The organism is Candidatus Poribacteria bacterium (assembly GCA_021295755.1).
Classification (GTDB): domain Bacteria; phylum Poribacteria; class WGA-4E; order WGA-4E; family PCPOR2b; genus PCPOR2b.
This window is the reverse complement of sequence record JAGWBT010000019.1, coordinates 6,887-48,040: the sequence shown is the minus strand read 5'-3', so window position 1 is coordinate 48,040 and position 41,154 is coordinate 6,887. Positions and strand designations below refer to the sequence as shown.

Here is a 41,154-nt window from a genome sequence, read left to right as displayed (position 1 = left end):
AAGCCGAATCCTATCAAAACATCGACGGGCTATTTATCCGCGAGTTCACCAACGGCTGGGCAGTCTATAACCGAAGCGGTAAAGAACAAACCATAACTCTTCCCCAGTCATCAACAAGCGCGTCCAGCAACAAACAGGACATCACCCACCTGCTCCCCGACCTCCACGGCGAAATTTATATCCGTGTAGGCAAGCCGTTTGACCTGAACAGAGATGGGACTATCAACGCCCTCGATCTAATCCTCGTCTCTCAATCGTTTGGCACTACTGCCGGTGATGTTAATGGTGATGGCACAAGCAACAGAATGGATCTTAATTATGTAGCAAAACAGTTTAGTCACTAATTATGTTTTACTTCCTGCAATCCACGCATGAGGTCCATATTCCTTGTATAATTGAGATTCTCTATCTATATCGCGGTATACTTTCAATGCAGGATGTAGTGTTTCGTCTGTTCCTTCAAATTGACAACTATCATCAGCCCGGCAGAGAAAATCTACATACGGCTCCAGCGAGGCACCCAAACTTCCATAGTAAATGATAATCACAACTAAGAGATCTGCACCTTCTCTCCGGTCTCCGCGCTCAAATAGATCGCGTCCAACAATTTCATAAACGTCAGCGCATCGGTGGGGGAAACATCGGGCGGGTTTGTCCCACGAATTGCGCCAGCGAAATCGCGGATCTCTCCGTTGAAATCGCCATCGCTGTGTGCCACATATTCGTCGATGAAATCGTCGCCTTCAGTATAGATCCCACCAAGCAGTCGGCGTGTCCCCGAACGCTTCACACCCGAAGGTTGGGAGGTAGATTCCTGCTCGATTGTGCCAGCCGTGCCTAAAATTCGTATACGGAGATCCCATGCACGGTCTGTCCATGTCGGAATGACGGAGGAGGTGTCCATCTGGATCGTGATACCGTTGGCACACCCAACCAGAAAACTGAGGTAATCCTCAGAATGATGCTCTACCGCTAGCGTCGTTGGAAATGCGCTATGACTGACAGCAAACGCCCATTCGGGTTGTGGACAGCCCATCAGAAACCACGCCTGATCGAGATAGTGTGAGCCGTGTTGACCCAACGCACCACCCTTTAACCCCCACCGATACAGCCAATCTCTGCCCGGTCCCGGTTCATAGTTGACCCCGCGTTCCCGGTAATGATAGTGCACCCGTGCGTGGTATACCTGCCCGATTTCTCCTGCGACGATGATTTGACGGGTCTTTTTATTTTCTGCTTCGTGCCGCATGAAGTAGGAGTATACAAGGGTTTGCCCGGTGGATGCCGCCACTTTGTTGATCTCCTCCACATCGGCGGCGTTGCGACCGTGTGGCTTCTGCACCAGCACATGCTTGCCCGCATTCAACGCATCAATTACCATCGGCTTCCGCACATCAGGGGATGTGGCAACCCCAACCGCTTCCACTTCGTCGTCCGCGAGCAATTCCTGATAGTCGCCATACACTTTGGAGACATCGTTATCGGCAGCAACCTGCTGAGCGAGTTCCTGATTCAGATCTGCCACCGCCCAAGCGGTAGTATCTTCGCCCGCACTTGCACCCGCTACCCACGCCCGACCAACTCTGCACCCGATTACTCCAATTTTGATTTTCTCTGCCATGATGACATGCTCCTTTCACATTTTACGCATCATCGGCTAGCAACTGAGGAAGATGCGTTTTCATCAGGTTATCTTGCGGTTGATAACCGAGGATCTCAACGGCACCACTGATATCAAGATAGCTCTGCTGGTAGGCGGTCGAATTGGCAGACCTGCCATACGTGATAAGAAATTTCACAGGTCCTTCATAATCAACTGCCCGTCCGAAAAGTTGGGCACAGTCGCGCGGTGTCAGAAGTGTGCTACAGGTGCGTAAATGCTCCGCTTCATACCCACCTGTGAATGTGCCAATACGGATGCTGATAAAGCGCATATCGAACTCATTAACGAGGTAGCGTCCGGCAACCTCTGCCATCCCTTTCATCGCGCCATACCAACCATCAGGATTGATCTGTTCCGCTGTCGAGAATCGCGGCGGTGAACTTATCTGTTCATTCCAACCGGTGACATGGTTTGTGGACGCAAACACGATCTTTTGGACACCCTCTTCGCGGGCAGCTTCAAATAGCAGCATTGATGCCCCAATATCGGTCACTTCGCCCGGCACCTTGCCAAATTGGTTTGAGGACACAAGCGCGAGGTGCACAACGACATCTTGATCTTTGCAAAGTTCTCGCATTCGCTGATAGCCCCGAACATCTCCCAATTCAACGCGGGATTTCGTGCTATCAGCCTCCTTGAGATCTACCAATGTCAAGGTGTATTTATCTTCCTTTTCCCAAGCACCCCACAATGTACTGCCAACTTTACCTGCTCCACCGGTAATGAGCACCCGTTTTTTTTCTGCCATATCTATCTTGTTCCTTTCTGAGTATGAGATAACCGTGGTCATCCCCTATATATGTAGTAGGCTTGTAACCCGTTGGGAAGATTAAAGATAACCTCTCCACCATCATGGGTGAATGAAAGTGGGTGGGTGAAGATGTTCTGTGTTCCAATATGCGCCATACCGAGATTTATGCCGTTCTATCACCCGATTGTTATTGGACACCCCTGAATTGTTTGTCCCTGCCCTCCACACGCGCACCCCCGGTGCATCGTTGATGTTACGGAGGACATCGACTTCCAATCGGGTTTCCAATTCCCTATCTGTCAATGGGAGAGAGAGTAAATCATGATACAGTGGGGGTAGAGATGCTTGTGCGACAAACCAATCGACATGAACCGATGTTATATCACACTTCATCTCCCCCTGTAACCGCCCCAGTTGTGCCTTCAGTGCGGTCTGTGTTGGGGCATCAAACCCAATATGGTAGGGATATTCTGCTTCTATTTTCGTCCACCCATCATTGACGTCCCACTCATAGTGTCTGAGGTCGATATAGAAGATAGTCCATTGTGGGTCGATGGGTTGTGGGTTGATAACTACACTCCCCCATGAGAGGCTGTTAATCAGTTTGTTGAGTGCTTTACGATATTCTTGGAGTATTTGTGCTGACTCCCCCGCATTATAGAGATGTGTCATTGTGAAGTACCGGGCATAGGCACGGTCAAATGGTGCAAGGGACATCAGGTGAGTCTCAATGGTATTGAGGACTTCACTAGGAGAGATGAAGTCGCCATCGGTTGTGGAGGTTGCGATCCAATCGGGTGCCCCAGCCAATATCCAGTTCCGAATCGTATCAATTGACTGAGCATCCGTTTGGCTGTTTCAGTGGTTATGAGTCGCTTATACAGTTCAGAGGCATCAGGGTTTCCCGGAACAACGCTTCCCTTTTTCGATGAGTGCATTGTGTTCCATTAAGAGTGTTTCTTTATAAGCACCATCAGGACCATGACAAATGAGACAGCTTTGTTGGAAGATCGCGTGGGTGTCTAGGGCTATCTGTTGTTGGGCAGATACTGTTTGATAACCCAAGATGCACATCAATAAACCGATGCAGACGCTGAGACACTGTTTCTGACAGAAACCAATCAAAGCGGAAATGAAATGACGAAACATAAAGGGACACCCTCCTTATGGAACTGATGGTGCGAATTTGCAAGGGTTGATCCGTTCTTGCTATAAACGGTAATTTGACATATTGGATGCAAAAGCATAGCACGCTTTAATACGGTTGGCAAGTTGAATCTTGAACGGAGCAAATACATCAATCACACTTTATAAACTCATAGGGGCATTTAATTCTCCTGTAGGAGGGATCTCCGAATCCCGACATCTCCCGGTTGCAACTTTTCAAGCAAAATGGTTAAAAAACCGAAAGCTAAATGACCGTAATAAACTCATTTCATAATTGACAAAAAAAAAGGAAACGGTTATAATCATTCTACCAGCTGTTTCTAACGTCAGTTGCTAGTTATATGCGATGCAGTAAAAGTCAAACTCCGATACTTGTAGGTCGGGCATCTTGCCCGACTCATAGCCCCACCGGGGCGACATGTTTTGGATCAATGACCCCGGCTTGTTGCACGCCACGCTGTGTATTTTGTCAAGATATGAATATAGACCTACAATCTACTTTTGTACCACGATCTGTTAGATTGTGATCCCAACCTGCAAACTAACAGTTCGCGCTACTTATGGCAGACTGCCTGATGATGACACCGGGGCGACATGTATGTGGTATCATCACGCAACTAGCAACTTAGGTTATTCTTAATAAACTGAAGTGCGTGAGTCCTACAGCTAGTATAAGCCAAGTTGCTAGAGCGTATTGACATTTATCAGGAAATTTGCTCATAAATTGATGCTGATCTGGTAGGTCAGCAAACCTTAGTCAATGCTAATATGGCATCAGCAAACCTTAGTCGATGCTAAATGGCAGGTCAACAAACCTTTTACAGACAACCGCTATAGCATAGCACACTTATGTAATACCGCTCAAGTATAGTGGCCATCGGGATTCGCGGCACACCCGCGAATTATGAATACCCGTCTAGGGCATTGAAATATTTTTTTTCACCTGTCAGTGCCCTGCCAAACCGCGGAATCGTGGTGGTGTGCAATGTACATAGTCAGACTACTTGGCTTCGTTCGTGTTATGGGTCGTTTCATAGGATCTATCCTGTAAATCCAGAGAATTCTGATTCAGACAGGCAGCGGCAACTTGCATTATTTCTAGGAGATGTGAATGCTTTACAAGGGGCTACAATTAGATCCGTTTCAGGAGGAGGCGATTCATGCCATAGATCGGAATCACTCCGTACTTGTCACTGCCCCGACGGGAGCAGGCAAAACCGTGCTTGCCGAATATGCCATCGAAAAATGTATGGAGATGGATCGTCGCGTGATTTATACGGCACCGATTAAAGCACTGAGCAACCAGAAGTATCGAGATTTCTATGGGGTTTATGGCGATCGTGTTGGAATTGTCACGGGCGATGTAGTGCTAAACCAATCGGCTCAAGTGCTGTTGATGACAACGGAAATTTTCCGCAATACAATCTTTGATGATATTACCCGCTTAGAAGATGTAGAATACGTTATTTTCGATGAAATCCACTATATAAACGATATTGAACGTGGGACAGTTTGGGAAGAGAGCATCATTTTTGCCCCTCAGAATATCAAATTTGTCTGTTTGAGTGCGACAATCCCGAACATCGCCCAATTCGCTGAATGGATGCGCACGGTCCGAGAGGTTGAGATTAACGTTATTGAGGAACTGGAACGCCCCGTTCCTTTGGAGCACCACCTTTATTTGGAAGGATACGGCATCGGTAATCTTGAGGCACTGCAACAGATCCAAGAGTCTATAATCTATGACCGTGACGATTTCCACGACATCGACGAAGACTCCGATAATCTCGATGAGGGTGAAACGCTTGAAGATAGGTTACGCGATTATCTCATTCAGGAAGATCTAATTGCCTACATTCAACACCAGCACAAGTTCCCTTGTCTCTATTTCTGTTTTAGTCGCAAGGTTTGCGAGCAAAATGCAGCGCATTATGCCACACAGAATTTCCTGACCTCCGAACAACGAAAAGAAATTCTTCGTCTGTTCGATCTGTTATGTACGCAATATAATATCCGAAACGAACGTAATATCCAAGCCTTCCGTCGCCTTGTTTCTAAAGGAATTGCATACCATCATGCGGGTATGCTGCCGACCTTGAAAGAGGTAGTCGAACGACTGTTCACCTCTGGGCTGATTCAACTACTTTTCACAACGGAAACCTTTGCGGTTGGCATTAATATGCCGGCGTGCACGGTTGTTTTTGAGAGTTTAGAAAAATATGATGGCGTTAATTTCCGCTACCTGAAAGCGCGTGAGTATCATCAGATGTCGGGACGGGCTGGACGACGTGGTATTGATCCAGTTGGCTATGTTTATGCACGCATTTTTCCAAAATTTGCGCATTTTGAGAGTGTCAAACGGATCCTCTCAGGCAAAATTGAACCGATTGAAAGCCAGTTCAACCTCTCATATTCAAGTATCCTGAATCTTTATGAAAAATATGGAGGCGATATTTACGATGTATGCACCCAAAGCCTGAGTAACTTCCAAAACCTTGGGCGGGTGGACAAGACAGAAGCACAGATTCAACATACATCCGCAACCCTAAAAAAACTCTCTGAACCAACCTGTATTCATGACGGTGTTGATGGATTTGATCAGGTTGGCAGCTATAACCATCTTCAAGACCAGATCATCGAACAGCGCAGACATCTGAAAACGGAACGCCGTGCACTCAAGCGAAAAGGGGGGAAGCGAAAACATCGGAAAGCTCTACGTCAAAATTTCATCCGGGCTGAACGTCGGCTGCAGCACATTGCATCCACAAAAAATGAAAATCTCTGTCATAACTGCAAACAATTCAAAAGCTGCGACCAAAGCTACCGCAAAATCATACAAGCTGAGAATCGGATTGAGAAACTTCAAAATAGGAAAGCCTTGCTTGAAAGTTATCAGCGAAAACAGATTGCGTCGCGCTTGAAAATTCTCAAAGAACTTGGATATACCGATACCTCCGGATTACTCGGTCGAGGCCAGATGGCTTCGCAAATTTACGGCTACGAAGTACAGGTAACGCAACTCTTTTTCAAAGGTTATTTTGAAAAATTGAGTGAAGACGAGCTCAATGTCCTAGCAATGGCAATTGTTTGTGAGGACAAAAAGGACTGGGGATACTATAGAAAGCTCGAAGATAAAAAGATTAAAAGGCTACTGCGCACAGTAGACAAGGAAATCGAAGCAATCCGGATATTGGAGGAAAAGTACCAGGTTGATCCGGTGACACCCAAGCTAGTAACGAAGTTGAGCGCAGCGATGCTTGCGTGGAGTCAAGGTTGTGAGTTTGAGACGCTGCCCCAATACGTAAACTTAGCTGACGGCGACTTTGTGCGAGCGTTTCGACTCGTAATAGATTTGCTCCGGCAGGTACGCCGAGCAGCGGTCGGACATGATGCACTACTGGATAAGGTAGATCGGTGCCTCGACAAAATCAACCGTGACGTGATAGACGCTGAACGTCAGTTGCGCGCTGGTCAGGAGGCGTTATGAGCCTCGTCAGTGGACTTTTCGCTTGCCCTCAAATTTATATTATGTTACAATAGTTAACATCTGTTTGTTATTATGTGAATACAACAACCTTGCACATCTTTAACCAATGGAGAAAAAACATGGCAAACCAAGAATTTGAACTCACTACAACATTACGAATTCGACCCGCCGCTGCAAACGATGCGAAAGCTTTGGAGCAGTACTGCTTTACCGGCAAAACCACAAAGATCTCTCACGGACGCAGCAGGGAGAGGTCTATCGAATTGTCGCTGAAGCGAGCGGACATGCGATCGGAAATATCCGGCTTGAGCGGCACCCCCTCGCCCCTGAAATTGGCGAAGTGGGCCAGTTGGCGGTTTCTGCGCCCTTTCGACAGTTCGCAGTCGCAGATAGGTTAATCGAAGCCACCGAGCAGGTTGCAGAAGAAAATGGCATCACAACGCTTCAGATTGAACTGTCTCCGTCGGAGGAGGCAATCATAAACGCTTACAAAGGATGGGGATTTGATGAACGTCCCGTTATCACATTGCAAAAAACAGTCGGCTCTTCTGATACGGCGAGCGCCTCTGACCAAGAAGCGGCCACCGACGCAACCCTTGAACCAGAAGAAGAGACCGAAGAAGATCTTCAACTAGAAGAAAACACCGAAGATTCCTCTGAAAATTCGGAGGATTCCCATATTGAAGAACAGCAACAAAAACTATTATAAATCTTGTTTAGCGCGCTACATATCGTGCCTTACCGATTGGAGTAAATATGAAGAGATATTTTAAGTTACCTATCGTTGCAATTGGCATCGCCGCTTTTCTCATCAGTTGCGGAAGCCAAAATCCGTACCTTTCCAAGGGCAAAGAACTGATCAAATCTGACAAACGACGGAAAGAGGAACGTGCCGCCCAACAGTTCAAGCTGGCAATTCAACATGAGCAAGATAATGCGGAAGCACACTATCTTCTCGGCTACTACGATTCTGAACTGTTTTACGCAGATGCAACCCCAGACAAGATGAGCGCCTCGATCGAAGAACGAGGTAAGCACATGTTTCAAGCTTACCAAAACGACAAGCGAAAATACCTCGAAATCCTTGTCTTTGAGACATTAAGAAACCGTGAGCCTGACGTTCAGAACGCAGCGTTAGATGCACTCAAGCGCATCTACCAACAAGCTGATCGAAAAAAGTTACTCAATGCCTTGAAAAAAGCAATTAAGTCCAAGGATAACCGCGACAGACACGATGCACAGTGGGTGTTGGCTTCCCTTGGCAGAGACCACCCGGAGGAGATTGTGCCGATTCTTATAGACTTGCTAGACCATAAACGCAGGGAAACCCGTTTGAACGTTATCAAGGCGCTTGGTGCAATCGGGGATAAAAGCGCAATTCCGTTATTAGTAGAGGTCGTCAACTCTGGTGCAGCCAAATGGCAAAGAGACAGGGAAGATCCTGAAATACGTGGGCTTGCTGTCGAAGCATTGGGCAAAATCGGAGGGACCGCGGTAGAACAATTGGTCGAGATCGTCGAGAACAAGGGGTCCTCAATGCGTGTTGATGCGATTCAGGCGTTAGAGCAACTCGGTGATGAAAGGGCGGTTAAGCCATTGCTAGAGGTCTTAAGCGAACAAGGCAACCGAGAGGTCGTTGTCAACTTCTGACCCGAAAATTAAAATCCTCCACGAAAACCTTTGGAAGAAACAACTCCTCCGACTGCCGACTTGACTGTAAATTTGTGCGGCCCGATAAGTGTTTCAAAGGTTAACTCTAACCGATTTTTAACGTGTTGAGAATCTGTACTCGAAAATCTGTATGAAAGGGATCTCATGATTTGGAAAATACAACTTAGTTTTCTTTTAATATTCACAATCCTATGTGTTGCTGGATGCAGTGACAACCGTTATTACGACGATCGATTGCAAATGGAACTCCAGCAGTTGGACAACGATCTCGACAATCGTTGGTCAACCACCGGCGTGGTTGTAATTGACGTAAATGCAAACGGTCCCGCAAGCCAAGCCAACCTTGAGAAAGGCGAACTAATCTCCTATGTGATTGGTGAACGAACAATTCAAAGTACAGGGGATTATAAACAAGCTGTCAAAAGTGCAATGAAAGAGGATAACAACTTTATCATCAAGCTGACGGATGGTCGAGAAATTCGGTTGGCTGTCCGAAGAAAGGGCGATAAAGTTGGCTTGGAAGTTGATGGATCACGCGTTAGCAAAGTGACTTCGGGAAGTCCCGCTGACACAGGCAACATCAAAGTGGGTGACATGATCCAAAGCGTAATTGATGAACGAAACCTCCAAACCATTAAAGACTATAAGAAAGCACTTGACGAATTTGCAAAGCACGATTCTAAGGTTACATTCCGCACAATTGAATTAGTTGGTATAAAGATTGGCACCGTCAATGCACTCGGTAACTTGGGCGATGTGCGTGCTGTTCAGCCATTGACTGTGCTTCTAGAGAGCGAAGGCAGTACCTTGCGTCAACCGGCTGCCCAAGCCTTAGAACGTCTCGTTGCCTTAAGTCAATTGAATACGCTATTTCAGCAATTTCAGCAAGCCAATGTTGATGAATTACCTGCCGATCAGCTAAACCCGCGGCAGCGTGAATCCGCCGAAATCTTGGGACTGCTTACGAGCGATCTTGAGAACAACCGCGTTACCCTCAACGACCCATTCGGCACACAATTTCGGCAGCGCTCCGCAGCCTTATACCAGAAGATAATTGATGGACAGATGGTAGAATTAGGACAGAAATATATCAAACGGGAGGTTGAACCGAATCAGGAGATTCGGCGGGCATGTATCTCCATTTTGGGACATCTCAAACCGACCGCTGCCATTGAGGATCTGATTGCCGTGATGGAAGATAGCATGGAGATTCCCGGCATCCGTTTCAAGGCGGGGCTTGCGCTGAGTCAGATCGGCGAGGACTCCGTTGATGCGCTCATTGCTGCCTTTGATCGTGGCGATGCAAGCGTTAAAGATATTGCCGCCTCGGCGCTCGGCAACATCGGTGGAAACAAGGCACGGAACACGTTAATCAACGCTCTCAAAACGACAGACAACCCAACGATTAAATTGACTGTCGCCGATGCCGTTGCCAAAGTCGGTCGTTCCCCTTCAATTGAGGCACTTCGTCTTCAGAGGGAAGCGCTTCCAGAAGGAAGTGGTTTAAGGACATTTCTCGACGAGCTACAGGTATTGCTGTTTAATGTTGAGTTAAAGTATCAAACTCATCTGAACAGTGAAAATATCTCAGCGGAGTTACGACAAGAGTTTAAAGATAACAAAATCCCGCTTTCTCAAAATGCCATCCTTTCGATTCAAAAGAAAGATAGCGAGTGGTGGATAGATGATAAGGATAATCAACGAATGTACATTGTCCGCAAAGAAGCCCGTAAAGAAGAGGGTAGGCTCAACATCTATGAACCGCTTGATGCACAATCAATGTCGTATTCGGTCACAAACTGATAAACCCAAGTTTGCATAGCACCACCAAATATGAGAAAACCGAGGTCTGACCCGAGTGATGGATTCGGGTGCATTTTGAGGTTCAGGGGATGCGGACAACGGGTTTGCCCTTCAAGAAGATAAATACCAGTCCCGCGAAGCGAGGTTCCCGATCCGATCGGGAACTGCAAGCTAACTCCCAATCAGATGAAAATTGGCGTTACCTCCGATCTGCATACCGATGTCACCCCGTTGAATAAACAGATTCTTCCGCATATCGTCGAAGCGGCTGAGAAAGCAGGCTTGGATATCTTCATCCTCGCTGGGGATCTATCGCCCAACCTGCTCGAACTCGCCAACATCCTGAACGCATTCACCGAATCTAACTTGGATTGCCCCAAATTATTCGTTCCCGGAAACCACGACATTTGGGTGAGCGAACATCCCGACATTACGAGCGAGCAGAAACACGATGCCATCACAGTAGTTTGTCGTGAGTGCGATTTCTATCCACTGGACGCTGCACCCTTCGTAAAAAACAGCGTTGGATTCTGCGGTACAATCGGATGGTATGACTACTCATTTCGATGCAAGGAGTACAATTTTTCAGAGGAGACATACGCATCGAAACAGTTATTGGGATCCGTTTGGAACGACTCAAATTACGCAAAATGGGATGGAACAGACCCGGAAATCGCCTACCGATTTGAGAATAAGTTGCGGGCCCAGATTCATTCAATCAAAGATTCCGTCTCGCAAATTATTGTGACAACCCACCACGTCCCCTTCCAAGAGTGCGTTCACTATCGCGGAACATTGCCGGGGGATTTCTTCGGTGCATACATGGGGAGTCAAGGACTCGGCAAGACCTGCCTCGAAGAACAACTCGTCACACACGCTCTCTTTGGACATACGCACACTCCAGTTAGGCAACAAGTTGGCAATGTCAATGCAATCTGTTCTCCGATTGGTTATCTACATCAGCCCCCCGCGTGTGATTTATCTGTCTATGCACAGGAAAGGCTTACCTGCTTCGAGCTTTGACTTTCAATAGCAAATATGGTGAATTCTAAAAATAAATAGACACTTTCGCTCCCCGGTCGGTGCGGTTTCCAGCCGCACCGAATGCAGTCCAACCCGGTAGGTACGGTTTTCAACCGCACCGGTTTGGAGTGTCTCATTAATTCTAAAATCCACTATAAATAGTTTGTGAGCTAAGTTACGGAATCGTGGAATAAGAATGCGTACCATTCAAACAACGTGAAGAATCAAATCTTAACAATCTACTAACGATGATGTTAGCACACGATTCATCACGACTATCCGCAACAAGGAGGCAACATCCGCATGAACCGTCTGAACCGGCAAAACAGTGATTCCACAATGCTGAATCTATGGGATTCTTACGTTTTCCGCTTGACGCTTTACGCATTATGTTGTTTCCATCTGTTTGACACCTGGACTTTAGACGTTCACGCAAATACAAACGCTAGCACCGATCAGAACGGAATAACCGTCGAGGTTAATCTTCCAAAACTTGAAGTCTCGACAGTTAAACGGAATGGGATTCGGTATCAGACTGTCAGTTTTGAAGGAAGTGGATTTACCAATGAAGCAGGAAATCCACAACTCCCTGTGTCGCGCGTAACGCTTGGTGTGCCACCAAACGTCAAGTTTCGCGTTGAAGTCCTTCATACCACGACAGAAACACGGTCCGGTTATCGCATCTCGCCTGTGCCACACCGTGTTCCTAAGCTTCGTAGTGAGAGCACCTCTTCCTTTTCCCATCCCGAAAACTTCGAAACACTCGAAGAAGAATGGCGCGAAGATGGTCCCGCCTACAGTTCCAACAGGATTTATGACGGTTATATCCGCTCCCAACGGGTGCTTTATCTAGAACTCCGTCCAGTCCAGTATCAACCAAAATCGAGAATGTTGCGGATTCATTCTCGTATGACCGTCCGCGTCCACTTTATACGCCAAAGTTCAAATAACAGATTCCACAGCGCTAGTGCTTCACGTTCTCAATTTACGCCCGCAGAGCCGGCATCATTTGAACGGATGTACCAAAACGTTCTGTTAAACTACAATGAGGCTAAACATTGGCGTGTCCCGACGACAAGCGCGGCTGCTGCGCCGGGCGCTTTGGATCTCGATCGCAGCATCGGAGCAGGGCCCGCAGTACAGGAACAAACGAATGGAAACCGGTATAAGATTCTCGTCGATAAAACCGGTATCTATCGCCTGACGAGCGATGACTTGCGTCGGAAATGGGGGGTTAATTTGAGCGGGGTTGATCCGCGGCGTTTACACCTTAGAACAAACGGTAAGGAGATTCCGATATACATTCATGGTGAAGCGGATGGGCGTTTTGACCGTGGCGATTTCATAGATTTTCTCGGTATAGATGCAAAGAGTCGATATACAAGGTGGAATGTCTATTGGCTCAGTGCTGAACGCACGCGAGGGGCGCGTATTTCCGAAATCCATGGTAGTCCTGATGACCCAACAGCAAAGCTGGTTCCTAGTTTCCGCTCGAAACTGTACTTTGAAGAGGATCATTTCCACAATAACCTGCGACATGTTGAACCTAAAGATGTATCGCCAGATGACAAACACGGCTGGTTTGAAGCGCTTGACTTCTGGTACTGGACCGGTGTCAAAAACTTAGCTGATGCAAATGAAGTGGATCTCGAATTTCCGCTTTACGACCTCACGCAGAGCTTTGATCCACCGAGTATCCGCATCACTTTGCAAGGTGGTACACCAACCGATCATGAGGCTCTGGTTTCAATTAACAATATTCGGATTGATGAGGTGAAGTGGTCAGACCAAGAAGTTGTCATAGTTGATAAAAAACTACGGGTCTGGAACAATTTGCGGGATGCAACCCAAGGCGAAAAGAATGCGATTACCCTCGCTCGAATTGATACCACAGAAGAAGAAAATACCCTAGCCTTTTCTCATCACATTTATATTAATTCTTTCGGGGTCGAGTATACGCGCCTGCTAAAAGCAGTCAACGATTCTCTTGAATTCGCCACACCTGCTACCACCGACCCATACAATGCCCGGATACGGCGTCGGTTGGAGTATAATGTCCAAACCTTCTTATCCCCAGATGTAGCAATCTTTGAACATGACGGTGAGGTGCTGGTATCAAAGTTCCAAAATCTCAAAATTGACCGTATAGATCTGGATCGAGTTGAACGCAACCGCCTCCGCGAAATCAACCGCATCAATGCCGATGCCAACGGCACAAGTCAACCTTCACTACACGACATCCCGCGGGTTGCCTACAACGCAACGTTCCAAGTACGCGATGCACACGATGGGAAGTATATCGCGGTCTCCTCGGCGAGTGTACGTCAGCCGGTTCAGGTTGAGGCGGAGACACCGAGCGATCTACTCTCTACTAGCAATGGCGCAGATTACCTGATCATCAGTCATCCAATATTCCTTGAGCCATCGAACAGGTTGGCACGATGGAGATCAACACCAAAGGGCGGTGGATACCGAACGAAGGTCGTTGATGTTACACAGATTTACGACATCTTCAGCAACGGCATGGTCAATCCGCAAGCTATCAAGGACTTCCTGACCTATGCCTATAAAAATTGGCAATCGCCCGCGCTCTCTTATGTCACAATTATGGGAGATGGCACGTACGATCACCGTGGGGTTGATAGGGAAGTTTATCCAGAACCTCCAGAATTGACGGGATATATCCCAACCCATTACATCTGGACCATCTCCTTCGGGAAGACCTCAGTTGATCACTGGTATACAACAGTAAACGGCATTGATGAACTGCCCGATTTCTACATTGGAAGATTGAGTGTGGAAACACTCGAGCAAGCCGAAAACGTTGTCGAGAAACTCATCAACTATGAGGATAAACGACCCAACGGGAACTGGCGCCGCCGGATCCTTTCCGTAGCAGATGACGAAATCAATAACTCTAGCGATGAGATCTTCAAGAAAAGTTTAGCCTCGATTTCAAAAAACCAAGCGCTGCTCGGTTACGAAACCGTCCCGATTTACCTCGAAGACGTAAAGAACATGGTTGAAGCGAATAAAGCAGCCTACCCTGAACTGCCACAGCGAGTGGCAAAGGACATGATTATTGACGCAATGGGCGACGGTGCGGTTATCGCGCAATATGCAGGGCATGGCGGTCGAATTGTTTGGGCACATGAGGCAATCTTTGACAATCGGGCAATTGATCAGGTTAGTGATACGGATCACCTCCCATTCATGCTAGTGTTGAGCTGTTACAACGGCTATTTTGATGCGCCCGGCGAACCGAGCATGGCGGAAAAGATGCTCCGAAAGGATAAAAGCGGAATTGTCGCCATGTTGAGCGCCACGCGCCTGACCTACGGCAGCGGTAACGATGCACTCAATAACATCATTTTTGATATGATTTTCCAGCGAAATATACGGCAACTCGGACCAATCAGCTTCGACTCAAAGATCGAACAGTTAATACAGGATGGCCGTGGACAACTCAACGTCATGTTGGAATACACCCTCTTTGGAGATCCGGCGATGAAACTCGCTATGGCGGATTATGAGATTGAGGCAGATATTGAAACGCGAACCGTTACAGCCGGACAATTTCTCAAAATCTCTCCGGGGCAGATTGTCGAAGCTACCTACGACCCTGCAATTAAGCAAAAACGGTTTACGCCAATTTCAAATTTCAATGGACGGCTCTATGCAAAAGCAGTTTTTCCCGGCACCTATTCAAACATTGAAGGCGAAGAAGAGCTCTTGAAGGTATACTTAGGCAATGTTCCTGTCACCCAAGAGACAACCGTCGTAAACGGAAAATTCTCCGGACTTTCCATCCCTGTGCCCAAAGGAATTAGTGCAGGCGAGGGCCATGTTGAATTTTATGCCGAAAGTGCGACCAGTATCGCTGCCACTGGACGCTCATTTACCGTGCTTGTACCGAAGATCCTTGATATACAGCCGGAACTCGTCGCTGGCAGCCCGGGTAGTGAGCCTTCTCATTTTCGTATATCCACACAGGTTTCCGATGAATTGAATGAACAAGGTATCAAGTTAGTTATCCTAGAGTGGCGAGACCCGGAAAAACGGGAATCGTTTGAAGAAGTGATGATCCGGGATACATCGCGCGGCAACGGCTGGTATACAACTCCCAAGCCATTACCATTACCAACCAACCGAGCCAGCATCCGATATGAGATTACGGTGGTTGATATCGACAGTCGACACGTCTATTCCGGACGGAGGACATATCGTCCGTTTGTATTTCCCGACGTGCGAGTTACATCCGGCCTGGGATTCTCAGGTCCGTTAATCTACTATGACCACTCCCGCGAAGATAGTGCATGGACGATTAACGCAGATATTGAGCAGATTGAAGATATAGAACTCAAAGAGAATCTAGAAGTCGCTTTTTTTGCAGGCAACCCTGATCGTGATGGGGATGGCGTTGTTGATACTAGTGCAAAGCTGCTTGGGAAGACCCAGATTCCCCCTAGCGCATGGCAGCGCAGAGATCCGGTAGAACCTCACAAAAATTCACTCAAGACCGGGGGTGAAACCGATAGCCTAGGCCGTCCTCGTGCTTTCAGGGATAGACCTCTTAACACCAACTGGATCGCAACAGCAACCCTTAAACATGAATTGTCGATCGGCAATCACGAGGTTTTCGTCTATGTCGATCCTGCCTTCAACCCCAGCGAAATGCCTTATGGAAAACTGCGCGAAGGCGATGAGAAAGACAATATTACATCGCGTCTCATTCCAGTTCAGAGTGTCCTCATCGGTCAAAGAGATCAGCATATTTTTAGCCAAGATGCAGCGATCGATTTCCGCATACCCGCTCACGCTGTTCCGCAACCCGCTGTTTTGACGATCACACCGCTAAATAGCCACCAGCAGCCGAAACCGGTGAATTCATCGAGTCTCGTCCCTGTCACGCTGCCAAGCGGGGAGGACACTGTTGCCTACAATGCGGCGCTGGACACAGCGTCATTGAATCAAAATCTGCTGCAACAGCCAATAACAGTGGAGCTGCGATTCGATCGTTTGGCATTGCAAGAAACAATTAAGGACGAGCTAGGATTAGAAGAAATTTCAGATCCGGCTCCTGATCAGATCGTGACGATTGATGAAGGTACGGAGTCTATCGCAAAAGAGATTGGCATGTATCTGTGGGTGGAGACACTGAAGAACTGGGTTCGGCTTGATTCCGAATTGGTTACATCATCCGACGGACTGATGGAAATTCAATCTACGCTCGCAAACATCAGCGCATCGAACCACGGTGATGGTGAAATCCGCACAGTTAGAATTGAGCCAACGGCCGCACGGGTGGGCAAGTGGGTGTTGCTGTTTACATCATCCGAAACTTACCGCCTGCTAATCAGCGAAGAAGGCAGATCGCTCGAACTCATCAATCCAAATCGGTTCGTGGACCCATCGTTCGAAGTTCCGGGTATATTTAGCGATGGCGTTGCCATCGGAATAGATTTAGGCGAGAATGATTTCCAGTTTGGAGATGTTATCACTTTCCAAATCTTTGGCAGTGTGTCCAGCGGTTCCGATACAACGTACTTTGCCTCTTCTTTCCGCGAAGAAAATATTGGGAGAGGCAGCCTCCAATATGTCCGTCTCGACGAAAATTCATCAATGCCACCGGATCAATGGATCATTCTGCTCACGGATTCGGAACATTTCCAGATTGAAGGGGAAAAACATGGTCACCTATCACGGAACGGTCAGACTGTACGCGGTAAGGTCGGCAGCGAGTTCGTTTACCCTGAATTCGGTCTGCGCATCAAGATATTAGCTGGTCAGCGAGAATTTGAGGCGGGAGATAGCTTCCGGTTTAATACAATAGAGACGGGACGAATCCGCGCTGAACTCCCGATGTCCGGTACGTTGACACTGATGCAAAGCAATGACACTATCCCTCCTGACCTCCAGTTGACAATTGGCAAACAGAATTTTATTGATGGAGATCCAGTATCTACAGAACCGTTCATCCAAGCAACACTTACAGACGAGAACGGTATTGATTACATTACTCGCCCGGTCTATCTTGAAATCAGCCGGGATAATCAGCAATTCACGTCAATCTCAGAGACGGAATATCGGCTGAATAACGTTTCAGGGTCTAATCAGGTTAGTCTGAACTACCAGTCACCTAAGTTAGAACCGGGAACCTATCGGGTCCGCCTAAGTGCCAGTGATCTTGATGGGAACAAATCGGAGGAAGAGATTGAATTCCGTATCCACAAAATCCTTCAACTCCTCAATGCAATGAACTACCCTAACCCATTCGGCGATAAAACTGTAATTACCTGTGAGCTGACTGGAGCCGCTGATGAAATGACGGTTAAAATTTACAGTCTGTCGGGGCGATTGGTCAATGAGTTTACCGAACCGGCACGGGCAGGGTTCACGATGATACCTTGGGACGGACGCGATCGAGATGGCGATAATGTCGCCAACGGCGTGTACTACTGCAAGATTCGCGTTAAGATGCCGGGGGAGAAGGATTTGACCGAATACATCAAAATGATGAAATTAAAGTGAAGCAGGATTTCATGATAACGAGAAAACGAGAAAACAAGCAGACGAGAAAACAAGTGAAATTTAACGCAATGTCGCCACGGCGCAAAGGTGCAAAGAAGAACTTTTATTATTTTCCTCCGCATCTGCGCGTCCTGGCGTCCTTGCGTTCCGTTTCTTCTTGTTTTCCTGTTTCATTGTTTTCCCCTGCGTTCTCTGCGTCTCTGCGGTTAATTTTCTTGCGTTTTACCGCTTTCCCGTTTTCCTGCTTTCTGGCTTTCTGCATTCTCATTGCTCTCTGTTGTCACACCGTTGCCCATGCTGCAGAAAAGTATGCGGGAGATTTCTTAACGCTCGGTGTCGGAGCGCGACCATTGGGGATGGGAGGAAGTTTTGCAGCCATCGCTGATGATTCCACCGCAGCTTATTGGAATCCGGCTGGACTTGGGCGTTTGCGCCATTCCGAAGCAGCTTTTATGCACTCCAGTCTTGGCGAATTAGATAGTTACGATTTCGTCAATTATGTTCATCCAATCGGTGAGGTTGCATCGCTTGGGTTGAGTTGGCTGCGCGTGGGCGTTGATGATATCCCGATTACATCACTCCTACGTCCTGGAAATCCTGTCAGTCCAGCTAACCGCCCCAAACAAGTCGGAACTTTTAACATCACCGACAATGCCTTCTTCCTATCCTATGGCAGGCAGGTCAGGTTTAATATAGGATCAAAGCGGTTGAACATGTTCCTCGGTGGCAGCACTAAATTAATCTACATCACTGCGCTGCGCAACACAAACGCGCTTGGTGTCGGTGGGGATCTCGGTTTGCTCTGGACAACCCCTATTGAACGATCCCGCCAATTGTCGATCGGCATCGTCGCGCAGGATTTTTTTAGAACAAAGCTATACTGGAATACACCACCCGAAAAACCGGGTGAAGCGTCCAATACAGACACGATTGAGCCGAACCTGAAGATCGGGTTCTCTTACAAACAATCGATCAAACCGTTGAAAAGCCACTTGTTGCTGACGGTTGATACCGATAGCTTGTACTCGTTTGAAATGCACTACGGTGCGGAGTACGTTTTCGCAGAACTCCTGTCGTTAAGGATTGGTGTTCAGGAGCGGAAAGGCATCAATACAATCCGTTTAATGACGGCTGGTGCAGGGTTACGGCTTTCATTCTTAACTGGCGCCGCTTTCTCCGTGGATTACGCTTTCTTGAACAACAGTGAGTTGGGAAATAGCAATCGGATCTCTTTGATGACGCGGTTCTGATTGGTTCATTAATGAACTGATGAACTTGGGGTCCGAGCGCGTATTTCTGTTGAGTTTATTGGCAAACGTGATATAATTTCACTTGCCGGTTCAGCGAGGTATCAGCATTGAGAGGAGAATACCCGGAGCTATAGCGCAATAGATCTTGGCTCAATTTCTCACTCTCTCCCCTTCTCACTTTCATTGTTTCGCGCTTCCGCGCTTCGATCAACCAACGAACCTCTGAACTAATGAACCAACAAAGTTCCCTCAGCTTGCTCTTACTTTTCGTCCTTAGTCTCAGTATGGCTATATCTCATCCAAGCTACTCCGATGAGAATGATGATAGTGATCTTTTCACTTTTGTGAGGCTAAGATACACAGGGGGCAACAGTTGGTTTGGCAACGGCTGGGATGTCGATTTGCCTGCCTCCGATAGAAATTTTATCCGAAAGCTCACCCAAGCGACAGACATGCCCGTTGCCCGTCATGAAAAGATTATCTCGGTTGGCTCCCCAGCGCTTTTTAACTACCCCTTCGCTTATATCTTGGAAGTTGGCACGCTCAACCTGAGCAATGCGGAAGCGGCAAACCTTCGGGAGTATCTACTTCGTGGCGGTTTTATTATGGTGGACGACTTCCACGGCGGGACAGAATGGCGCCATTTTTACCGTCAACTCAAGAAAATTTTCCCAGAACGTGAACCCGAAGACATCCCCATCACCCACTCTATATTCCACTGTTTTTTCGATATCGATACCCTCGTTCAGATTCCCGGAATAAGATCTCTATACAACGGACGCACTTATGAGCGGCGAGACGGCTATCCTGCTCATTGTCGGGGTGTTTATGATGAACACGGTCGCTTAATGATGATGATTAATTTCAATACCGATCTAGGGGATGCGTGGGAACATGCAGCGGAGGGCTTTTATCCACGTAAGTACTCGGATTGGGCGTACCGTCTGGGAATCAACGCTGTGGTCTATGCCTTAACACATTAGCGTAAAACGTGACTAGAACTTTCCAAAAACACGCACAAAGGTTTCCATGAAGTTATCGTCGTTCACATCCGCGTTGGCGCGTTGATCGATGTATTGGGCGCCGATGTGGAGAAACAGCTCTTTTTCGTACGCGACAAAACTTTTTTCCATCTCCACGAGAAGAGCTTGGCGGATAAAATCGTTTCCATCATCAAGCATATCGTTGAAGAACAGAACCTGCCCGCCTCCAGTGATTTTGATTGTCTTGGTGAACTGATAAACCACTTTGAGAATAAACGCAGCCGCTGCATCACGCACATCCGCCGCTTCAATCACGCGCAGTCGGATATTGCGTAAAGCCTCCTCACCATCGATCTCCCCAACCAATGAGAGATGTTCCAGACGATCTTCTGCCATCTGAAATCCGTTGCGGATCGTGTACTTGAACATCGGCGTGATTTCGAGCGATTTGGATGGTCGTATGCGGTAATTTGTTTTCAGGATGCCGACCTCGTAATGTTTGTTATCCCGGTCAAAATCAATATTATATCGTAGTTTGAAACGTCCCGTTGTCACCATCTGCTTAATCCCCGAATATTCCCAAGTGACTTTAGCGGTATTAAAAAGATCATTCTGCATCAACAATGGATCTTTGCGTCGCTTTTCAACCTCAACGCCACCGTCTATGGGAAAAAACGTTAAATCCCCTCTCGCTTCCATTCTTTGCACATCAGGTTGAGACCGGTACAGTTGCCCTTCCTCCCGGCTCAAGAAACCAGCAAAGTACCAAGTCTCATCGGGGATACGGTCTTTTACCCATTTTAATTCGTTCTCGACAATCAGGGCAGCATCCTGAGAGAGATCTTTGTTGTAAACTACATTGGTAAATGCTTTTGTCGCCGTCGAAGAGTAACGAAATGCTGTATCTCTGAGGTCTTTTTCAAACTGCAAGCCGATATCAAGGTCCGTGGAACTTCCGCTACGATTTGTCTTCCGTTTCATCAGCAGCCGCAGACCTCGCAAGCCAACGTCAAATTCATAGTTAGGGTCTTTATCGTTCTCTTCCTCGTCCCGGAGACCGTTGTTGTTCTGATCTCTTTCGTCAAGAAAGTCCTCATCGACATCAAAAAGCAGAATATCGTCCTCATAATCGAAGGTGCCGTTGTTGTTTTTATCAAGGTCTCCGGGGATAATCAGGGAAGGCGGATCTAGCCACATGTTATCAGTGTACCGATCCTGATCATCGTTATCCCCAACAGAGCGGGAGGCATCGAAACGGGGACCGACGCGAAAGGCTTCCCCCTGAAAGATTGTGTCCCCAACAGTGCGGAATGCCTTGAACACCGTCGTCGTCGCCTCAAAACGCGAACTGAGATCTTTTCTCAACGCGCTTTTTGGCGTCGTCGCAAACTCTGCTTTCAGACCGTAGTTTGCAAAGTTGGTCTCCATGTCTAAAGCCCATACCGGCGTATCGCGGAAGTACCAAGAAGCCCCCAACTTGGATTTCCCGAATTTTGTCACTTCGCGTATGCCGATGCCAGATCCCTTGACATCTTCTTGACCAATAACCGGATTGAGCAGACCGGGAACCATCAAGATCATCCAATCGGTGCGTTCGGAGCGCACATCCCAGCGTACCCCTGAAAGGTCAATCTGATCGAAGGTAAACTTCGTGAAGGTGGTAGGAACCTCTCCCAAACTCAAAATGTTTTTGACATTGCCGGCGGTCTCCTCAATAATCATGACGCTGTGGAAACCACGCCGAAACACGCGGTCAAAATCGAACTCGTTCTGCCGGACTGAATCCTCCTCCGTATCTGCGAGAAAGTCTCGTTTATTGGTAAAATCATATTCCACACGACCCGATAGAAACAGCTTACCAAATAGACTATAGACATCCTCCGCTTCCGCCGGAACGGTCAGAAAGCTGAAGAGGAAAAGAAACACAAAGCCGAAGATCGAAAACTTCGCCTTCAACTGCCATTTATTCATATGTTGAGATTCCTTTTACGTTTCGCATGTTGTGTTCCACCCCTCATATTCCATCATGGTCAAATCGCTCAGTATAAACCGTCCATGTGCCCGTTAGAGAATCATATCGGGTCAATCCGCCATGTGTGCCAAACCAGAGGTAGTCGCCATCAATCGCAATCGATAGGATGCCATTATGGGGAAGTCCATCGGCTTTAGTAAACGTCGTACACTGCCCGGTGGTTTTGTCCAACACGGTAACCCCCTTGTCGAATGTGCCGAACCAGACCTGATCCCCACGGATTGCCATCGATGTGATCAGATTCGATCCCAAGCCATCTGCTTCCGTAAGTATCTTCCACGTTTTATTTGCCGTGTCGTAAACTGTTACGCCGCGCCCGCTTCCGAACCATACCCGCTCATTGTCGATGGTAATACAACTAACTTCATCGCTGGCTAGTCCCTCCTTTTGGGTAAAGGTGGTCCACGTCCCCTGTCTGAGCGCATAGAGCGAGACACCGGTTTTTGTTCCGGCCCAAACGTGATTCTCATCGACCGCTAGACACCGAACATCATCATTTTTCAGACTCTTGGCGTATTTTCCTTCCACCGTTGGCAAAATTTCAATAGCGGCGTTGTATGTTTCCCACGCATTCCGATCATCGGAAAGAATACTATGCTTGCTAATACCGTTTTTTGTGCCAATCCACACATCGCTTCGATTCTCGACTATCGCCCGAATATCAACACTGGGCAGTTGATTGTCTTTGGTGTACGATTCAAACCGATCCGCGATTTTATCATACCGACCAACACCACCCTCAGTAGCAATCCAAATATACTGCTTTCCAACAGATAGGTCAATGACATTGTTATCAACAAGTTCATTTTTCTCCTCTTTTTCCCCAACCTCCTCTTCTTCCTCCTCATCCCCATTGCCTTCTTCATCTGTCTCTGATTCCTCCTCCGATTGCTGAAAGTGTTTCCATCTGTCGTACCGCTTGTCGTATCGACTCAAGCCACGGTGTGTACCGACCCAGACGTATCGAGAATCGGTGGCAACAGCCACCGCTCGCCGATCTGCTAAAGTTGTTGGTTTGGTGAAGGAGGTCCACGTCCCTTTCTCCTTATCGTATCGACTCAAGCCCCTTGATGTACCTACCCATACATATTTTGAATCGACTTTGAGTTGATATCTCCAGACGCTATCATGAACGAGCCCGTCTTCGACCGTAAAAACTGTCCATGCACCGGACGCTTGCGAGTATTTTAGCACGCCTTTACTACCTGTGCCGACCCAGAAATCATCGATATCCTCGGAAATAGCTTCAACTGATGATTCGGGAAGTCCATCGCTACGGGTGAAGGAGGTCCACAACTTGCCAGCTTTATCGTATCTGTTGATGCCATCCCAACCGAAGCACCAGACGTAATCCTCACTGACCTGTCCATACCTGGTCCAATTAACCCGCAGCCCCTTGCGTCTATCATAAATTGTCCAAGTATCGTCGGTGGGATGATAGTAACTCACACCGCTTGTTCCCCGGTCACTGACCCATGAATAAGAACTTCCGCCGCTGGTCCATACCCCTTTTCCGTCTGCGGCAATCCACTGACCGGAGCGTGACGCCATACCTTGCGCTTCTGTGTATGACCGCCAAGTTTTCGTCGCCCGCTCATACCGCTTGACCCCAACGCCATTTGTGGAAAACCAGACATAATCTTTCGTACAGGCAATATCTTCAATGTACGTCCCGGGGCCCGCTTCCGTTACTTTTACTGATTCCCATTTCTCTGTCTGCGTATCATAGTGCGCCGCCACGCCACCTAGGAAGGCAACCCAAACGCCATCTGGTTCGTCAACCTCAACCAGCGTGGCGTGGTGTCCCGGTAGTCCAGATGACCTTGTGAAGTGCGTCCATGTATCCGATACTTTGTTGTATCGCAGTACACCGCCATCCCCTGTGGCACACCAGACATCTGCTGTCCCCACCGCCAGCCGGCGAATTGCGGTGATAAATGGAACGTCGGAGGAGAGTGGTAGTGCGTCCTTCGTGTACTCCACCCACGTATCGGTGCGCCGATCAAATTTCAGAATTGCACCATTTGGCGAAGCCCCCCAGTTGAGCACCCACAGGTGGTCCCCGTCTAACTCAATCCAACGTGCCTCATCTTCTCTCAGAACCTCTGTATCGTGATATGGCGTATGCTTCTCCCACCGATCTTCCTCTATCTCATAGACAGCGAGTCCGGCAACCGTACCGAAAAAAATCTGCTTATCTACAACGGCAATGCTCTGAACATTATCGTGTAGCAAGCCATCTGGCTGCATCGTAAAGACCCGATGAACCCTAGCTCCATCGGAACGCGCAACCCCACCCGGTGTGCCCACCCAGATGGTTTCTCCATCTATCGCGACAGTCCTAACATTCAGGTTCGGCAAACCATCGGTAAGGTTGGTTACCCCCCTTATCCCCCCGCTAGCGGGGGGATAAAAGGGGGGTCGAATAATCCACAATCCATTCCGTGTGCCGACGAGCAAGCGTCCATCTGGGCTTAATGCAAGTGTGTTGACATAATCTGTTACGCCCGGAAAGGGTTCAAATTTATCTGTCGTAGTATCTCTTCGATACAATCCTTCAGTCGTTCCCGCCCAAACCTCCTCACCAATTGCCAGCACCGCTGTCACCCACTTACTAGTGAGGTAGGAATGTGAGGCGCGAAAGGTTATGCGTGATGAGTTGAAATCCGAGGACTTCCCTATTGACGAATCTTGTTGATTTGTTGATTCGCTGATCGTTTGAATTCCTGATGGTGGCGAAGAGGTTAGGGCTTCTTCTATTAAGACACTTAATCCACCTTTCGTCCCGACCCATACCTGATTGGTGACGCTAATGCAGGTAACGAAATTGCTTGCCAGTCCATTTCGCTCGGTATAGAAACGCCATCGCTCGCCTTCTAGTCTTCCTAGCCCCAAGGACGTCCCAACCCATAGCGTTCCGTCATCGCCATCACCCACTAAAGAGGTAATATAGTTTGTCGTTAAACCATCTGCTTTGGTGTAGGTTTTCCACGTTTTTTCCCGAAACGCGTAGCGGCTCAAACCTTTATTTGTACCAACCCAAAGTGCATCTCCAGTTGAAACCAGTGTCTTAACCTGATTCGACGCCAGCATATCCCGTTTGGAATACCATGTCCACCCATCTGTCACTTTATCGTATCGACTCAAACCGTGCTCGTAAGTGCCAATCCAAATAGTCCTACCATCAACAGCCAACGCGGTAATGTGATCGCTAACCAATCCTTGTGCTGTGGTGTACTTGAACCAAGTGTCCACCGTTGTGATGTACCGCCGGATTCCACGGTCCGCCGAGCCAAACCAGACATTGTCCCCATCAACGGCAATCGCTCTGATGAAATCGCTCTCTATACGATCCGTCCGGGTATGGCTTTCAGTGAAGGTTTGATTGATTGTACTGTACTTGCTTACACCTGATTTCTCCGTACCCACCCAAACGGCATCAGGGCTCAAAGCGATATACCGGATATGGTTTTCTACCAGCCCCTCCTCCTTCGTGTAAGTGTTCCATGAGTCCTTGGGCTTATCGTAGCGTCGGAGCCCGTCTTCTGTACCGAACCAAACATACTCGGATTCCACAGCAACTGCGGTGATTGCATTAAATTGATCTTTATCCTGCTCTTGTTGTAATGCCCACGCCCTCGTTGTCTTATCATAACGCGAAATGCCTGCCTCGGTCCCAACCCAGATATAATTTCCGTCCACAGCAACGGAAGTAACCTTGTTGCTTGCCAAGCCATCGCGACGCTGGAACTTTCCCCAATGTTCAGTTTCCAAGTTATAAAAACTGATGCCGAGAGTCGTACCTATCCAGACCGATTTCCCATCGGCGGCAATTGCGGTAACATCATCAGAGAGTAGGCCGTCCTCCCGGTCTAACTTCGTCCAACGGTTATCCGCTTTATGATAGACACTGACACCTCGATCTGTTCCTACCCAAACGTGATTAGCTGAAGTTGAAACACAACGGACATTATCGCTCACCAATGCTTGTTCCGCTGCTGTTTGGGTAATCGCTGCTTCTTCTAGCGCCGCCGATTTTTTCTCCGACGGATCAATTTGGGTGAGACCACACCCAAGGTGAAAAAGCAGGAGGATAACAGGAAAACGAGATAACAGGAAAACGACAAAACGAGTGTGCGAGGGAGCGAGTTTTTGAGGGAGCGGGTGTTTTTCTCGACCCTTCGCTTCCACACTTCCACACGTATTCAAAAAAGGAGTGAATTGTCTCGTTTTCACGTTCTCTCGTCTTCTCGTCTTCTCGTCTTTGTTAGTCTTCCGCATAACTTGTCCACGTTCCTGTTTTCTGATTGTATCGACATAACCCCCGCTCCGTGCCAAACCAGAGCTGATCGCCGTCAGGCGCAATTGCCTCGACTCGGTTATGCGGCAACCCATCGTCTATATTAAAAACGCGCCAGTCGCCCGTAGTTCTATCCAGCCGCGTGACTCCCGCATCTGTTGAACCGAACCAGATTTCCTCCCCGTTCAATGCGATGCAGGTAACAACATCGCTTGCCAAACCGTCCGATCGGGTGTAGGTAACGAAGTCCCCGGATTCGGCGTTGTACTTTGTTGCCCCCTTACTTGTGCCGAACCAGATATCTGCTTCATCAATAACGATGACGCTAGTATCTGTCAGGTTGCTCTGAATTCCGATCTTATCAAGAACAGAGCTATCTGTGGTCAGGACTGCCCATGTTTTTTTCTCTCTATCATATCGGCAAGCCCCTTTGTCCGTGCCAAACCACACCAACTTCTCGCCGACCGCAACGCAACGGACATCATCGCTCAAAAGTGTTTGTGCATATTTCTTATTATCACCCATGCCTTCGACTGCCAGCGCCTGTGTGTGGGACTCCCACGCATTCGGATCATCAGATAGACGATTGAAGGTTGCAACGCCGCGATCTGTTGAGATCCATAAGTCGTAGTCCCTTACATCCAGATCTCGGATAATATTGGAAGGCAAACCGTTTTCAACGGTGTAGGTTTCCCAGCGATCTCCAGCTTTATCGTAGCGCAGGACGCCGTTGTTCGTACCGAGCCAAGCATATTTTTCGTCAATTGTCAGGCAAGTGATACTTGGTGTGTCATCCTCCATATCTTCCATCCCCTTTAGACGAGGGGCAAACCAACGATCTGTTTGCTTGTCATAGCGATGCAAGCCATTGCTTGTCGCTAACCACACATAACGCCCTTCGGCGGCTATTGCGTACACTTTCGACTCGCGGAGCGTCCGCGTCAGAGGCGACCGAGTGAAAGTGGTCCATACCTCTTTCTTTAGGTCATATCGGCTTAATCCCCCGGCTGTCCCCACCCAAGCATAATTGTCATCTACCACTAGGGAATGCTCAATGAGGTCGTTGCTTGCAAGACCATTCTCCTCACTAAAGAATGTCCAATCCTTTGCGGCTTTATTATACCGAGCCAGTCCCTGTTCGTCCGCCGTGAACCAAACAACGTCGGTGGTCTCTATAACTTGCTTGGCGCGGTCAAAATCAACCCCTTCTATTTGTGGGAGTTTCAATGTCGTCCACGAATCGGTTTTATTGTGATACTTCGACGCAATAGCACCAGTCTCATTCCAACCTGAGTACGTCAGCCAAACACCATCCAGTCCCCTGTAGATCCCGAAATTCACGCCTGAGAGCACCCGCTGGCTTGAGAATATCTCCCATTCTTCAGTTCGTCGATTGTAACGGCTAGCATCGCCCCATCCCGTGACCCAAATATAATCGCTGTCGATGAGTAGGTCATTGGCTTCATTATTTCCCAAACCGTCCGCTTCCGTGATACTACCCCACTGATCCGTCAATTTATCGTATCGCTTAATTCCTTCCCAAACCGTCGTCACCCAGACATATTGCGAATCGACGGCAATAGTTCCAATATTACTCCATTCTACACTTGGCACGATTTCATACGTTTTCCAGGCATCCGTCTCGAGCGAATAACGACTCACTACACCGCCAATATGCGCTGTCCAGAGATATGGAGCATCAAGAACAATCGCCCAGACTTCATTGTTTGGCAGACCGTCTTTGACCGTATAATGACGCCACGTATCCGTCTTTTTGTCGTAGCGTAACAACCCGCTATTGGTGCCGACCCACACTTCATTTTCACCCACGGTCAGACCGTGTATGCGTGTGATTGGTCTCTCAATGGATTTCAATGGAAGGTCTTCTTTGCTGAAGAAACGGAACGTATCTATTTGTCTGTTATACCTTACAATCGCGCCTTCCGTGGAGTCCTTCCAGTTACCAAACCAGAGTCCATCTCCATCTTCCGCCAGCTTGCTGACCCAATTCGAGTGCAGCACTTCCGTCGTTATTGCTGCAACGTGTTTCGACCAGTTACCTGTCCTCTCGTCCAAACAACTGACTCCGGCGATTGTACCTACCCAGATCTTGTCACCGCTTTTTGAAATGGTTTTAACGTTATCGGAGGCGAGTCCCTCATTGGTGTTCTCGTGGGTATAATGCGTCCATGCGTCTTCTGTAATGTTGTACTTTACCAATCCCGACGGTGTCCCTATCCAAATGGTATTGTCACCATCAGCGACAATCGCTCTGACGTTGGCATGAAACGTGAAATCCCGCTCGTTCCGTAGAGCGGAATCCCGATGTGCAGGGATGAGGATCCTCGATATGTCGGGACGTGAAATGTGAGGCGTTATGAAAGACTTATCTAACTGCGCTAAACCGGACAGTGTGCCTATCCAGACAGAGTTACCTCCTATTTCAATGGTGTTAATCATCTTTGAAGGCAACCCATGTTTTTCGGTCAATTTTCCCGACACTCCGGCAGACGGATTATTGTAGACAAGCCCATCTGCGGTCGCGATCCATACAAAATCGTTACCTAATTTGATATCGTTGATCCTACCGGAGATTTGCAACTTCGACGAATGTGTATTCCATTTTCGGGTTTGGGGTTCGTAGGTTGAAAGCCCCGTCCTCGTTCCGACCCATAGACGTGGAGACGTTCCCTCGGTCCCGCTGCGTCCCGACTCCCATGCGATGCAGGTCACAAAGTCATGTGCTAATCCATCTTTCGCCGTAAAAAACGTCCACCTATCCTCATTTTCATGTCGTACTCCTAAACCGCGTGGCGTGCCAATCCAGAGATCCTCTCCAACTTCCACAACAGTAGTAACGTAGTTGTCCGCTAAACCTTCTGCCTTACTTAACGTCCGCCAATTGAGTGTCGTCGAATCCCCCACATTTTCGAGATCGATTGCTTGGTTCAATCCGGATCGTGTTGCCACCCAAATTGACTCATCCGTCACTAAAATGTCCTTGACATCATTATCACTCAACGCTTTAATTTCGTTGTAAGTTCTCCACGTTTCATGGCGTAAGTCATACCGTACCAGTCCATGCTCATACGTACCGAACCACACGACATTTCCATCTGCAGCAATTGCCGTGATATGATTGGAAGCCAATCCTGTTTCTGCTGTGTACTCCCGCCATGTATTGACGGATAAGATGTAGCGCTGTGCACCGCTGTCGGCAGTCCCTAACCACAGCGATGTTCCATCCACTGCCAGTGCGTTTATCTGATCGCTTGTCAGCCGATCTCTTTTGGTGTACGCCCTGACGAACTCCGAATTGCGTTGATCGTAGCGGCTAAGCCCCTTATTCTCCGTGCCGAACCAGACGGAATCCTCATCAGCGGCAATCGCAGTCACACTGTTATCAATAAGTCCACTTTCCTTATCATAGTTGTTCCATGAATCGGTAAGTTTGTCATATCTGGAAACCCCATTCTCCGTACCGACCCAGATGTAATCATCATCAATCACGATTTGCGTAACAAAGTCACCCGCGAGTCCATTCTCCCCGCCCTTCCGCGCCCAACTGTTTGTCTCTTTGTCATAGCGAGAGAGCCCGTTTGGCGTACCGAACCAGATAAATCTCGAATCAACAGCAATGCAGGAGACTTCACGTCCCGCCAAGCCATCACGCGGCATGTAACGCCTCCACGTATTTGTAGGGATCTCATAACGACTCACGCCATCGCGTGTGCCAATCCAGACCTGGGCACCGTCCAAAACAATGGATAAAACATGGTTGTGAGCCAAACCGTCCCTCACAGTGAAATTAGTCCATCGCCCTTGCGTTTTATCATATCGACTTAACCCCCGGTCGGTCCCTACCCACAAATAACGCGAATCGACAGCTAAAGATAGGACGCGGTCACTGAGGAGTTGACTAATCACGCTCCCTTCCCCATCAACAAAAAAATCGGGGTGTATTTGCTGCGGATCATGTGTGGAACAGTTTGCCAAAGACAGGAGTATTATAAACCCTAAGATTAAACGAATTTGACGCATCTTTTTTCAAATCACCTTCGGTCTTCTTCTTCATCGAAATGTGTGGTAAAGATTGTCCAGGTATCTGTCAATGTATCATACCGACTCAATCCGCGCTCAGTCCCCACCCAAAGGAAATCCTCATCTATCGCAAGCGCAAACACACGATTATGACTGAGCCCATCCTTTTGTGTAAAGTGTTTCCACTCCGCTGTTGCCTTATTGTAGCAGGATACGCCGGCATCGAAACTGCCGAACCAGACGAATTCATCTTCTGCAACGATGCCGGTAATCTGATCGCTGGCTAAACCGTCAGACGATGTGAAGACACTCCATTCCTCCGTCTTTGTGTTTAACCTGCTGACGCCATCCTCCGTGCCAAACCACACCCAGTCGCCATCAATGCAGATACTGCTCACTTTGTCGTGGTGCAATCCCTCCTGCTGCGCGTAAGTCACCCAGACCTCCTTCTTCATGTCATAGCGACTGATACCTCTCTCTGTCCCCACCCAGACGTAGCGATCCCCCACTGCTATACTAGTAACACGGTTATCTATGAGGCTATTGGCATATTCCTGGGACAATAGCATAGTGTCCACATCGTCCGCGCGCCTAAAAGTCTCCCAAGCATTAGGGTCATCCGAAAGTGTATTGTATTTGCTCACCCCTTTCTCAGTACCGATCCATAAGGTGCGCCCACCCACATCGGCAACCTTGACGAATGTGTCAGCTAACCCATTTTCTGCTTCATGCAAGTCTGCCCAATGTGCTGATTTGTCGAACCGGGTAACGCCTTTGGCTGTTGCTATCCACAAATATTTGTCGTCGGTAGCAAGATCGTTCACGGGTTCCTCTACAATGCGTTCCTCCAGCCATAAGTCATGTTGTTTATCGTACCGTCTTGCACCCTGATCGGTTCCACAATAAACATAGCGCGAGTCAACAGCAATGGCATGTACCACATCAGCCGGTACAGAGCGCATTCCCGTGTACACCGTCCAGCTATCTTTACGCATGTCATAGCGACTGATACCGTCGGGACAGCCCAGCCAGAGGAAGTTTCCATCAGCCTTCAAAGTTGGATAGTTTACGCGATTATTCAGCAGTCCATCCTCTTCCGTAAAAACCGTCCAAGATGAGGACGCTTTATCGTATCGACTGATACCGTGCTCTCGGCTTCCGAACCACACGAATTCAGCCGTTTCTTGAACATCTCTGAAATTGTTTCCTACACTCTCTGGATGACCTCGGAAGACCTGCCAAGTCTGATTGACTCTATGAAATCCACTTGCGGGAACGGTATCGTCGTTTTCCCACCAACTTTGGTTATACAACACCCACATATAGTCAACTCCGGAGATAACTTCCCGAATCTGATCAGCAACTAACCCTTTGCTGGAATCAATGATGACCCAGCTATCTATGTTCTCGTCATACTTGCTCAAGCCTTCACCCCAGCCACCGTAAGCCCACACATCATCGTTGTCCACGACAACAAAACCGATCATCGTATCTAATAGACCATTCGCTGCGGTGTAACGTTTCCATGTTCCATTCTGTTTGTCGTAACGTGCTACCCCCTCCATTTGTGCGGGAACCCAGACATAACGTCTGTCTGCGGCAAGGCGCGTACGGTATGATTCCATATCAGGGGAAATCTCCTTAAAAACTACCTGATGGGTCTCCCATTCGTCCGTATCCCGCCGATAGCGACAGATGCGATTATCCCTCAAGACCACCCATACGTCATCTCCATCGACCATCAATGTTGTCGTTTTATTCGCTGCCAGTCCATCTCTGGTTGTGTAGTGCCGCCATATATCCGAGTTTTTGTAATAAGCGAGCACCCCACCGTCCGTGGCAAACCATACACTGTCATCAGCCACCGCCATCCAATCAATTTGAGTAATGAAAGGCAAGTTCGGCCAACCATTCCTTTTTTGATCGTAGCGGTCCTTGCCTTTTGGTGTTTCATTATTCAAAGTGTGTGAAGGTGGAATCTCCTCACCAACTTGTGGCAAATGAACGTGGGAATATGGGAGCATATTTTTTTTCTCGCTCCCTCCCTGTCCTGCTTCCTCGCTTCCTCGTCCTTTCGTTTTCTCGTCTTCTCGTTTTCTCCCTTTCAGTAAACCCCTCTGGTGAATTTCCGTCACATCCTCTTTCATGTAGTGCGTCCAAGTTCCTGTGCGTTTGTCATACCGAATGATCTCTCCGTTGGAGGTGCCCGGCCATGCTACAAACCACACCCAATCGCCATCTAGCGCTGTGTGTACTATACTGCTGTGGCGCAAAACAACTGTCCGCTCCTTTGCACGAATTGCTCGCCAAGAGTTGTCCTCGACGGAGTAAATGCCCAATCCGCCGATTGTCCCCAGCCAGATTTGATCATCTACCACACAAATATCCCGTACATTTTCGTGGCCCATCTCTATCCCTGGCCGGGTTAAATCAAAGTGCTGCCCTCCACCCAATCTTGTCGCTGAGGGGCGCCACTCGTTACGGGGGAGTACGCCTAACCCACCCGGTGTACCGATCCAAAGCGCATCTTTAGTGATGGCAAGTGTTCGCACGTTATCATTCGGCAGCCCATCCTCCGTGTTGAAATTATGCCATCTTTTCTCCCGTTTATCGAACATGAAGAGCCCACCCTGTGTACCGACCCAGAGCATATCCCGCTCACTTGCAATGGCATTGACGTGATGCGTGATGTGCGATGTGTGAAACATGACGCGTTGATCGGTGAGTTGGGCTAGCCCTCGACCGGTTCCGAGCCATAGGGAACCAGCGTCAACAGCGATGGCATTTATCCACATTCCTGTCAGGTCTTCAAAAGTTTGCCATTTATCGTTTTCTTGATTGTATCGACAAAGCCCATTGCGCGTGCCAACCCAGACCGTTTGATCGATGACCACTATATCGAGGACGAAGTCGCTTGGAAGACCGTGTTGATGCCGCCAGAATTTCCACCGATTGTTCTGGTATAGTCCTACTCCCTTTGATGTTCCAACCCAGATTGCATCAGCAGCAGCGACAACGCGGGTAATATAATTGGTCGTTAATCCCTGTGCTTTGGTGTAGGTTTTCCACTCCTCAGATTGCAAGTTAAATCGACTGAGTCCCATCGCTGTGCCGATCCAAAGGGCACCATCCTGCTCGGCAATTGATTTGATATTATCGCTCACCAAGCCTTCTGCCTTTTTGACTACACTCCAAAGCCCACGAATCTTATCGAATCGTGCTAGCCCGTCCTCATAAGTGCCGAACCAGACATACTTACCATCGACTGCTATCGCTGTGATGTTTGAAGATGGGAGCCCGTCTTGCATTTTGTAGTGAACCCATGTGTCAACCGGTTTAATGTATCTTTGGACACCCTCATTCGCCGTGCCGATCCAAACATACAGACCGTCAACCAAGATGTAATTGATCTTGTCTGTTTCAAGTAGACCGGTGCGCGTGTAGGTTTTTACAAATGTTTGCTCTGTGTTGCTGTATAAACTCACGCCGGCATTTTCTGTGCCGAACCAGATGAAATCCTCATCAATAGCGATAGTTGTGACCTTGTCGTCCGCCAAGCCCTCACTTTTGGTCAACTGTGTCCAAGAATCAATCTTCTTATCGTATCTGGATACACCTTTGTCGGTTGCAAACCAGACATATTCATCCTCCACCGCGATAGCGGAAATCTCATTACTGGTCAAACCGCCATCGTCAGTCGTGCGAAGTGCCCAAATATCAATCGCTTTATTGTATCGGCTCAAGCCTTTATCCGTGCCAAACCAGATGTAGTTTCCATCCACACCGATAGCCCTAACACGATTGCTCGGCAGACCGTCGTCGCGGGTGTAGGTCATCCATTCATCAATTTTGGGTTGGTATTTTGAAACGCCGGATTCTGTGCCAAACCAGACAGCCTCCCCATCTACCGCCACGCTAGAAACCTTGTTATTCGCCAACCCATCTTCGACGGTGTAGCTTATCCACAAACTTTCGTGTTTGATGAAGCGATTGATCCCCTTGTCGGTTGCAACCCAGATGTGTTCGGCATCTGCCGCGATAGCGTTGACCTGATCGCTTAAAAGCGCGGTTGCCTCCCAAGGCATGGACTGATCTACCACTTCTGGCGTCTCGTCAGGCGCAGTAAAAATACATCCGATAAAAAATAACAAAACAACAACCAAAAACCCTCGCCAGTCTAATGTCATTTTTTGCACCTCAAGCACCCCAAGCCTACAAGCTTTCGCCCGTTTTTCTCGCCCCAGAGCGGATCTTTTTCAGCCACGCTTCACTTGAATTCATGATAGAATGATTTAATATGTGTTAAATTGAGAATTATACCACAGGCGTATAAAGCCTTCAAGTGGAGTAAAGTAACATTTGTGAATTTCTAGTAATGACTTTCTGGATGAAACTCCGAAAGGATCTGGTTTCTTCAGCATATTTTGGTGAGCCACAGATAATCATCACACCGTCTTTCATTCACAACCCACAAAACCGTAAACATCTAACTCAACAACACTCAAATCAGAGGAAAGTACACAATGATTAAGGCAGGATTCGGTCAACGCATCGTTACACCAGAAATCGGTGCAGAAATGCCCGGAAGTATTAACAAGCGCTTTTCTCAAAATGTGCATGACGACCTCCTTGTAAATGCAATGGTAATAGACGACGGCGATACACAGCTTGTCCTAGCGGGGCTTGATGCACTATCAATAAAACGGTCAACAACACAGAATGCACGGGGACAAATCGCAGATGCGACCGGTATTCCCGCTGATAATGTACTAATCGCAGCAAGCCACACACACAACGGCGGACCTATCGCAGATGTCTTCATGAGCGAATCGGATGCGGCTTACTGCGACTTCGTTGCTGCACAGATAGCACAAGCAGCAATTGAGGGATACGAAAAACGAGAACCTACAACACTGGTTATTGGTGCGGGACATGAAGGAAGCGTTGCGTTTAACCGACGCTTTCGTATGAAAGATGGCTCGGAGCGCACGCATCCAGGGGTAGGCAACCCCGATATCGTTCAAGTCGCAGGACCTATTGATCCAATGGTCGGGGTCATCGGTGCTATAAATCAATCGTGCAAATTTCTTGGGTGCTGGGTCAACTACTGTTGCCATGCCACACTAGGGGTTGGCGGAGGTGGTTTTTCTGCCGATTATATCTACTATTTGAGAAAAACCGTTCAGCAGGCAATGCGAGCTGACCATGCGATCATCGTCTTCGGAAACGGGGCATCAGGCGATGTCACGCAAGTCGATAACCTTAGAGATAGAGGGAAGCAGTCCGGAGAATGCTGGGGTTGGCATGTTGGCACAACGGTTGGTGCGGAGGTCATCAAGGTGTTGGCACGAATGGATTATACAGATGAAGCGCCATTGGGATGTGCAACTGAAACACTTGAACTTCCCTTACGAGACCTCGACGATGCATCGCTCAACCAAGCACAGTCTTGGGGAGATCAAGCAGTTTGGGCAAGAGAACTTGAATTGCTCAAAGAAATCAAGGAAATTGAACCGAGGGTATCCGCAGAGGTACAAATGATGCAGATCGGAAAAGCAGGACTGATCGCTGTGCCTGCGGAATACTTCTGTCAGTATGGGTTAGATATTCAGAGGTGTTCTCCCTTCGATCCGACGTTTATTGTCTCCCTCGCTAACGGTTGTGTGGGATACGTCCCAACACCACAGGCATTGGTCGGTGGGGGTTATGAACCCCGAACTGCGCGGTCTAGCAAGCTCTGTCCAGATGCCGGGGATCGAATTGCAGCAACAGCGATTCGGCTACTTCAGGGTGCACATGGATAAATTCGGAGAGATGTCTTTCTTGAGAAATAACTATCCGGCGGTTTGTGCTTCGCTAATCGCTTTGGCTGGCAAGACTCTTCTCATAGGGAGGGTGGGCGATGCCTTTCTCTGTGATGATTGCTGTAATAAGGTGGGCGGGAGTAACATCAAAGGCGGGACTATAGACGTTGACCCCTTCAGGTGCTGTTCTGCTGCCGAAACCTTCCGTCACTTCTTCGGCGGCACGCTGTTCAATCGGAATCAGATCGCCTGTTTCAAGGGACAGATCAAGCGTTGAAGTTGGTGCGGCAACATAGAAAGGGAGGTCGTGTGCCTTTGCCAAGATCGCAACGTTATAGGTCCCAATCTTGTTAGCGGTGTCGCCGTTTGCGACAATGCGATCTGCTCCAACAATGACACACTGAATCTTGCCTTCCTTCATGACCTGTGCAGCCATGTTGTCACAAATCAACGTTACATCAATCCCCGCTTGCATAAGTTCCCACGCTGTCCATCGGCGTAAACACTGATGTTCTTTCCTGACTCGTGTGCAGAGAACATAACCGCTAGTGCTGTGCCGTAATCAGAGGTTGCAAGTCCTCCTGCATTGCAATGTGTCAAAATGGTGTCGCCGTTATGGATGAGGTCTAATCCGTGTTGACCGATAGCACGGCATTTCGCACGATCCTCCTCAATAATATTCTGTGCTTCATCAAGCAGAGCGTCCTTGAGTTGTACGATCTCAAGATCTTTATGCTTTTCTGCTGTTTGCTTGATGCGCTCCAGCGCCCAAAACAGGTTCACCGCTGTCGGACGTGAGGTGGCAAGATAATCTGTGACCTCTTTAAGCTCGGCTGCAAAGTCAGGGTAATTAGTCGCCTCTGACTTCCAGATTCCAAGCACCGCCCCCAATGCACCTGCAATACCGATCGCGGGTGCTCCGCGAACCCGAAGTGATTTAATCGCCTCCCAAACACTTTCTACATCGTCACAATAAATCTGGTTGAATTCATTTGGCAGCAGCGTTTGATCGATTAGGTGGATTCTACCATCAGCCCATTCAATTGTCGGAATCGGCATCTTCCGCCTCCCCTTGATCGTCATGGTCTACTCGTTCAGCAGTCGCTTCTGCCACGCTGGTTTCGTCAAGATTTTCGTCGAAGCCTTCCGCGTCCTCATCGTCGCCGGGATCATTGTCTATTTGGGCTTCGGGGCTACGGGATTTGGGACCCGCAATGAATGCGTCGTGTGCTTTTTTAATTGTCTCAACCGTCTCGGCACGATTTAGCCAACCGGATAATTCAAAATAAGGTTCAAAAAATTGCACAATTTTTTTGAGTAACTTAACGTCTAAGTCCGAAATGTCCTTGACTGAAGTGTAACGCTCATCGCCTAACATCACACAGATGACGTGATGGTCTCGGTCCTTACGTTTTAGTACGCCAATGGGTCGTGCCTCACAAACGTAGCCAGGGTGGCTCGCGTTGGCAGCAATTACCATTGCATTCAGGAAATGCCCATCTTCAGCAACTGTTTCTGGAATCCAACCGTATTCTGTTGGCACTGGTATACTAAATTCATATGCTAATCGGAATTTTCTACTTTTTGCGTGATAACGATATTTTTTTCGACTCCCCTTCGGTGCTTCGATAACGACATTAATGATTGAGGGTGCATGGCGTCCAAGTGAAATATCTCGCAAGTTCATTCTTATTCCCTGCCTTTGAGTATATCCCCATCAAAATGGGGAAAGGTTAACGATGCCCGGTAACCTTAACAGTCCAAAATTTCAAAGGAGGTATGCAGCCCCTCCATAACGGATGAGGAAGGGAATGAACCAGTCCGTTCCTCAACTCTTATCGAACAGGACAAATCCTAAATAATTCATCAATTCAATCCTGAAAATCTATTAAACTTTAATCAAAAAGTTTCAAGTTTTAACGTTTTGACTTACCAATGTTTTGCGGACATTATAGCACACCTCACATATCCTTGCAACGGAAAAACTGGTCAATTTTTATTTCTAATTCAACCAACAGCCACAACTCCAAATCCAAAGGTTTGTTTTCAAACCTGTGTTGGGGTATAATAGTCTATCAACTTGACAAATTGTCTGTGATTTTATACCATTTCTGCTTCTGAGATGACCTAGATGAGATACATCAGCTTACTTTGTATATCCCTATTGATTTTTATCTTTAGCTCAGAAGTTATTTTGAATCCCGACGTAATCGGGGCAGCGGTGAATATCCCTGATGCAAATCTGGAAAGCGCGCTTCGATTGCAGTTAGGTATCCCTTCCGATCTACTCACCGACAGCGATCTGGTAAGTGTCACACACCTTTCGGTAATACACACAGAGATCGCCAACCTAGAGGGATTGGAGCATTGCAGGAACTTGGTACATCTTAGCCTGATTGGTGTAAAAGTCAAAGATATTCGTCCAATCAAAAAGTTAACAAACCTACATTGGCTCGATCTAGGCAATAATCAGGTCAGTGATATTCGCCCGATCGCTGCATTAACCAACCTGCGGTGGCTCGACTTAAACAATAATCAGATTCGTGATATTGAGTCACTCGCTGGATTGATAAACCTAGAGCGACTTGACTTAAATAATAATCAGATTCGCGATATTCAACCGCTTGCTGAACTGATACACCTGGAACGGCTTTACTTAAATAACAACCAAATCCATGATATATACCCGCTGACAGAACTGATACACTTGGAGAGTCTGGACCTACCCAAGAATCAGATTCATGATATTCGGGCTTTAGGCGAGTTGACAAATCTGAAATGGCTTTATCTCGGTGAAAATCAGATTGACGATATTCGCCCACTTGCAAAATTAAAAAATATAGAGAGACTTTACCTCGAAATAAATCAAATTCGCGATGTGAGTCCACTCGCCGGACTAAAGAAACTGTTTCGGCTTAACCTGAATGAAAACCAGATCGACGACGTTCGTCCACTTGCAGAATCAGCAAATCTCGAACGACTTGAGCTAACTGACAATCAAATTTGCGATGTGCATCCCCTCGCTGGGTTAAAAAATCTGAAGTGGCTTTATCTGGCGAAGAATCGGATCCACGATGTAAACCCTCTCGCAGAACTGGTAAACTTGTATGAACTTGACTTGCAGGAGAATCGGATTCACGATATTCACCCATTAGTCAAGAACCCCGGAATCGGACAAGGTGATGTCATCTCCGTAAAATCCAATCCCTTGAATGAAGACTCTATCAAACATTATATCCATGGATTGAAAGCGCGGGAGGTGCGCCTTTCCATGGATTAACTTAACGCATATATAACCGTTGAAAACAGCTTGGAGGTTACACATGGCTTACGATTTACTAATCAAAGGCGGAACCCTGATTGATCCCGCACAAAATATTCACGCAAACAAAGATGTCGCATTTTCAAGCGGCGTTGTCGCCGCAGTAGATGACAATTTATCAAATGCAGACGCGCTTGAGGTATTGGACGCTAGTGGCTGCCTTGTCACGCCGGGCATGATTGATCTACACGTTCACGTGTTCTACGGTGTCAGTCATTATGGCATTGAACCAGATCCGACCTGCTTGGCAAAGGGCGCAACGACGGTAGTTGATGCTGGCTCCGCGGGTGCCGACATTTTTCCCGGCTTTCGCAAGTATGTGATCGACGTGAGCGAAACGCGGATCTTGGCGCAAATTAATATCTCGTCGCAGGGGATGTTGACCCAAGAAATCGGCGAGTTTGAAATCCCCGAATATGCCGATGTAGACAAAGCCTGTGCGATGATTGAAAAGCATCGCGATGTAATTTTGGGGGTGAAGGTGCGACTGACAAAACATAGCATCGTCAGTGAACGATCAGGGATGATTCCGCTGCACCATGCACGCGAAGCCGCAGATGCAGCAGGTCTACCCATTATGGTGCATCCGCAAGACGCTTGGTGCGATTCGATAGATGATATCTTGGCGGTCATGGGTGAACGTGACATCGTGACGCACTGCTTCCATGGAAGTAGATGTGGTATCTTGGACGACGACGGGAAGGTGCGGAAGTCAGTGCATGAGGCGATGGAGCGCGGTGTCGTCTTTGATGTGGGTCACGGTGCCGGGTCTTTCTCGTGGGATACCGTTGAAACCGCGATGAGCCAAGGGGTTGCACCACAAACAATCTCATCAGACCTGCATATTTACAATGTCAACGGTCCCGTCTATGACTTGGCGAATGTCGTGACAAAATTCCTCCATCTTGGCATGTCGCTCGACGACGCCATCGCAAAGGTTACTGCGGTCCCAGCTGAAGTGATTTTGATGTCGGACAAAATCGGCACACTGGCACCCGGCGCTTGGGGAGACGCGATTATCTCTGAACTGCGAGAAGGTGAATTCCAACTGATGGATTCGCGTGGTGAGGCCCGTACCAGTAGGCAGAACTTTGTGCCGGTTACTGTTGTCAAAGGCGGGCGGGTATATCGGCAAGCTCGCAAGGGATAACGGTTTTTCCTGTCTATCCTAACGTTCATTATGATAAGGTGAAAAATGGCATACTCCAGTCTGAGAGATTTTGTAAGAAAGTTAGAACGAGCCGGCGAATTAAAGCGAATCAAAGCCGAAGTCTCCCCTGACCTTGAGATCACACAGATCACGGATCGGGTGAGTAAGGCTGAAGG

The 41,154-nt window shown here is 48.0% G+C and carries 20 protein-coding genes and 2 pseudogenes; 13 read left to right on the top strand and 9 right to left on the bottom strand.

What is annotated here, in order from left to right; all coding sequences use genetic code 11:
• A partial coding sequence (locus J4G02_04105; GenBank protein ID MCE2393772.1) for a hypothetical protein occupies positions 1-344 on the top strand: 344 nt, incomplete at its 5' end.
• Positions 345-550: 206 nt separating this feature from the next.
• On the opposite strand, the gene J4G02_04100 is transcribed toward J4G02_04105, so the two are convergent.
• The 3 genes and pseudogenes from J4G02_04100 to J4G02_04090 all read right to left on the bottom strand — a co-directional run bounded on the left by J4G02_04100 (position 551) and on the right by J4G02_04090 (position 3,563).
• Positions 551-1,621: a Gfo/Idh/MocA family oxidoreductase gene (locus J4G02_04100; protein MCE2393771.1), complete on the bottom strand. Its 1,071-nt coding sequence runs from the start codon at positions 1,619-1,621 to the stop codon at positions 551-553.
• Between the two features lie 22 nt (positions 1,622-1,643).
• Positions 1,644-2,411 (bottom strand): NAD(P)-dependent oxidoreductase, encoded by a 768-nt coding sequence (locus tag J4G02_04095; GenBank protein ID MCE2393770.1) that lies wholly within the window; start codon positions 2,409-2,411, stop codon positions 1,644-1,646.
• A 50-nt stretch (positions 2,412-2,461) separates the two neighbouring features.
• Positions 2,462-3,563 (bottom strand): annotated as a pseudogene (locus J4G02_04090) (hypothetical protein).
• A gap of 1,129 nt (positions 3,564-4,692) precedes the next feature.
• On the opposite strand from J4G02_04090, the gene J4G02_04085 reads away from it, so the two are divergent.
• The 8 genes from J4G02_04085 to J4G02_04050 all read left to right on the top strand — a co-directional run bounded on the left by J4G02_04085 (position 4,693) and on the right by J4G02_04050 (position 20,329).
• Positions 4,693-7,068 carry a DEAD/DEAH box helicase gene (locus J4G02_04085; protein MCE2393769.1) on the top strand — a complete coding sequence of 792 codons (2,376 nt, stop codon included), beginning with the start codon at positions 4,693-4,695 and terminating at the stop codon, positions 7,066-7,068.
• 151 nt (positions 7,069-7,219) lie between these two features.
• Positions 7,220-7,777, top strand: a complete 558-nt coding sequence (locus J4G02_04080; GenBank protein ID MCE2393768.1) for a GNAT family N-acetyltransferase — start codon at positions 7,220-7,222, stop codon at positions 7,775-7,777.
• Between the two features lie 47 nt (positions 7,778-7,824).
• Positions 7,825-8,718, top strand: a complete 894-nt coding sequence (locus J4G02_04075; protein MCE2393767.1) for a HEAT repeat domain-containing protein — start codon at positions 7,825-7,827, stop codon at positions 8,716-8,718.
• A gap of 255 nt (positions 8,719-8,973) precedes the next feature.
• On the top strand, positions 8,974-10,542 hold the full coding sequence (locus J4G02_04070) for a HEAT repeat domain-containing protein (GenBank protein MCE2393766.1): 1,569 nt from the start codon (positions 8,974-8,976) through the stop codon (positions 10,540-10,542).
• Between the two features lie 186 nt (positions 10,543-10,728).
• A complete protein-coding gene (locus tag J4G02_04065; protein ID MCE2393765.1) occupies positions 10,729-11,565 on the top strand; it encodes a metallophosphoesterase family protein in 837 nt (278 codons plus the stop codon).
• A gap of 303 nt (positions 11,566-11,868) precedes the next feature.
• Positions 11,869-18,096, top strand: a complete 6,228-nt coding sequence (locus J4G02_04060; protein MCE2393764.1) for a T9SS type A sorting domain-containing protein — start codon at positions 11,869-11,871, stop codon at positions 18,094-18,096.
• A 215-nt stretch (positions 18,097-18,311) separates the two neighbouring features.
• Positions 18,312-19,346 carry a PorV/PorQ family protein gene (locus J4G02_04055; protein MCE2393763.1) on the top strand — a complete coding sequence of 345 codons (1,035 nt, stop codon included), beginning with the start codon at positions 18,312-18,314 and terminating at the stop codon, positions 19,344-19,346.
• A 230-nt stretch (positions 19,347-19,576) separates the two neighbouring features.
• A complete protein-coding gene (locus J4G02_04050) occupies positions 19,577-20,329 on the top strand; it encodes a DUF4159 domain-containing protein (GenBank protein MCE2393762.1) in 753 nt (250 codons plus the stop codon).
• A gap of 12 nt (positions 20,330-20,341) precedes the next feature.
• Here the strand turns inward: J4G02_04050 and J4G02_04045 are convergent, their stop codons facing one another.
• Genes J4G02_04045 through J4G02_04030 form a run of 4 tightly spaced genes read right to left on the bottom strand, consistent with a single transcriptional unit; the run spans position 20,342 to position 34,889 of the window.
• Positions 20,342-22,300 (bottom strand): hypothetical protein, encoded by a 1,959-nt coding sequence (locus tag J4G02_04045; protein MCE2393761.1) that lies wholly within the window; start codon positions 22,298-22,300, stop codon positions 20,342-20,344.
• A 43-nt stretch (positions 22,301-22,343) separates the two neighbouring features.
• Positions 22,344-26,597: a hypothetical protein gene (locus J4G02_04040; protein MCE2393760.1), complete on the bottom strand. Its 4,254-nt coding sequence runs from the start codon at positions 26,595-26,597 to the stop codon at positions 22,344-22,346.
• A gap of 31 nt (positions 26,598-26,628) precedes the next feature.
• Positions 26,629-30,702, bottom strand: a complete 4,074-nt coding sequence (locus J4G02_04035; GenBank protein ID MCE2393759.1) for a hypothetical protein — start codon at positions 30,700-30,702, stop codon at positions 26,629-26,631.
• Between the two features lie 11 nt (positions 30,703-30,713).
• On the bottom strand, positions 30,714-34,889 hold the full coding sequence (locus J4G02_04030; protein MCE2393758.1) for a hypothetical protein: 4,176 nt from the start codon (positions 34,887-34,889) through the stop codon (positions 30,714-30,716).
• A 336-nt stretch (positions 34,890-35,225) separates the two neighbouring features.
• Between J4G02_04030 and J4G02_04025 the strand changes: the two genes are divergently transcribed.
• Complete coding sequence (locus tag J4G02_04025; GenBank protein ID MCE2393757.1) at positions 35,226-36,506, top strand: hypothetical protein; 1,281 nt, start codon at positions 35,226-35,228, stop codon at positions 36,504-36,506.
• A 52-nt stretch (positions 36,507-36,558) separates the two neighbouring features.
• On the opposite strand, the pseudogene mtnA reads toward J4G02_04025, so the two are convergent.
• Both mtnA and J4G02_04015 read right to left on the bottom strand, forming a co-directional pair.
• Positions 36,559-37,565 (bottom strand): annotated as a pseudogene (gene mtnA / locus J4G02_04020) (S-methyl-5-thioribose-1-phosphate isomerase).
• The gene (locus J4G02_04015; protein MCE2393756.1) at positions 37,546-38,193 is read right to left on the bottom strand and encodes an inorganic diphosphatase; all 648 of its coding nucleotides are present in this window, start codon (positions 38,191-38,193) and stop codon (positions 37,546-37,548) included. The pseudogene mtnA and the gene J4G02_04015 overlap by 20 nt, the downstream one beginning before the upstream one ends.
• 444 nt (positions 38,194-38,637) lie before the next feature.
• Here J4G02_04015 and J4G02_04010 point away from each other — a divergent pair, with 444 nt between their 5' ends.
• From J4G02_04010 to J4G02_04000, 3 genes are all read left to right on the top strand, one after another.
• Positions 38,638-39,786, top strand: a complete 1,149-nt coding sequence (locus tag J4G02_04010; protein ID MCE2393755.1) for a leucine-rich repeat domain-containing protein — start codon at positions 38,638-38,640, stop codon at positions 39,784-39,786.
• Positions 39,787-39,829: 43 nt separating this feature from the next.
• Entirely contained in the window at positions 39,830-40,978 is a 1,149-nt protein-coding gene (locus J4G02_04005) for an amidohydrolase/deacetylase family metallohydrolase (GenBank protein ID MCE2393754.1), read from the top strand.
• Between the two features lie 45 nt (positions 40,979-41,023).
• The coding region (locus tag J4G02_04000) for a UbiD family decarboxylase (protein MCE2393753.1) at positions 41,024-41,154 on the top strand (131 nt) is incomplete at its 3' end.

Bases quoted from the DNA above. Each gene is read 5' to 3' on its own strand.
- J4G02_04010 (MCE2393755.1), top strand. From the start codon at position 38,638: ATGAGATACATCAGCTTACTTTGTATATCCCTATTGATTTTTATCTTT.
- J4G02_04060 (MCE2393764.1), top strand. From the start codon at position 11,869: ATGAACCGTCTGAACCGGCAAAACAGTGATTCCACAATGCTGAATCTA.
- J4G02_04085 (MCE2393769.1), top strand. From the start codon at position 4,693: ATGCTTTACAAGGGGCTACAATTAGATCCGTTTCAGGAGGAGGCGATT.
- J4G02_04005 (MCE2393754.1), top strand. From the start codon at position 39,830: ATGGCTTACGATTTACTAATCAAAGGCGGAACCCTGATTGATCCCGCA.
- J4G02_04100 (MCE2393771.1), bottom strand. From the start codon at position 1,621: ATGGCAGAGAAAATCAAAATTGGAGTAATCGGGTGCAGAGTTGGTCGG.
- J4G02_04045 (MCE2393761.1), bottom strand. From the start codon at position 22,300: ATGAATAAATGGCAGTTGAAGGCGAAGTTTTCGATCTTCGGCTTTGTG.
- J4G02_04030 (MCE2393758.1), bottom strand. From the start codon at position 34,889: ATGACATTAGACTGGCGAGGGTTTTTGGTTGTTGTTTTGTTATTTTTT.
- J4G02_04065 (MCE2393765.1), top strand. From the start codon at position 10,729: ATGAAAATTGGCGTTACCTCCGATCTGCATACCGATGTCACCCCGTTG.
- J4G02_04075 (MCE2393767.1), top strand. From the start codon at position 7,825: ATGAAGAGATATTTTAAGTTACCTATCGTTGCAATTGGCATCGCCGCT.
- J4G02_04095 (MCE2393770.1), bottom strand. From the start codon at position 2,411: ATGGCAGAAAAAAAACGGGTGCTCATTACCGGTGGAGCAGGTAAAGTT.
- J4G02_04025 (MCE2393757.1), top strand. From the start codon at position 35,226: ATGATTAAGGCAGGATTCGGTCAACGCATCGTTACACCAGAAATCGGT.
- J4G02_04050 (MCE2393762.1), top strand. From the start codon at position 19,577: ATGAACCAACAAAGTTCCCTCAGCTTGCTCTTACTTTTCGTCCTTAGT.
- J4G02_04035 (MCE2393759.1), bottom strand. From the start codon at position 30,702: ATGCGTCAAATTCGTTTAATCTTAGGGTTTATAATACTCCTGTCTTTG.
- J4G02_04015 (MCE2393756.1), bottom strand. From the start codon at position 38,193: ATGAACTTGCGAGATATTTCACTTGGACGCCATGCACCCTCAATCATT.